45 protein-coding genes and 1 tRNA gene (1 of these 46 running past the window's edge) are annotated in these 57,671 nt (G+C 42.5%); 30 read left to right on the top strand and 16 right to left on the bottom strand.

The window, feature by feature from the left end; all coding sequences use genetic code 11:
- The 3 genes in view from FXV77_RS04350 to FXV77_RS04340 are tightly spaced (at most 27 nt apart) and all read left to right on the top strand, a layout consistent with a single transcriptional unit that may run on beyond the window.
- On the top strand, positions 1-693 hold the 3' portion of the coding sequence (locus FXV77_RS04350; RefSeq protein WP_148917992.1) for a glycoside hydrolase family 88/105 protein. 468 nt of this gene lie to the left of the window's left edge; the window shows 693 of its 1,161 coding nt (coding positions 469-1,161); its start codon lies beyond the left edge, outside the window; the stop codon is at positions 691-693.
- A 5-nt stretch (positions 694-698) separates the two neighbouring features.
- The gene (locus tag FXV77_RS04345) at positions 699-2,873 is read left to right on the top strand and encodes a nucleoside hydrolase-like domain-containing protein (protein WP_187444004.1); all 2,175 of its coding nucleotides are present in this window, start codon (positions 699-701) and stop codon (positions 2,871-2,873) included.
- 27 nt (positions 2,874-2,900) lie between these two features.
- Positions 2,901-4,418: a pectate lyase family protein gene (locus FXV77_RS04340; RefSeq protein ID WP_148917991.1), complete on the top strand. Its 1,518-nt coding sequence runs from the start codon at positions 2,901-2,903 to the stop codon at positions 4,416-4,418.
- 470 nt (positions 4,419-4,888) lie between these two features.
- On the opposite strand, the gene FXV77_RS04335 is transcribed toward FXV77_RS04340, so the two are convergent.
- The 9 genes from FXV77_RS04335 to FXV77_RS04300 form a co-directional block, all read right to left on the bottom strand.
- Positions 4,889-7,357, bottom strand: a complete 2,469-nt coding sequence (locus FXV77_RS04335) for a glycoside hydrolase family 95 protein (RefSeq protein ID WP_246162258.1) — start codon at positions 7,355-7,357, stop codon at positions 4,889-4,891.
- 25 nt (positions 7,358-7,382) lie between these two features.
- Positions 7,383-7,598 carry a hypothetical protein gene (locus FXV77_RS22310; RefSeq protein WP_222867708.1) on the bottom strand — a complete coding sequence of 72 codons (216 nt, stop codon included), beginning with the start codon at positions 7,596-7,598 and terminating at the stop codon, positions 7,383-7,385.
- Positions 7,599-7,632: 34 nt separating this feature from the next.
- Positions 7,633-8,775, bottom strand: a complete 1,143-nt coding sequence (locus FXV77_RS04330) for a glycoside hydrolase family 28 protein (RefSeq protein ID WP_222867707.1) — start codon at positions 8,773-8,775, stop codon at positions 7,633-7,635.
- Between the two features lie 336 nt (positions 8,776-9,111).
- Positions 9,112-11,766: a xylan 1,4-beta-xylosidase gene (xyl3A, locus tag FXV77_RS04325; protein ID WP_222867706.1), complete on the bottom strand. Its 2,655-nt coding sequence runs from the start codon at positions 11,764-11,766 to the stop codon at positions 9,112-9,114.
- A 37-nt stretch (positions 11,767-11,803) separates the two neighbouring features.
- Entirely contained in the window at positions 11,804-13,849 is a 2,046-nt protein-coding gene (locus FXV77_RS04320; RefSeq protein WP_148917989.1) for a RagB/SusD family nutrient uptake outer membrane protein, read from the bottom strand.
- A gap of 36 nt (positions 13,850-13,885) precedes the next feature.
- Positions 13,886-17,242, bottom strand: coding sequence for a SusC/RagA family TonB-linked outer membrane protein (locus FXV77_RS04315; RefSeq protein WP_222867705.1), 3,357 nt, complete (start codon positions 17,240-17,242; stop codon positions 13,886-13,888).
- 361 nt (positions 17,243-17,603) lie between these two features.
- Positions 17,604-18,383, bottom strand: coding sequence for a rhamnogalacturonan acetylesterase (locus FXV77_RS04310; RefSeq protein WP_148917988.1), 780 nt, complete (start codon positions 18,381-18,383; stop codon positions 17,604-17,606).
- A 4-nt stretch (positions 18,384-18,387) separates the two neighbouring features.
- A complete protein-coding gene (locus tag FXV77_RS04305; RefSeq protein ID WP_148917987.1) occupies positions 18,388-19,392 on the bottom strand; it encodes a pectinesterase family protein in 1,005 nt (334 codons plus the stop codon).
- A 9-nt stretch (positions 19,393-19,401) separates the two neighbouring features.
- Entirely contained in the window at positions 19,402-21,036 is a 1,635-nt protein-coding gene (locus tag FXV77_RS04300; RefSeq protein WP_148917986.1) for a glycoside hydrolase family 43 protein, read from the bottom strand.
- Positions 21,037-21,281: 245 nt separating this feature from the next.
- Here FXV77_RS04300 and FXV77_RS04295 point away from each other — a divergent pair, with 245 nt between their 5' ends.
- The 12 genes from FXV77_RS04295 to FXV77_RS04240 all read left to right on the top strand — a co-directional run bounded on the left by FXV77_RS04295 (position 21,282) and on the right by FXV77_RS04240 (position 36,948).
- Complete coding sequence (locus FXV77_RS04295; protein ID WP_246162256.1) at positions 21,282-21,962, top strand: rhamnogalacturonan acetylesterase; 681 nt, start codon at positions 21,282-21,284, stop codon at positions 21,960-21,962.
- 17 nt (positions 21,963-21,979) lie between these two features.
- Complete coding sequence (locus FXV77_RS04290; RefSeq protein WP_148917985.1) at positions 21,980-22,990, top strand: zinc-binding alcohol dehydrogenase family protein; 1,011 nt, start codon at positions 21,980-21,982, stop codon at positions 22,988-22,990.
- Positions 22,991-23,145: 155 nt separating this feature from the next.
- Positions 23,146-24,123 (top strand): pectinesterase family protein, encoded by a 978-nt coding sequence (locus tag FXV77_RS04285; RefSeq protein ID WP_148917984.1) that lies wholly within the window; start codon positions 23,146-23,148, stop codon positions 24,121-24,123.
- A gap of 90 nt (positions 24,124-24,213) precedes the next feature.
- A complete protein-coding gene (locus FXV77_RS04280; RefSeq protein WP_148917983.1) occupies positions 24,214-25,881 on the top strand; it encodes a glycoside hydrolase family 28 protein in 1,668 nt (555 codons plus the stop codon).
- A gap of 55 nt (positions 25,882-25,936) precedes the next feature.
- Entirely contained in the window at positions 25,937-27,847 is a 1,911-nt protein-coding gene (locus FXV77_RS04275) for a glycoside hydrolase family 88 protein (protein ID WP_148917982.1), read from the top strand.
- Between the two features lie 11 nt (positions 27,848-27,858).
- Positions 27,859-28,893 (top strand): pectate lyase, encoded by a 1,035-nt coding sequence (gene pelA / locus FXV77_RS04270; RefSeq protein ID WP_148917981.1) that lies wholly within the window; start codon positions 27,859-27,861, stop codon positions 28,891-28,893.
- Between the two features lie 4 nt (positions 28,894-28,897).
- The gene (locus FXV77_RS04265) at positions 28,898-30,415 is read left to right on the top strand and encodes a tagaturonate reductase (RefSeq protein WP_148917980.1); all 1,518 of its coding nucleotides are present in this window, start codon (positions 28,898-28,900) and stop codon (positions 30,413-30,415) included.
- Complete coding sequence (locus FXV77_RS04260) at positions 30,397-32,043, top strand: UxaA family hydrolase (protein WP_148917979.1); 1,647 nt, start codon at positions 30,397-30,399, stop codon at positions 32,041-32,043. The genes FXV77_RS04265 and FXV77_RS04260 overlap by 19 nt, the downstream gene beginning before the upstream one ends.
- Positions 32,044-32,056: 13 nt before the next feature.
- Positions 32,057-33,457 (top strand): glucuronate isomerase, encoded by a 1,401-nt coding sequence (gene uxaC, locus FXV77_RS04255; protein ID WP_148917978.1) that lies wholly within the window; start codon positions 32,057-32,059, stop codon positions 33,455-33,457.
- A gap of 196 nt (positions 33,458-33,653) precedes the next feature.
- Positions 33,654-34,313, top strand: coding sequence for a beta/alpha barrel domain-containing protein (locus tag FXV77_RS04250; RefSeq protein ID WP_187444003.1), 660 nt, complete (start codon positions 33,654-33,656; stop codon positions 34,311-34,313).
- 77 nt (positions 34,314-34,390) lie between these two features.
- Entirely contained in the window at positions 34,391-35,839 is a 1,449-nt protein-coding gene (locus FXV77_RS04245; RefSeq protein ID WP_148917977.1) for an MFS transporter, read from the top strand.
- Between the two features lie 95 nt (positions 35,840-35,934).
- Positions 35,935-36,948, top strand: coding sequence for a LacI family DNA-binding transcriptional regulator (locus tag FXV77_RS04240; protein ID WP_148917976.1), 1,014 nt, complete (start codon positions 35,935-35,937; stop codon positions 36,946-36,948).
- A 2-nt stretch (positions 36,949-36,950) separates the two neighbouring features.
- Here the strand turns inward: FXV77_RS04240 and FXV77_RS04235 are convergent, their stop codons facing one another.
- Entirely contained in the window at positions 36,951-38,129 is a 1,179-nt protein-coding gene (locus FXV77_RS04235; RefSeq protein ID WP_148917975.1) for an MFS transporter, read from the bottom strand.
- 155 nt (positions 38,130-38,284) lie between these two features.
- Here FXV77_RS04235 and FXV77_RS04230 point away from each other — a divergent pair.
- The 14 genes from FXV77_RS04230 to FXV77_RS04165 all read left to right on the top strand — a co-directional run bounded on the left by FXV77_RS04230 (position 38,285) and on the right by FXV77_RS04165 (position 50,763).
- A tRNA-Lys gene (locus FXV77_RS04230) sits at positions 38,285-38,357 on the top strand.
- Between the two features lie 160 nt (positions 38,358-38,517).
- Entirely contained in the window at positions 38,518-39,120 is a 603-nt protein-coding gene (locus FXV77_RS04225; protein ID WP_148917974.1) for a TetR/AcrR family transcriptional regulator, read from the top strand.
- 54 nt (positions 39,121-39,174) lie between these two features.
- Positions 39,175-40,455: a TolC family protein gene (locus tag FXV77_RS04220; protein WP_148917973.1), complete on the top strand. Its 1,281-nt coding sequence runs from the start codon at positions 39,175-39,177 to the stop codon at positions 40,453-40,455.
- Positions 40,456-40,467: 12 nt separating this feature from the next.
- Positions 40,468-41,391, top strand: coding sequence for an HlyD family secretion protein (locus tag FXV77_RS04215; protein ID WP_187444002.1), 924 nt, complete (start codon positions 40,468-40,470; stop codon positions 41,389-41,391).
- Positions 41,388-42,320, top strand: coding sequence for an ABC transporter ATP-binding protein (locus FXV77_RS04210; RefSeq protein ID WP_148917972.1), 933 nt, complete (start codon positions 41,388-41,390; stop codon positions 42,318-42,320). Before FXV77_RS04215 ends, FXV77_RS04210 begins: the two co-directional genes overlap by 4 nt.
- Positions 42,308-43,045 (top strand): ABC transporter ATP-binding protein, encoded by a 738-nt coding sequence (locus FXV77_RS04205; RefSeq protein ID WP_148917971.1) that lies wholly within the window; start codon positions 42,308-42,310, stop codon positions 43,043-43,045. The genes FXV77_RS04210 and FXV77_RS04205 overlap by 13 nt, the downstream gene beginning before the upstream one ends.
- Entirely contained in the window at positions 43,045-44,151 is a 1,107-nt protein-coding gene (locus FXV77_RS04200; protein WP_148917970.1) for an ABC transporter permease, read from the top strand. Before FXV77_RS04205 ends, FXV77_RS04200 begins: the two co-directional genes overlap by 1 nt.
- A complete protein-coding gene (locus FXV77_RS04195; RefSeq protein WP_148917969.1) occupies positions 44,148-45,290 on the top strand; it encodes an ABC transporter permease in 1,143 nt (380 codons plus the stop codon). The genes FXV77_RS04200 and FXV77_RS04195 overlap by 4 nt, the downstream gene beginning before the upstream one ends.
- 120 nt (positions 45,291-45,410) lie before the next feature.
- Positions 45,411-46,253, top strand: a complete 843-nt coding sequence (locus tag FXV77_RS04190; protein ID WP_148917968.1) for a methylated-DNA--[protein]-cysteine S-methyltransferase — start codon at positions 45,411-45,413, stop codon at positions 46,251-46,253.
- Positions 46,254-46,263: 10 nt separating this feature from the next.
- Entirely contained in the window at positions 46,264-46,884 is a 621-nt protein-coding gene (locus FXV77_RS04185; RefSeq protein ID WP_148917967.1) for an alpha-ketoglutarate-dependent dioxygenase AlkB family protein, read from the top strand.
- 92 nt (positions 46,885-46,976) lie between these two features.
- On the top strand, positions 46,977-47,432 hold the full coding sequence (locus FXV77_RS04180; RefSeq protein WP_148917966.1) for a hypothetical protein: 456 nt from the start codon (positions 46,977-46,979) through the stop codon (positions 47,430-47,432).
- Between the two features lie 363 nt (positions 47,433-47,795).
- Positions 47,796-48,080, top strand: coding sequence for an HU family DNA-binding protein (locus tag FXV77_RS04175; protein WP_093364748.1), 285 nt, complete (start codon positions 47,796-47,798; stop codon positions 48,078-48,080).
- Positions 48,081-48,092: 12 nt separating this feature from the next.
- Positions 48,093-48,926, top strand: coding sequence for a tetratricopeptide repeat protein (locus FXV77_RS04170; RefSeq protein ID WP_148917965.1), 834 nt, complete (start codon positions 48,093-48,095; stop codon positions 48,924-48,926).
- A gap of 283 nt (positions 48,927-49,209) precedes the next feature.
- Positions 49,210-50,763 carry an Rne/Rng family ribonuclease gene (locus tag FXV77_RS04165; RefSeq protein ID WP_148917964.1) on the top strand — a complete coding sequence of 518 codons (1,554 nt, stop codon included), beginning with the start codon at positions 49,210-49,212 and terminating at the stop codon, positions 50,761-50,763.
- Positions 50,764-50,827: 64 nt separating this feature from the next.
- Here FXV77_RS04165 and miaA read toward each other — a convergent pair whose 3' ends face one another.
- The 3 genes from miaA to FXV77_RS04150 all read right to left on the bottom strand — a co-directional run bounded on the left by miaA (position 50,828) and on the right by FXV77_RS04150 (position 53,801).
- On the bottom strand, positions 50,828-51,733 hold the full coding sequence (gene miaA, locus FXV77_RS04160; RefSeq protein WP_246162254.1) for a tRNA (adenosine(37)-N6)-dimethylallyltransferase MiaA: 906 nt from the start codon (positions 51,731-51,733) through the stop codon (positions 50,828-50,830).
- Positions 51,730-52,902 carry a Gfo/Idh/MocA family protein gene (locus FXV77_RS04155; protein WP_148917963.1) on the bottom strand — a complete coding sequence of 391 codons (1,173 nt, stop codon included), beginning with the start codon at positions 52,900-52,902 and terminating at the stop codon, positions 51,730-51,732. Before FXV77_RS04155 ends, miaA begins: the two co-directional genes overlap by 4 nt.
- A gap of 125 nt (positions 52,903-53,027) precedes the next feature.
- Positions 53,028-53,801 (bottom strand): hypothetical protein, encoded by a 774-nt coding sequence (locus FXV77_RS04150; RefSeq protein WP_148917962.1) that lies wholly within the window; start codon positions 53,799-53,801, stop codon positions 53,028-53,030.
- 88 nt (positions 53,802-53,889) lie between these two features.
- Here FXV77_RS04150 and def point away from each other — a divergent pair, with 88 nt between their 5' ends.
- Complete coding sequence (def, locus tag FXV77_RS04145) at positions 53,890-54,477, top strand: peptide deformylase (RefSeq protein ID WP_148917961.1); 588 nt, start codon at positions 53,890-53,892, stop codon at positions 54,475-54,477.
- Positions 54,478-54,499: 22 nt separating this feature from the next.
- On the opposite strand, the gene FXV77_RS04140 is transcribed toward def, so the two are convergent.
- From FXV77_RS04140 to FXV77_RS04130, 3 genes are read right to left on the bottom strand one after another with little or no spacing between them, the layout of a single operon-like run.
- The gene (locus FXV77_RS04140) at positions 54,500-55,102 is read right to left on the bottom strand and encodes a trimeric intracellular cation channel family protein (RefSeq protein WP_148917960.1); all 603 of its coding nucleotides are present in this window, start codon (positions 55,100-55,102) and stop codon (positions 54,500-54,502) included.
- A gap of 57 nt (positions 55,103-55,159) precedes the next feature.
- Positions 55,160-56,728 (bottom strand): M56 family metallopeptidase, encoded by a 1,569-nt coding sequence (locus FXV77_RS04135; RefSeq protein WP_148917959.1) that lies wholly within the window; start codon positions 56,726-56,728, stop codon positions 55,160-55,162.
- Between the two features lie 12 nt (positions 56,729-56,740).
- Positions 56,741-57,094, bottom strand: a complete 354-nt coding sequence (locus tag FXV77_RS04130; RefSeq protein ID WP_148917958.1) for a BlaI/MecI/CopY family transcriptional regulator — start codon at positions 57,092-57,094, stop codon at positions 56,741-56,743.
- Positions 57,095-57,671: the final 577 nt, after the last annotated feature.

Genomic DNA, 57,671 nt, shown 5'->3' with positions numbered 1-57,671 from the left:
CTATATATGGCCGGCCCGTTTCTCGCACAGTATGCGCAAGAAAATAACGAAGCAGCGCTATTTGATGATGTCGCCTTGCAGATTGTGGATGTTCGGAAATATTTGTATGATGCAAAAACTGGGCTGTATTTCCATGGTTGGGACGAAAGTAAACAGCAACGTTGGGCGGATCCGAAAACTGGTCTTTCTCCTCACTTTTGGTCGCGTAGTATAGGTTGGTATATGATGGCGATTGTTGACGTTCTGGATTTTTTACCGGAAAACCACAAAGATCGACCGGCAATCATAGATATCCTACAAGAACTGTCAGCTTCGGTTGAAAAGTTTAGAGACCCCGAAACAGGTATGTGGTACCAAGTTACCAACTTAGGAGATAGGGAAGGGAATTATCTGGAATCGACGGGATCGATTATGTTTATTTACACGTGGATCAAAGGCGCCCAAAAAGGCTATTTGGACAAACATTATCTAATGAAAGGGGCGCAGGCCTATGACCAGTTTTTAAAGCGGTTTGTTAAGACAGAGGCGGATGGCTCTTTATCCATCACTGATTGTTGTTCCGTAGCGGGGTTGGGGGGCGAAAAGAATTATAGAGACGGAAGTTTTGCTTATTATATTTCCGAACCGATCCGGGATAATGATCCCAAGGCTATAGGACCTTTCATCATGACAAGTGTTTTATTGGACAGGTAAAAATAATGATGTTCAGAATATACCTTTCGTTTTTTTTTATAGGACTGCTGGCGACCACATCTGTATGGGCACAGAACGATGGGAAGCCTCGAATAATCGTTAGTACAGATATCGGAGGAACAGATCCAGACGATAACCAATCCATGATTCATCTATTGATGTATTCCGATTGCTTCGAAATAGAAGGATTAATTTCCTCCCCCTTCGGTAAAGGCAGAAAAAAGGACATTCTCGAAATGATAGATCTATACGAAAAGGACTATCCGGTATTAAGCAAAAAGAACCCTGCGCTTCGATCTCCTGAAGAATTACGGAGCATATCCAAGCAAGGGGTAATCGCCGAAGCACCTTACCGCGGATATTCGGAGTCAACAGAAGGATCCGACTGGATTGTTTCGTGTGCCCAAAAAAAGAGTGAACAACCGCTTTGGATATTGGTGTGGGGCGGATTGGAAGATCTGGCTCAAGCGCTTCATGATGCGCCTGAAATTAAATCCAACATACGTGTATTCTGGATCGGGGGGGCCAATAAAAAATGGAGTATCAACGCCTATCATTATATTGCGCAGAATCATGCTGATCTTTGGTTTATCGAATCCAACGCGACGTATAGAGGTTGGTTTATGGAAGACGAGGATGCACCAAAAGACATGCATAGAATTGCTTACTACGACAATTATATTAGAGGGAGAGGAGCCATGGGTGCTGATTTTATCCATTATTACGCAGGTCACATTAAAATGGGGGATACGCCGTCGTTAGGTTATCTCCTACACGGAAACCCAGACGATCCCGGAAGCGAAAGCTGGGGAGGGGTATATACCCGGATTGCGCACAGCTCGAAGACGGTTTTCCAGGGGAATAGCAGTTTTCGTGATAGCGTTCCGGCCTACGGCGTGGTGGAGTGGCAATTTTCAGGTCCAGAGGAGCCTATCGCACCGGATTCTGCATGCTTTACCATGGAGGCTCTAGGGCAAGTATGGCCAGGATATTACATTGGAAATGGAACCTATGCAATCCGCTATTCTTCCAAAAAGTCGGAAGAAGTAACCTATAAAACAAGCAGTACAATTAAAGAGTTAGATGGATTAACAGGTGGCTTTATCAGTACCGCCCCTTGGCCGGGGGACGAACAGCCGGGGGATTATAAGCTGGGTGAGAATTGGTTTGGTGATTTGCCGGATGAAAAGTTTTTTTTGGATGGTCAACAAGGCGCACGTACCCTCTCCATTCATCGGGCAGATTATCTGAACGATTGGGCGAAGCGATGGGCATGGTTAGAACCAACTGTATCTATTCCCCGAGACACCTCTTTCACTTTGCATGGCACTTACTTGAAGGAGCGGAAATACCGACCGTATATCCGTATTGCGGAATCAAAAACGCCGGTGGTATCGTCTCTAGATCAAGAATATGATAGAGTCGGGGATAGACCTTTGTTTTTAGATGTATTTCGTCCTGAAGGGAATACGTCGAAGCGCTATCCGGGTGTGCTGTTGATTCATGGAGGAGGGTGGCAATCGGGCGATAAATCTCAAATGCACACTATCGGCAAAGCTTTGGCGGCTAAGGGTTACGTAGCCGTTGCGGTAGAATATCGTTTGTCTTTAGAAGCAAAATATCCGGAGGCGGTATACGATCTCAAATCGGCTGTCCGATGGATGCGCGCCAATGCAGATAAAATCCAGTTGGATACGAAGCACATAGCCAGTTTGGGAACCTCTGCAGGAGGACAATTGGCTAGTCTATTGGGGGTCACGAATGGAAATCCTGATTTTGAGGGACCGGGTCGAGGAAATGCCGAGCAGCTATCCGATGTCCAAGCTGTTGTGAATATTGACGGAACGCTTGCGTTCCGTCACCCAGAGTCTTCCGAGGGTACGGCCGCATCCAATTGGTTGGATGGCACCTATGAACAGAATCCAACAAATTGGGAATCGGCGGCTCCGCTAAATCATACTTCTCAAAATTCGGCTCCGATTATATTTTTGAATAGCTCCATTCCAAGATTTCATGCGGGACGAGACGATATGATCAAAAAGCTTGATCGGTATGGTATTTATTGGGAAATCCGAGAATTTCCCGATACACCTCATCCTTACTGGTTTTTCGACCCTTGGTTTCAGCCGATGATGGATTATACTGTCACTTTTTTGGACGGGATTTTCGAAGTAGAATGATGTGGAGAAACAATAAAAAATCTATCTATGATAAAAGTGTTTTTTATTTTCTTACTGTCTGTCTTTTCTGCGCTATCCGGATCTGCACAGCATGACATTGCAGCTTTCCCGGGAGCCGAGGGTTTTGGACGCAATGCTACCGGTGGACGCGGGGGAAAAGTATATCGTGTAACCACGCTGGAAGATGGCGACGAACCTGGTACATTCCGTCATGCAGTCTCTCAGAGGGGCACACGCACGGTGGTATTTGATGTGGCCGGAACTATTTTTCTGAACAGCCGGCTGAATATCGTTGACGGCAACTTGACCATTGCCGGACAAACAGCACCCGGAAAGGGGATCTGTATTGCACGTTATCCTGTATCCGTTAACGCAGATAACGTAGTTATTCGTTACATGCGTTTTCGTGTGGGTAATGAGGGGGATGGAGAGCCGGACGGATTAGGAGGGTCAAAAAACCGGAATATCATCATCGACCATTGTTCCATCAGCTGGTCGGTTGATGAAACCTGTACTTTCTATGGCGGCGAAAACGTAACGGTACAATGGTGTCTGATTTCGGAAAGCCTTCGTACAGCCGGACATGCTAAGGGAAAACATGGTTATGGAGCCATTGTCGGCGGACACCGGTCTTCCTTTCATCATAATCTGATGGCGCATCACGAAAGCCGCATGCCGCGTTTGGGTCCTCATGTTTCGACGCAGGAACGCGAATATGTAGATATGCGTAACAATGTGTTTTATAACTGGGCGGGAGCCGGATGTTACGGAGGGGAAGGAATGCACGTGAACATTGTAAACAATTATTACAAGTCCGGTCCTGCAACGCCGAAGAACAGTCGTGTCCGCTACCGTATTGCTGCTATCGGTGTCCGTACTTCTGAATATGTGACCGGAAAAAACGGTCAACCCAACGGGTGGAAACCCATGGAACATATTTGGGGGCGTTTTTATGTAGACGGAAATGTGGTAGAAGGAGATCCGGAAACAACAAGAAATAACTGGTCAAAAGGAATCTACGAACAAATTGACAATAAAAATGATAACACGTTTACGAAACAGGTGAAAAAAGAGATGCGCCTTTCCAAACCGTTGGAAACGGAGGTTGTTACCACCCATACCGCTCAGGAAGCGTATCATTTGGTTTTGCAACATGCAGGATGTTCAAAACAGCGCGACATCATTGATGTACGAATCGTTGAAGAAACGAAAAACGGAACAGCGACCTACTTCGGTAGCATTTCTTCAGACGCTAAAAATTATCCCGGACTCATAGACGTTCCGCATGATGTAAAGTCTTCGAACGCAGAAAGTGCGTGGCCCGATTTGAGCGACAGTGCTGTTAACCCCGAATTTCTGAAAGATTCCGACGGCGACGGTATGCCCGATTGGTGGGAAAATTCAAACAAATTGAATCCGAATGATGCCTCCGACGGCAATACCGTAACATGGAGCAAAACTGGATATACAAACCTGGAAGTGTATCTGAACAGTTTAGTAGAAGAGATTACAGAGAAGCAAAACAGTGAAAGTCCCCAAAAATAAGCCACGATAAAAATTAACTACGAAAAATGGCAAAGTTCCCATTTTGCACATGTACATCGTCCCGTTGCACATGTACATTGTCCCGTTGCGCATGTACTTAACGGCTATGTACAGTGACTTAATCATTAAGTCACTGTAGTTGTTGGCTTTGTACAGTGTCAAAACGCACTTGTTGCCTGACATAACGACGATGTCCCTTTGATGGTCGATGACCGCACGGTACTTGCATGAGAAGTCATGTGCGTGTACGACGTTGTCCTTGTAGTTGACGGCAAAGTCACGGAACATAATCTATAATTCACTTAACATGCCAGCTTTGTTCTCCTACAAAACAGAAATGTGCTGTGCAGGCATTGACATGTACATGTACAAAGACATGATGAAATATCTCTTTGCTATTTTCCTGTACGCCGACGTTACATTTCCGTTAGGGTCAGCGATGGGTATCGCTGACGCTACACCTTTCCGTTCTACTGCTGATTAACAAAAGTATACACCTCACCGGCCTTCGTATCAAACTCCACTAGTTTTGTCTCTGGAAGTTTAAAACCTTTCAAATTTGCTTTAGCGGATATCAGCGGATCTTTGATCGGATGCACCCGATAGAATGGATTCTGGTTTTCTCCTTCTGCGATGTTCATCATGCGATCACCTTTCAAATTTATTTCCTGCGCTAGGCGAAGGCGACAGTTTCCGCCTAATGTTGATTTAATGGTCAATGTCTTTAGTTTGCTATCTGCCCAAGTCATGTCAATTTCAAATCCGCCACGGACTTTCAAACCACTGACGCTGCCATGAGGTAAGGCGTCGGGTAAGGCCGGTAGAATGAAAATATTCCCGTCATAAGACTGCAGTAGCATTTCCGCGATACCAGACGTACAGCCGAAATTCCCATCAATTTGGAAAGGGGGATGTGCATCCAATAAATTTGGATAAGTACCTCCGCTCTGCCCTTTATCCCCTACCGGCGGGCTCAGCTGTTCCTGAATGAGTTTATACGTCTGGTTACCATCCAATAGACGAGCCCACCAGTTTACTTTCCAGCCCATAGACCATCCGGTCGACTTATCGCCGCGGTAGATCAACGAATTGACGGCTGCTTCTGTCAAATCTGGGTTGCGGAAAGGCGATATCTGCCCGGCCGGATATAACCCATACAAATGAGAGATGTGCCGGTGCTGGTCAGTCGTTTTATCCAAATCCTCCAACCATTCTTGTAGCTGCGTATGCTGTCCAATCTGCATAGGGGGCAAACGATCCAATGCAGCTTTAACGGAGTCCGCCAGCGATGCATCTACATCTAATATTTTTGCGGCATCGATAAAGTTATGGAACACATCAAAGATCAATTGATTATCCATCGTGGTACCGGCTGACACGCCGACGCTACCTGGCAGGTACGAGTTTTCCGGCGACATCGAGGGGCTGACGACCAGCCATTTTCCTGAACGGTCGTCGTGCAGAATATCGAAGTAGAACAGTGCTTTCCCTTTCAGTATATCATAATATTTCTGCAAAAAGGATGTTTGTCCGTTGTAGAGGTAATGTTGCCATAGATGTTGGCTTAACCAAGCCCCTCCCATTGGCCACATGCCGTAATAACCACCATCTACAACACCTGTAATACGCCATAGGTCGGTATTATGGTGCATATTCCATCCACGGGCGTGATACATTTCCCGCGCGCTTTCCTGCCCGGTGAGCGAAAGATCTTCCAGCATTGAAAATAATGGCTCGTGCATTTCCGACAGATTAGTCACCTCGGCGGGCCAGTAATTCATCTCGGTGTTAATGTTGACCGTATACTTACTGTCCCATGGCGGAGATAGCTTTTCATTCCATATACCCTGTAGGTTTGCTGGCTGACCACCAGGCTGCGAGGAACTGATCAGCAGGTATCGGCCGAATTGAAAATACAAAGAAACCAAAGCAGGGTCGTGTGCAGTTGCAAACTCTTGTACCCGTACATCGGTTGTCTTATTAGCCTGTGCCGAGATGCCGAGATCCAGCTGAACTCGGTTAAAAAAATGATGGTATTTTTGGCTATGGTTAGCCAGTGCCTTATCATATTTTACACGTAATGCCTTGTCCAATATCATTTGTGCCCGTTTGGACGGGTTTCCACTTAAATCGTTATACCGATTGAAATTGGTGCCAATAGAAATATACAAGATCACCTCGTCCGCATCTTTGATGTCAAAGCTATTCCCGTTTACGGTCAGCTGTCCTCCCTTTAGGACCGGCTGCACGGTACCTTCAAAATTTACTTTCCCCGTTTTGCGATCCACTGATCCGCTGGTACCCGACAGGCTCAACTGTTTTTCTGTTGCGGTTAGCGCGTGTATCTTATGGGGAGTGCTGAGCCCCATGGAAAACGAAAGGGCATTTTTCTTGGAGGAAGTTAAACGAACGATGACAACATCGTCCGTAAAAGAAGCAAACATTTCTCGATTATATTGGACGCCGTCCACCTTATACGATGTGCGTGCTACCGCATCTTGGATGTCGAGCTCGCGATAAAAATCGCTGAATGTCTCGTGCCCTGGGAAATTTAACCAAAGACTTCCAAAGGTTTGATAAGGCATCCCATAATCTAAACCATCGGGTGCTTGTCGCGGGAAGGTCGCATTCGATAGGTCCTGAGCCTCCTTGGCCTTGCCTTCTGCCAATAGTTTTCGGATCGCGACAATCTTGTCGTATGTGTTTTTGGGGACGTTATTGCCCGGTTCGCCCGCCCATATCGTTTCTTCGTTCAACTGTATTTGTTCTTTCGCTGGGTTTCCAAAAACCATGGCACCTAGCCGGCTGTTGCCAAGCGGCAGCGCTTCGTTCCAATCGGTGGCAGGTTTATCATATATCAGTTTTAGCTCTTGTTGTGCGTGTAACAGCACCCACGGAGCGAGTAGTGCCGTGGCCACCAATAAAATCTTCTTTATCATATTTTTATTCCTCATTGTTTCTGTTTTAGTTCAGTTTTACCGCTTCTTTGTTTGCTCCATGATGGAAGCTCATATTACCCTTATCAATCGGGGTGTTTTTAATCATAATATTCGACGAATTAGAGCCATGTACTTCCACAACCTGTGGTTGCTTCTTATCGAATTGCAACCCTTTAAATGCAAGGTCTTTTGCACTTTCGATATACAATAAAGGTGTTTCCGTTTGCGTATTTAGCATCACATTTTCTATCGTAATATGCTGTGCATCTTTTATTTCAATTCCCTTTATTCACGGTCAGGTTTAAATTCTTCATATGGATATGTTGTACTGGCATTTCCGGCAACCCACGCACGAAGACACCTACCTTAGCGTCGTTGCAATGGATGTTTTCGATAAATACGTTTCTAATTCGTGGCGTCTCTACCGTTAACATCTCACTACCTTCGACAAATCCACCACGGCCTAGATATACTTTATTACGGCGGATGATTACTTTTTCCGTGGCTATACCTCTTTTGCGTCCTTCCTCGTCTTTGCCCGACTTGATACAAATAGCATCATCACCCACATCTAAAATACAATCTTCAACGAGCACATAAGAGCAGGATTCGATATCGATGCCATCTCCGTTTTGCGCATAGTCGGGATTTTTGATTTTGACATCCCTAATCGTAATATGCTGGCTCATGAGCGGATGTAGGTTCCACGCAGGGGAGTTTTGGAAAGTAACACCTTCCAATAAGACCTTTTCACAATTCGTTAAAACGAGTAAGTTGGGGCGTAAATAATCTTTGATATCTTCAAAATCGGCTAACGTTTTACCTTCCGTCAACAAGACTGATCGTTTTTCTTCATGTGCCAACTTCGTTTTTTCTGACGGAAACCAAGTTTTACCATCGTCACTGATTAGTCCACCAGAGACAACCTTATCGCGCCACTCTCTTTCCGTTAGTGCTCCTTTTCCAGCCATACGCCAGGCATCGCCATTGCCGTCTATAGTACCTCTTCCGGTAATGGCAATATTTTCCAAATTCCTGCCGCTAATGGGAGACTGGTTTCGGGCAGATGGCTTGCCTTCATAGTTTCCCTCTACGATCTTGTATTGATCAAAGTCTGCTGTGAACTGTAAGAAGGCATTGTCGTCTAAATGCAGGTTCACATTACTTTTTAATTCAATAGGGCCTGATAACCAGTAGCCCGCAGGGATGAATACGACCCCTCCACCATTTCCGTTGCTAGCAGCTATTGCATCGTTGATGTTTGTGGTGTTGAGCGTAATTCCATCCCCCTTAGCCCCGAAATCTCGAATATCGAGGGTGTCCCTCGGGAAGATTGGTTGTTGGACTTCCGGCAAATTATTCCAATGATAGGGGCTTGTGGAGGACTGTGCCTGCACGTGATGGATATTATTTAACATACATAAAACGGAGGCGCTGAGCAAAATCTTCTTTATGGGGTTAAAAATCATATTTTTTCTTTAAAAATTACAGTTCCTATACGGATTGATGACTGTTTTATCGATAGGTGTCGTTTATCTATCAATTATCAGCTATGACAAAGTTTACATCATCAGCGATGAAGTCGGGTTGTTTTATCCTCTTCTCCGTTTTCGTTTGTAGGAACACTCTGAGAAGTGTTTTCTGAGATGTTGGAGCAAGATGTCGAAGTTGGACTAACAGCCAATACGAGGACCATACAAAACATGGCGACACGTTGTGTTATAAAACTATTATATCGCGTTCTTTTTAGCATATCAATCTATTATTTTTAATTTTATTATCTGCAGATCTTGATCCCGCGAACTGCTTCCCACCATCAACTCATATTCGCCTGCCACTGCGCCTACAGACAAGCTCTCTTCGTCCCACCAGTCGAGTTGCCTGCCAGACAACGTAAAAGTAGCTTCTACTGTGTCTCCGGCAGAAACCGGAATACGCTGTACGGCACGGAGTGTCTTTAAGGGACCTTCCACGTCGCCCTTTTTCCGCAGATACACCTGTACAATTTCATCGCCATCATACCGTCCGCTATTTGTTAATGGTATACGCAGCTGAACATCGTCTCCCACAGCAAAAGTATCACGCTCTAATTGCGGTTTTCCATATTGGAAAGAACTGTAACTAAGGCCATATCCAAACGGAAATAAGGGGCTTTCCGCCATGTAACGGTAGGTACGTCCCGTCATGTCGTAATTTTCGAAATCAGGGAGCTGTGCGGTATTTTTATAAAACGTTACCGGAAGACGCCCGGAAGGATTATACGTCCCGAAGAGTACGTCAGCGACGGCTCTTCCGCCTGATTGGCCGGGATACCAAGCCTGTAGAATAGCTTCACAATGTTGTACTTCCGGCTCTAAACCAATTGGAGAGCCTGAACAGTTGACCAGTACAACATCTTTTCCTGCATCTTTTAATGCCTTAATAAAGGCACGTTGTACGCTGGGCAATTCGATATCCGTACGGTCTCCATTCCTGAACCCTGGTAAATCTACTCCCATTTCTTCCCCTTCTAATGAAGGCGATACCCCGCCAACAAAAATAACCATGTCGGCTTCTTTTACCTTTGCCACAGATTGGGCGATATCTATTTCTTTCTTATACCCAAAATCAAACACCAATTGTGCATCACCCCGGTTATAATCAAAATCAATCTGTATCGCATAAGGTTTACCAGCCTCTACTTTCATGCTGTGCGACATTTTCCGGCTTCCGTGGTTTGCTCTCGTGCCTTTTACCTGTTCGCCGTCCACCGAGAGATTTATCGTTCCGTTCACATAGAAATCAAAGAACACTTCTCCTGAACGTTCTGGTGTAAAAATCGTATGATAGGTTGCGGTGAAGTCCGTAAGCCCTATACCCGGAGCAAAAACGGTGGCACCGGTTGTCGAGAAATTAAAGGGAGTTGTGTATTGTGCACTCACATCGGGGCTGCCTTTTCTGTCCATGTTATTCCAATAGTTAGCACGAAATCCCCGGCCCTGATCTGTACGGCAGAGATGGAAAGCACTCTCCATAAGCGTATTTTCAACCAAGCCCGTTCCCGGTTCATAGATTAACCGGTCATTATCTCCCAAAGCAGCGCGTATACCCTCCAAGATCGTAATCGTTCTTGCGGGTGTGCCGTTGTAGTTTCCCCACTGCATGATCGAATCGTTGGCATTCGGACCAACTACGGCAACGGTGAGATTACCAGATTTCAGCGGTAGTATATTGTTCTTGTTAAGCAAGAGCGTCATCGATTTTCGGGCCATATCCAACGCAAGGCTGTCGTGGGAGGCCGAAGCAACGACTTCATAAGGGATTTTCGACCAAGAAACATGTTCATTGCTATCCATTTCTCCTAGCTGGAAACGGGCGAGTAACAACCTCTTTACCGAGACATCTATTGCTTCTTCTATTATCTGTCCGGTTTTTACCGCTTCTACCAAGGCCTTATAACTAGAGCCACAATCCAAATCGGTTCCACTTAAAACACCATCCGTAGATGCAGCAGCAGCATCGGGATGAGTTGCATGAGCATTTTTATCATAAAAATCACGGATGGCTCCACAATCTGCTACCACAATACCGTTGAAGCCCCATTTTTCCCTTAAAATTTGTAGTAATAGCTGGTCGCTTCCGCAACAGGGCTCCCCTTCAAACCGGTTATAGGCACACATGATCTCTTTTACATTCCCTTCTGTAACCAATGCTTCAAAAGCCGGCAGGTAGGTCTCCCATAGATCTCGACGTTTAATATTTTTAGCGTCAAAAGAGTGACGGTTCCATTCCGGTCCAGAATGTACAGCAAAATGCTTAGCACAGGCATGCAGTTTATCATATTTTTCACCATCTGGCCCTTGCAGACCTTGCACGGCGGCGACCCCCATGATGCTTGTTAGATAAGGATCCTCTCCATAGGTTTCTATTCCCCTTCCCCACCTTGGATCACGATATATGTTAATGGTTGGTGTCCACATCGTAAGCCCTTGATACCGGCCGTACTCGCCTCTCGACGAATAGTAATTGTGCTTCGCTCTTGCCTCATCTGATACCGCATTAAAGACCTGCCATACCCCATCCGCATCAAATGATGCGGCCATACCGATGGGTTGTGGAAAAACAGTAGCTATACCTGAACGCGCTACACCGTGCAGCGCTTCGTTCCACCAGTTATATGTTTTTATACCCAATCTTTCAACCGGCTGAGATACATCTTGCATTAAGGAGACTTTCTCTTCCAGTGTTAGCCGTTTCAGCAAATCATCAGCCCGTTGTTCAAACGATAGTTTTGTGTCCTGATACGCGGGATAGAGCAGTTTCTTTGTCTGTCCAAATATAGGCATACCGAGGTGTAGCAAAAAGGCCCCGCAGACAAAAGCCTTAACTAATCTGTGAGGTCGCAAAAATGAGATTTTCAGTCGATTCATAGTTTGTTATTTTATCGTTCTGGTCCTTTTATGGCGTTTATTGTTGTGGCAATCCGTAACCATTGGACACCTTGCCCTTCGATTGATCGATGACCGTCAACGGCATCGGATGGAAATAGCGAGGGGCTAAGTTTTCTCTGCCCACTACACCATCTAGAACAGCCGCTCGGTACATTGCTGGATTGGTTCCTTGCAGCATTTTGATTGCCCAATCAGTTTTTACATAACCATCGGCCTCTAAGGCAGCTGCCTCGGCTCCATCCGGATCAATGTAATTATATAGCCCTTTTATTGCCAGATTTTTAGCCTGAACACTGGCGTGGGCTGCTGCGTTCCAATTAAAGATACCTCGCCAGCCAGGGTAGAGTGCCGGATTGTTTTCATCGGTACTCTCCTGTGTGACAACAGCAGCCGAATTACCAGGGGTTATTTGAACATATTTCGTCCAGATATAATTGGAAATCGTTCGGCCGCTTGCAAAGGTATAATAGCCGTTGCTGGCCAATCCAGCCATCATATTTTCCATTTCCTGACGAACCTTAACAGCTCGCTCGTTGAACTTTCCGGAGCGTATCATATCCCAACGGACATCGCCTTCGCCTAATAGTTCCAATCGCCGTTCTTCATAAATAGCGTCCAAAAGTGCTTCGCCCGATAGGGACGCAATATGGTGGTTTGAATTACCGAAAGCCCTACTGCGAATCTGATTCACTAGATTCACCGCACCGGCTTCGTCCGTTCCGAGGATGGCTTTCGCTTCTGCCAACATCAGCATCGCATCCGCCATACGCATAACGGTGTAATTCATTCCTGAGCTGCGGAAGGCATTGTTTGGAATCAATGGGTTGTCTCCCCGGTTTTGATCCCATTTATTGATAGCAGGACCGCCGCCACCAATACGTGTACCTGCTCCGAGCGGCATTAATGCTTCCCGGCCAGTCGCAGCATCACTACCGGTTACGACCATACTGACATCGCGACGCTTGTCACCATCTTCGTAACCGCCGTAAAAGAAAGAAGGTACGATACGGATAGCGGCAAATGTATTTAACACCGAAACAGCTCCATTATTAGATCCCGGACGCCCTTGCGAGTAGGGATGCTCTCCACCAAAGCCCGGAGAACAAGCAACTTCATATAGCGATTCAGGGCTGGATCGTCTGGAGTTAATATGCTGCCAATGCATCTGAAAGGGATTGTTGACCGATCTATCGTCGGAAGTGATCAATCGTGCAGTTCCATTATGTGTATTGACGGCGAGGTTAAGATATTGTTCTGCCATCCGGATGTAATCCATATAATCTTTTCGTCGAGCGTAGACACAAGTACCGTCGTCGGTACCCTTATAGTCAAATTGTATGTCACCATACAATCCCGGCACATCTGTACGGATGGTCTGCCAGCCGCCGGCATGCAGGGCGATTTCTCCAATAAGGGCATTGACATAGGACCGGTTAAGGCGTTCTGCCGTAACACCACCTTCACCTACCTTATACATGGAACCTTCTACCAACTTCAGTTCGGCGATAAGGGTATCCATGATGGCAAAGCGAGATTTCAGTTCGTAGTCTTGTACATATTGGTTTTCGTAGCCGAAAGGTACGTCTCCAAAATGACGGACCAATTCCCAACCACAGAGCGCCCACATGGTTTTCGCCTCACCGTAGAGTTGCGTCCATTCATTGGTCTCTGTCGTTTCCACGACGCCTTTGTCCTGAATGACCTGTGCGATCCGTGAGGCGCGCGCCAATATAATATTTAAACTGTTGTATTGGGTGGCAGCATTGTTCACGGCCGAGGCTTCGGGCTGTAGTCGTGCAATCACATTATTTCCGGTGGGATATTCACTCATGTATTCGGCATCGGAGCCCAACGGATCCTGCCAATTGTAATTCCCTCCTGCGGCCACATTAGTACGGTATTCACCGTAAGCCCAGGATAAGGTTTTTGCTGCTTCCTCTGGGCTCGACATGACAAACTCGTTATCGCTCTGCCCGGCATTAGTGACATCTAGATAATCTTTACATTGGAGGAACATCGTGGATGTTACCGCCAAACATATATATAAAGCTGTTCTTTTCATGGTTCTTTTGTTTAATTTTCTAATCAATCATCTTGCTTAAAATGTAGCGCTTAATCCGATCACGAACTGACGCGGACGTGGATAAGTTCCCCAATCAAAACCCGGTGTTGGATAGCGGGAATTATTGATATTTGGGTTAGCATTCACTTCCGGATCGATTCCTGTATATCCGGTCAATGTGGCGACATTATAGATAGTACCATAAATACGTAAATTGCTTAACCCGATCTTGCTCATTAAAGATTTTTCCATGCTGTACCCAAGTGTCAAGGTGTTCAAACGGAGGTAAGAGCCATCCTCTATACCAATATCACTCACGTAACCTTGATGTAGATACGTAAGCGGCAGTGTAGCATTTTGGTTTAGTGCATCCAATTCCGTAGGATCCGTTATCCGTTGGAGGTTTCCACTAGCGTCGATGTCGTAGATTTTATAACCATCATTGACAATGTCCAGTTTGTTGCCGTATAACCCGCCTCCCTTATTACCGTTGTAAAGGGTCGCCAGTTTATTCGCATTGTAAATCTGGTTCCCGTAGCTCCAGTTGAAATAGGCTCCTAGGTCAACGTTTTTATAATTAGCCGTGAGGCTGATCCCTCCCGTATGTTTAGGTGTCATATTTCCAATTTCAACGTAATCTTTCGTGTCGATAACACCATCACCATCGGTATCTACAAATTTAGGCATACCGGGATAAGCTTGCTGACCAGATGGCACAACTCCTTTGTGGTGCGCAACGAAGACTGCGGCAAGGTCTGCAATACCGTCTTTAAGCGTATACATTTGCGTAGCCGCATCGTAGTGGAAATCGCGGGTTTCGTAGTATCCTCTACCAGCCGTTTGATACCCCATAACGATACCCACGGGTTTACCTTCTTGCAAGATATAATCGTTGCCGGGGATGCCCGATTGTAGGAAAGTAGTTCCATAAGCACTTTGTACACCCTCTGCGAGCTCTTCGATTCTGTTTTTGTTGAAATTGATGTTTCCGCCTGCGGTGATGTTCCAGTCGTCATTCTTAAATAAGGTTCCCGATAGGGAGAATTCAACCCCTTTATTACTGGTTCGTCCTACGTTCGCATAGCTGGTATTGAAACCGGTGATGGAAGGGATATCGGTAAGCATCAGCAGGTCTTTGGTGCTGTTTTTGTAAACTTCCAATGTACCCCAGATTTTGTTGTTCCATAACGTGAAATCAAGACCGAGGTTGCGGGTAACCGTGGTTTCCCATTTTAAATTGCGGTTGGCTAACTGTGCCGATGCGAGATCGTAAGCCGGTCGGATAACGTTGCCTAAGGCCTGTTGGTAACGCGCATCACTCTCGGCTTCCCAAAGCTGTGACCATTGGTTCGGATCCACTGCATCGTTACCTACTTCCCCGTAGGAAGCGCGTAACTTCAGATCGTCGATCCAGGTTTGATTTTCTAGAAATGACTCGTTCGAAAGGCGCCAAGCTGCAGCCACGGCAGGGAAGTAACCCCAACGATGCTCCGGCGAGAAGTTTGATGAACCATCCGCACGCATCGTTAAGGTGAACATATACCGATCTAACAAAGCGTAGTTACTCCGGGCAAAATAAGAAAGTATTCGAGATGGTGTAGTAACACCGCTTGAAACGATGAGGTTCGTAGAAACGCTGGTATCATATTGGTTGATCATAGCAAAGGCATTGTCTTTCGTAAAGTTTGCCGGAAACCGCATAGCGTCGATACGCATATTATTTCCACCTGAGTTGGAAACTTCTTGTCCGGCCAGAATGTTCAGTCGATGCGTCTCATTCTGCAGGATGTCATAGTTCAAGGTATTCGTCCAGCGTAACCCCCATGAGTCACTTTTTCTTAAATCTGCATTACCCGCATATATAAGCTGATCGATGGTTTCCATCGTGCCCGTTGCTACGTAGTAATTCGGATCGATCGTAGGACCCTCCCAGTTTTTATTGGTTCTGTACGAACGGGATAGGGTCAGTTCTGTACGGAAGGTTAAGTTCTTCAGAATGTTCCAGTTAAGGTTTGTGGTACCGAGTAACGATTGGTCGGCTGTAAAGTTATCGTTATCCAAGGTCCGGTTTACCCCATTCGTTACATCATACATCACGGTATTTTCTTCACCCAAGCTAGAATGGGTGAGGTAGGACAGATCTCCTTTAATATCCGCAATGGCGATAGGACGGAAGCGGTAGGCCGACGATAGGATGGAACCCGCACCACTGGTGGTGCCTTCGCTTCCTAGAGACTTTCTATCGGTGTAGCGTAAGTCGAGATTGAATTTTAAGTTATTGCTTAGTTTCTGTTCAATCTTAAAGAAGGCGGAGGCACGTTTGGCATAGGACATCAATTTCATCCCCTGGTCGTCCATGTAGTTTGCAGCAAATAATATTTTTGTTTTGTCATTTCCGCCGGCAATAGACAAGTCATGGTTATGCGAAAAAGAACTATTATAGAGTTCTTTTTGTAGGTTATAGGTCGGTACATCTTTATACGCGTCTATCCCGGTGCTGTTGCTCCCTCTGTTTTCACCAAGGGCAAATAATTGGGTGAAAGGCGTCACATAATCAATGTCTTCGTAGGCATCTAACATGGCCCATTTAAACGCGAGGTAGTCGTAGGGATTTAGTGCTTCCATATAGCCCATAGGTCTATTGAATTTACTATATCCGGTGTAGGTTACCGAACTTCTGCCTTCTTTTGCCCTTTTTGTCGTGACTAGCACAACCCCATTGGCGCCGCGTGCACCATAAATAGCCGTGGCCGAAGCATCTTTTAACACATCGACACTCTCTACCATATCGCTGGGAATGTCCGAAATATTACCGGGTATTCCATCGATGAGAATTAGCGGCTCGTTGCTTTGCGATATGGAACCTCCTCCACGTATACGGATGGAAACTTCACCGTTAGGACGACCATCTTGCGACATGACGTTAACGCCGGGCATTTTCCCCTGTAATGCTTGCGCGACATTAATCACCGGGGCGGTTGCGAGGTCTTTTCCGCCGACAGAGGCTACCGATCCGGTCAGATCACGACGCCGGACCGTTTGATAACCGATCACGACCACTTCATCTAGCGCTACGTCATCTTCTGTCAGGGTGATGGATAGCGTTGTGTTTTGATCTGCCGGAATTTCTTGCGTACTATACCCCGTATAACTCACGACAATGACATTTCCCGTTGATACACCTGATAACGAGAAATCACCGTTGCTATCCGTAGCGGTTTCTGTGGTTGTTCCTTTTACTTTTACACTGGCACCACGGATCGGTGTACCCGATCGATCTATCACGTTTCCTCTCTGGGTTGCTGTTTGCGCCACACTCCTTCCGCACAACAATAGGAGCGGAATTACAATAAGAAGGAAGCCCTTTCTTCGCATTAAATTTATTTTTTCCATAACAGTAAAGGATTTTATTTGAGTTTGTAAATTTATCGTCGTCTTTGCAACCGGTTGTTTTTTTCTTCCAAAAGAACAAAATCAACTTATTTTGGAGCCATATTGGATGTCGGATAAGTTTGATAAATCGGTAATGATCTGTCTTTTAAAGAGTGTTTGTTTAAAATTGTTTATTAATTGGACCATTACTCAACAGAACATTACTTTGTCGGAAAAGTGTATGTGGTTGATTAATGATGTCAATACAATGATAGTATATTCGATAAATTAATGTTTATAAATGTCTTGAAAAAGTTACGCAAACGTTGCCGGCAACGTTTGCTATTGAAATAGTTGTAACAATTTATCGTTAGCCAAGTTCTTACAATTTTTTCATCGCGTTGAAAACCAATTGTGCTATCAATTTACCTCCCGCAACCTGAAAGTGTGTATTATCCTTTTGTCCATCAGGATAAGCCTGAAACTGTCCTGCTGGAAAATTCATAAAGTAATTTTCCGTGACATAATCTTGCCCTTTTTCAGAGAAATGTACCATAGAAAGTTCGTTGAGATCGATCAATTTGACATCCATTTCCCTAGCCACTTCTTTTACAGCCTGAGGATATTCACCATGTACATTGTGAAGTTTACCCTCCCTCCAGGGGTAATTTCGTGCTACGGGCGTTAGCAAAATCGGAAGTGCTCCTCGTAGGCGCGTCTGATCAATGAATAGACGAAGGAATTCTTTATAACCGTCGATGTTCACATACCGCTCAGGATAGTTTTCAGCACCATCGTTATGTCCAAACTGCATCATCACAACATCTCCTTTTTGGAGTGTTTTGTATATGGCAGACCATCGTCCCTCCTGAAAAAAGGTTCGGGTACTCCGACCTCCTTTGGCACGGTCGTCCACCCTCACCTCCCGCACATCCTCAAGGAGATGTTCTACGTATTTTAGGCTGTCTTTGACGAAGAACGCTTGGAACATTTGCCCCCAACCGACTAATGGATAGCGCTTGCTATCGTAATCGTCTTCCAGCGAATAATCCGCGACAGTGGAGTCGCCTATGAGGTAAATGGTTGTTACCTTTTGATAGGTGAACGAAGTAAGTATCGTACACAAGACTAAGGTAATTACCGTTAGGCTATATTTCTTCATAAGCTTATCTTAATAAGGGGTTCCATCCATTTAGGACCTTTTCTGGGCTATATTTTTTTAGCGCTGATTTCTTCAATTGATGTGACCAAATTACTCGTTTGGACAAATCCTTTGCACCAGGTCCATGACTGCCGTATTCAGCATAAAAAGCAGTTTTCTCTTTATTGGGAAAATTCTTATCGCCCGGCCAGGGATGCCATCCTTCTGATGTAATATGAGCACCCATTTCGGTGTCGATGAAAACCGTTTTGGCATACGGACGCCACGGTCTGCCGAGGTAAACGTTATTTACCTGCTCATCTTTAGCTGTTAAGATGCAGGAGTCAAACACAAAACCATATTGATCGTGTTCGATGGTAGACGCAGCGGTAATATAAGAGTTAGATAGACTCTCGATGCGGCAACGAAAGAAATATGCCGTTGCTGCACCAAAGATAAAATCGGTTGTGCCGTTGATAATACAGTTTTCGAGATAGGTACGTGTACCTGCCCTTGCAAGATAAAGTGTATCTTGATTTCCGAAAATATGGCAATTACGAATGACGATGCGATCTCCTTCCGTGTGCAATGCGACCGCTTGCCCTACTCTTCCTGCAGTGTTTTCAATAGTGAGGTCTTCCAACGTACAATCGTTGGCAGCGATCAATACGGTATACGAGGTATAGGTGCTGAATTTGGGGTTTCCTGTCACATCTACTCCGCGAAAAGGCTTCCCCGAATAGTCATCAAACGCGATGATGGTCTGTACTGCTCCTTCCCCTTTTAAGGTGATGTTTCGTTTAAACGATGGAATAACCACTTTCTCATTATAGGTTCCCGCCTTGATACGAATAATCACGCGCTTTTCCGCATGGTCCCTTACCTGGTTAATAGCTTCCTGTATAGTCGTACAATCACCCGAACCATCTTTGGAGACGACCAGCTCAAACCTATTGTCGATCGTTTGCGCTATACTCCCTCCAGCGATGAAGGAGATAAGCAAAACCAATAATATTTCGCGTAAATACATACTCTTATTCTATTTTATGGGTCCTACTCTAAACCAATCAAACTCCGCGTAACCACTATCGTTGATCTGTGTGTCCCGTATAGCATATAACCCCAATGTAGCGCCAATCCATTTGCCCGGTTGTGCGGTAAATGCTTCACCTACTGGTGTATACTTTTTGTCATCAAGACTATAATACCATTGGCAGATTGCTCCCTTACTTACTTTCACACGAAGATAAATATATTCCTGATTAGGTAGCGAGGCGATCTCCTGTACAGATTCTTCACCGCCTGTTAATCCTCTTTTACAGGAGCCATAATGTAATGTTTGCTTGCCTTTGTTGTGCTCCACGAAGAGCTGGCTGTAGTCTTCTCCTACGACGGCAAAACCCGCACGTTCGTTCTCGATTTTTTCGTGACCGATAAGCCGCATTTTGGTCGTCGCCATAAATTCCTCTGCCGGAAACTTCTGCGTCAATACATTGGGGATATCTAATAAATTTTTGTAGGTTTCTGGAACCGACTGTGTATATAAGGTCAAGTGTCCGTGCTTGCTCGGCATGAGCCAAGTCCCGTCGGGATTGGCTTGCCATTGCCATTGCTTGCCAAGTAAAGGCGTATCGAACTCATCCGATTCCGTGGGTGTTTCTACTGGATAGGTTTTTCCGACATTCGGTTTTTTATGTGTCAGTACGGGCTCTCCAGTACCTTTGATGTCGGTCTCTATACCGATAACTGGCCAATCGCCTACCCATTTCATAGGTTGCAGGTGGACAACACGTCCATAAGCATCTTTATCTTGAAAATGGATAAACCAGTCTTCCCCCGTCTGCGTGTCTATCCAAGCACCTTGGTGTGGCCCATTGGTGGCGGCACTTCCTTGATGCATGGCGACGTGCCGTTCGTAAGGACCATATATATCTTTCGAACGTAATACCAGTTGCCATCCGGTAGATACGCCCCCTGCGGGAGCAAACAAATAGTAGTAACCATTGCGTTTATGCATCTTGGTACCCTCAATAGTTGGATCGTCTTCATGTCCGTCATATACAATGACACCGCGATCCAAGGCCTTGCTACCGGTTGCATTAAGTTTCGCAATAGCAACAACACTTTTCAGTCCAGCACGACTCCCCGCATAGGCGAAAGACAGATAATTGTTGCCGTCCTCGTCCCAAAACGGACAAGGGTCGATCAATCCTTTGCCTTCAAATACCAACACGGGTACCGACCAATCACCGGCAGGATTTTTGGTCTTGGTCATGTAAATACCAAAATCGGGGTCGCCCCAATAAATATAGAAGGTACCTTCATGATGACGGATAGAAGGTGCCCAAACACCATTCCCATGTTGAACGGCATTAAAAACGTCTTCCGGAATCTGTCTAGGTAAGGCGTGCGATACAATTTTCCAGTTGACGAGGTCTTTCGAATGCAATATGGGAAGACCTGGCGCGTGATTGAAGCTCGATGCCGTCATGTAATAGTCTTCACCGACACGTATCGCATCGGGATCGGAGTAATCGGCATGTAAAATGGGGTTTTGATATTGGCCATTGCCTAAATCAGCCACCCATACCGAAGATACGTAAGGCGTTTGTGCGTAAGCAATAGAACCTGATGATAAAATTAAAGCAAATGAAAATAACAAAAACTTGTTCATAGTTGTGTATTTGATTTATGTATTGGTAACCACAAGGATACATATTTTTAAGGAGCGCTACAAAAAGAAATGTGCAATCGTTGCCGGTAACGATTGCGTTTAATTTTGTGGATTATTCTCAAAAAAATGTGGAAATTGACATGCAAAAGGAGTAGCAGTAAAGCAATAAACCGACAAAGATGTTTAAAAAACGTATTCTATTTTCGTTGGGTAGCGTCCTCTCGATGTGCCTAATATGCAGTTTTATGCTACAGTCTAGGAAGCAGACGATTTGGATGATAGGCGATTCGACGATGTCTGTAAAGGCACCCGACAAATTTCCCGAAACAGGTTGGGGGGTGGCTTTTGCGACAAAATTTAAGACACATACTGAGGTTCAGAATAGAGCGAAAAATGGCAGAAGTACAAAGTCCTGTATAAATGAAGGTATTTGGAAAGAAATATACGAAGGTATTCAGCCGGGTGACTATGTTTTTATTCAATTTGGTCACAATGATCAGAAAATCCATAAACCGAATACAGGAACGACGATAGATGAATACAAAGCAAATCTTTCTTTTTTTGTGGAAAAAGCACGCTCAAAAAAAGCAAAACCTGTTTTATTGACGCCTATTGCCCGCCGTGCATTCGAAGATGGGAAGCTCATCGATACGCATGGCGCGTACCCCAATGCAGTGAGAGACGTAGCAGATAGTTTAAATGTACCACTTATCGACCTTACCAGAAAAACGTCAAACTTATTAACCGAAATGGGCGAAGAGGAATCCATGAGCTTATTTTTACATCTCCCGGATGGACATACGAACTATCCGAAAGGAGTCATCGACAATACGCATCTTAATGAACGGGGCGCGGAGGTTATTGCTCATCTTGTCGTACAGGACATTAGACGTCAAGGTATGTCCTTAGTGAAATATTTAAAATAAATAGAAAAGAAAATATAATGAAAAAATTAATTTGTGCCGAGCCAGGACGATTTGTATACGAAGAGGCAGATATCCCAAAGCCAGAAAAAGGAGAATCCCTGTTGCGTATCCGAAAAATCGGAATTTGCGGAACGGATATCCATGCGTTTGCGGGTCGGCAACCTTTTTTTACTTACCCACGCACGCTGGGGCATGAAGTTGCTGCCGATTACGTAGCAGGAGATGCAGAAGGGTTTACAGCAGGCGACAAGGTAACGGTAATCCCGTATTTCACCGAGGGAAAAGACATCGCTTCGCGGATGGGGAAACCCAATTGTACAAACGATATGCGCGTATTAGGTGTCCATATTGATGGTGCTATGGCGGAGTATGTAGTCGTTCCGTCGCATGCCTTACGTAAAGCAGCAGGCTTAGAATATGACGATCTCGTACTTGTAGAGCCATTGTCCATTGGCGCACATGGTATACAGCGGGGAAGTATTATTCCCGGAGAGTTTGTCCTCGTTATGGGAGCAGGACCAATAGGTCTCGGAATTATTGCTTTGGCAAACATTGCTGGTGGAAAGGTCATTGCGTTGGATGTCGACGATAGCCGCTTAACTTATGCGAAAGAGTTGGGAGCGTCGTACACCGTTTCGGTACGGGATGGGGATGTAGAGGAGCAATTGGTTACGATTACAAATGGCGATATGCCTACGCTCCTGTTTGATGCAACGGGAAATACAGCGGCGATCAACAACGCTTTTCAGTATATGGCACACGGTGCACGCTATGTGCTGGTAGGTTTACAAAAAGAAGAAATACACTTTAGCCACCCGGAGTTTCATAAACGGGAGGGCACATTGATGAGTAGCCGGAATGCTTTGGCAAGTGACTTTGAAAATGTCATGCAGCGCTTGCAAGATAAATCATTGGATGCTCAACAGTTTATCACCCGACGTGTCAAATTCGAGAAAGCAGCGGATCTGTTCACCGACAGTAACAAACCGCTCCTTTCGGGAATCAAGACAGTTATCGAGTTCGATTGATTACCCTCTCCCCGGGGAGACTTTTCTTTTTATGGTTTCATGGAACGCAAACGTTACCGATAACGTTTGCGTTTTTAATTTCGGGCTAACCCACTGTTAAACTGATTATTAATCCCTAGATTTAACTCAACCAATGGATAGAGGGGTAATTTCATATGAAGGTAAACCTGTTAATTGTTTTGTTATTTGTATGCACTCAAAGTTTATGTGCGACGTCCTATGATTTTGTCGTAGCAAAAGATGGGAGTGGTGATTTCGGGACCGTGCAAGAAGCAATTAATGCGGTACCTTCCTTTCGTAAAAATGTGACTACAATTTTTGTGAAAAACGGGATATATAAAGAAAAAATTGTATTGGCGGCCCCAAAGCAGCATATAAAACTGGTTGGCGAGGACAAATTTAATACGATTTTGACGTACGACGATTTTGCCCAGAAGAAAAGTACATTTGGTGAGGAAATCGGAACATCAGGCTCATCCAGTTTTTACTGTATCGGCGACGGATTTACCGCGGAGAATATAACATTCGAAAATAGCGCTGGCCCCGTAGGACAGGCTGTTGCGATATGGGTAGGTGCGGATAAGGCAACGTTCATCAATTGCCGCTTTTTGGGTTTTCAAGATACGTTATATACGTATGGTAAGGGAGCGCGGCAACTCTATGTCAATTGTTATATCGAAGGAACAGTCGATTATATTTTTGGGTCATCTACGGCTTGGTTTGAGGGGTGTGAGTTACATTGTAAAAACGCGGGCTATATTACCGCCGCTTCAACCTCCGAATCCTCCGAATACGGTTATATATTCAATAATTGTATTATTACGGGAGCAGAGGATGTACAACGTTTCTATTTAGGTCGTCCTTGGAGACCGTACGCTAAAGTCGTGTTTATGCATTGCTCCTTACCGGCTTTTATCGTTCCGGAGGGATGGCACAATTGGGGAAAGGAAAGCAACGAACAGACCGCTTTTTATGCGGAATATAAAAATAAAGGAGAGGGATCTTTGTCACAAAGTCGTGTCAAATGGTCGCGGCAGCTAACGGACGAAGAGGCGGATAAACTGTCCATATCGGCTGTTTTCGGCGATTGGGATGCCAAATCAGTAACAAAGAAACATACGGTTCTCCGATAACGATTGCATAGTTTTTTCTTTCTTTTTCTGTACAAACGATGTAGACTTGTCTAAGAGAAGCAACCGAGATTTAAACGAATAAGAAATAAGATGATACGAAAGAAACAACATATCAAAACAATATATATCATCATGCTGCTGATATGGGGAAGTATGGGGGCGTGTGCGTTAAAAGCACAGGAACCTGCACGACCGGTCGTGCAGCAGGTGAGTTTTCCGAAAGACACGTTGCATATCACCGAATTTGGGGCAAAAGGGGATGGACAATATGTAAATACCAATGCTATCAATAAAGCGATTACAACAGTTAGTGAAAAAGGCGGTGGAGTGGTATTGGTACCGGGCGGCCTGTGGTTGACAGGACCTATCGAAATGAAGAACAATGTGAATCTGCACGTTCAACGGGATGCGGTAGTCTTGTTTACAGACGATTTTGATGCGTATGAATTGGTAGAATCAAACTGGGAGGGAGAACCTGCTTGGCGAAACCAAAATCCTATTTCGGGCAAAAACTTGGAAAATATAGCGATTACTGGAGCTGGTGTTATTGATGGAAATGGAGGTGCTTGGCGTATGGTGAAACGAGATAAGATGACAGATTCGCAATGGAAAAAACTCGTTGCATCTGGTGGTGTTGTGGACGAAGCAGGCAAGATTTGGTATCCCTCCGAAAGTTCGCTACGTGGTGCAATAACCCAAAATGCAGGTAAAGGCCATGCAGGACAAACCGCAGCAGATTTTATGGATGTGAAAGATTTCTTACGCCCCAATTTATTGGTATTTACCTCTTGTAAACGCATTCTATTGGAAGGTGTAACCATTCAAAATTCGCCAGCCTGGAATATTCATCCTTTGATCTGCGAAGATTTGACGGTACGCAATCTAACGGTGCGAAATCCTTGGTATGGTCAAAACGGTGATGGTCTGGATATCGAATCCTGTAAAAATGTGCTAGTCGAAAATAGCACATTTGATGTGGGTGACGATGCCATATGTATCAAATCAGGGCGTGATAAGGCTGGTCGTGATAGAGCAATGCCGACAGAGAATGTCCTTATTCGAAACAACATTGTATATCACGGACACGGAGGATTCGTAATCGGAAGCGAGATGAGCGGTGGCGCTAGAAATATTTGGGTTGAAGATTGTTCTTTCGTGGGTACCGATATTGGCTTACGCTTCAAGACCACACGAGGTCGAGGAGGCGTGGTAGAAAATATATTCATTAGTAATATTAACATGACTAGTATTCCCGGAGAGGCGATATTATTCGACATGTATTATGGCTTGAAAGGTTCGCTTCCGAAAGCAGGAGAGCAGGGGGATGCCGTCGCGGAGATCCCGGCAGTGAGCGAGGAAACTCCTCGATTCCAAAATTTTGTTATTCGTAATATCAATGTAAACGGTGCGGAAAAGGGAATCTTCTTCCGTGGCCTACCAGAGATGTCTATTAAAAATATTGTGATTGAACACGCGAATATTGTGGCGAAAAAAGGAATAGAGATTCTGGAGGCATCAGATATTGTCGTGAAAGATTTGATGCTCAAAACAGCCGAGACAAATCCGCTCATTCACGTGGATAACAGTGAAAATATGGTGTTTACAGATTTAAAGCCGGTGGGCGATATAGACCTGCTAATCCATGTATCCGGCAAGTCGACTAAAAATGTGACATTCACAGGAGTGAAGACAGAAAAAGTCAAAAAAATAAGTGCTTTCACCAGCGGTGCATCAGAAGAAGCGTTGGTGATAAACTAATTCCGTGAGAAGTACCTCATAAACGAAGGTAGAAAGAAGGTTAATGATAGAGAGAATGAAGAAGAGTATAAGTTTCATAATTTGTTTGCTGTTGTTTACACAGCTTGGCTTTGGACAACAGGCTTTATCCGAGAAGATGGCCATCACCGCGATGGATTCACTCTACAAAGATGCACGCTTTACGAACAAAGAGAAAGGGCCTCAGTGGACCTATGATATGGGCGTGGTATTAGAAGGGATGGTGGAAGTATGGCGAAATACTGGTGATAAAACTTATTTCGAATACGTGCAGCGCTGGATGGATCAGTTTGTAAGCGAAGATGGTGATATTCGCAATTATAGGCCAACCGAATATAATATTGACCACATTAAAAATGGTCGCTCGTTATTATTCTTGTACAAAGTTACAGGGAAACAGAAATACCTAAAGGCAAGTGAAAAGGTTTATAACCAAATTTTGACACACCCGCGGACTAATGAGGGAGGATTTTGGCATAAGAAAATCTATCCTTATCAAATGTGGCTGGATGGGCTCTATATGGCACAACCATTTTATGCCGAATACGCTGCTTTGATGGGCATTGATAGTGCGTTTGATGATATAGTGAACCAGTTTACCTATATGGAAAATCATGCGCGTGACGAAAAAACAGGATTACTTTATCATGGTTGGGATGAATCCAGAAAAGAAAAATGGGCAGATCCTGAAACGGGCCTCTCAAAGCATTTTTGGGCACGTGGTATAGGATGGTATGCGATGGCTTTAGTGGATGTGCTTGATTATTTCCCACAGGAACACGCTGGCAGGGAACAGCTTGTACAAATCCTAAACCGAACGTTGACTGCTGTTGCTAAATATCAAGATTCTAAAACAGGTGTATGGTATGATATTGTTGACTTGGGAACACGGGAAGGAAATTATGTAGAGGCGTCAGCATCGAGCATGTTTGTATATGCAATGACGAAAGCGGTACGAAAAGGATATGTATCCAAAAAGGATTTTCAAAAACCTATCGACAGGGGATATGCTGGCTTGGTGAAGCAATTTATCACACCTGGCGGTCCCGACCGTGTGAATATAAATCATGTCGTTACCGTTTCCGGATTGGGAGGTGTTAAGAATTACCGTGACGGTAGCTTTGAATATTATATGAGTGAACAGGTGAAACCCAATGATCCCAAAGGGGTTGGGCCATTTATTTTGGCCGCATCAGAAATAGAATTTGCAAAGACAGCAAAAGGAAGAAAAGCCAATGTCACGTTGGACAATTATTATAATAACGAATACAAGAAAGCACCGGACGGTCAATTGAAGGCTTATCACTATCTTTGGGACGGTCAAGATAACAATGGTTTCTTTTTGCTGGGACGGATCTTCGAACAATATGGAGGAACATTGAACACCTTGCGGGAAGCACCAACCCAAGAGAAGCTGGCAGACAGTGATATCTATGTTATTGTTGACCCCGATACGGAGAAAGAGACAGCAAATCCGAACTATATGAACGAGGCGGATGCGAATGAGATTGCAGGTTGGGTTCGAGCAGGAGGTGTTTTGGTGTTATTACTCAATGACGCGGGCAATTGTGAGATCGCTCAATTCAATACGCTTCCACAAAAATTTGGCATGACGTTCAACGAGGATAACCGGAATATGGTGAAAGGAAATAATTATGCCGACGGCGCCATTGGCATTCCGTCGAAAACAGGGATTTTCAAAAGGACGAAGAAGATTTATATAAAAGAAATCTCTACGATCAATGTCACAAAGCCGGCGAAAACATTAGTGCAAGATAAAGGAGACGTTATCATCGCAACAGCAAAATTTGGCAAAGGAGCTGTTTTTGCCATTGGTGATCCCTGGCTATACAACGAATACGTAGATGGACGGAAGCTCCCTACGGAATACCAGAACTTTGATGCGGCGCATGAACTGGTGCAGTGGTTAGTGAAAAAAGCAAAATAAAAAAAGAAACTATGGGCATTAGATTTTCCATACTATACTGTTATTTGCTTGTACTATCTTTCTCGGCTTTCGCGCAAGAGAAAGATAGCTTAGCGGAAAAGATACTGATATATCAACTTCCGAACGGGGCCTGGGGCAAACAACTGGTTGATAGGAAAGTGGTTAATTATGTCCTGCCCTTAACGAAAGAGTTGCTTCAGAAAATCGAGGCCACCGATGAAAAGCACGCCACGATCGACAATGGAGCTACTACACGGGAAATTAACATATTAATAGAGGCATATGCTAAAACGCAGAACACGGATTATTTAAATGCCGCCCGTAGAGGAGTGGAATATCTGTTGGAAGCCCAATACCAAAACGGTGGTTTTCCGCAATATTACCCGAACAAATCCTTGTATCGCGGACAAATCACCTACAACGATAATGCGATGATCAATGCACTGACGGTATTGGATAATCTCGTGAAAAAAACAGCTGGTTTTGAAGCATTGACGGACGATCAGTTGAAAAAACGTGCGACGGATGCGGTGGCAAGAGGCGTAGATTGCATTTTGAAAACCCAAATTGTACAAGACGATTCCTTGACTATCTGGGCGGCGCAATACGATGAAAAAACACTTCAACCGGAACAGGCAAGAGCGTTTGAACCTGTTTCTTTAAGCACATCTGAATCGGTCAACATTGTGCGGTTTTTGATGAGACAACCTGTTACTCCGTTGATAGAAAAAGCAATTGAATCTGCTATTCGTTGGTTTGAGGTGCACGATCTGGAGGGCTATCGTTTTGATAAAACAACAAATCCAAAAACAGGGAAAACAGTACGGGATTTAGTGCCTGATAATACATCGGTGGTGTGGTCTAGATTCTACGATATAGAAAACAATAAACCGTTGTTTGGCGACCGAGATAAGAGCGTTACGTACGATTTTTCGGAAATATCAGATGAACGGAAGAATGGGTACGCATGGTTTGGCAATTGGCCAATCAAATTGTTGGAAAAAGACTATCCCAAGTGGAAGAAAAATAAGGAGATAAAAAAGTAAAAACATGTTACTTTCAAGAGAGAATATAGAAAAAATAGATGCAAGCAAGGTTGAGTTGCCTAAAGGCAATTCCTTTGAATTTCCAGAGCGCGTATTGCAATTTGGAACTGGGGTGCTGTTGAGGGGTTTACCCGATTACTTTGTTGACCACGCAAATAAGGCAGGCGTGTTTAATGGCCGGATTTTAGTGGTTAAATCGACAGCATCGTCGGGTACGGATGAATTTGCGGAGCAAGAAGGGGTATACACCTTATGTATCAAAGGAATAGAGGATGGACAGGAAGTCGTTCGGTACAGTGTTAATAATGCCATTTCACGCGTATTGTCGGCCTCGAAAGATTGGCAGGCTATTCTTGAGGCGGCACGGAATCCCGATATGCAAGTCGTATTTTCCAATACGACCGAAGTGGGAATCGTGTTGAGTAATGATAAAGTAACAGACAATCCACCCACATCGTTTCCTGGAAAATTGTTATCGTTCTTGTACGAGCGCTATCGACACTTTGATCGTGATACAACAAAAGGATTAGTGGTGCTGCCGACGGAATTGATCTCCGACAACGCAACAAAACTGAAGAAAATCTTGCATAGCCTTGCGGTTCAAAATAACTTGGGGAAAGACTTTTTGACATGGCTAGACGAAGCGAACGACTTCTGCAATACCTTGGTAGATCGTATTGTGCCGGGTCGTTTGCCAAAAGAAGAGCAGCAACAGGCGGAACAGGATTTAGGGTACCAAGATAAACTCATGATCATGGCGGAGCCATTCCGTTTATGGGCTATTGAAACCGATTCCCCTCGCGTAAAGAAAACCCTCTCTTTTGCCGAAGTGGATAAAGGCATCGTGCTTGTACCGTCTATTGAGAAATTTAAGGAGATTAAACTACGTCTGTTGAACGGAACGCATACGCTAAGTTGTGCGGCAGCGTTATGGAGTGGCTTTATAACAGTCAAAGAAGCCATGCAAAATGACTCGTTTAATACATTCGTGCGAAACTTAATGAAAAACGAAATCGGTAAATCTATCGTAGACCAAAATATCGAAACACAGGATGTGGAAGACTTTTCCAATCGTGTAATTGATCGGTTCAGCAATCCGTTTTTGGAACACCGTTGGGAAAACATTGCGTTAAACTATACGTCTAAAATGAATATGCGCAATGTGGCGTTATTAGAAAAATGGTATAAGAAGAATCTCGTTCCGCCGCAGCATATTGCGTTAGGTTTTGCCGCCTATATTAAGTTTATGGATACGAAACAGCAAGACGGCCAATATGTTCAGGAGATTAACGGGCAGAAAATTGTACTGCAAGACGAATTTGCACCGGCGCTATTTGATTATTGGAAAAATGAACAGACGGCAGTACACAATGTGTTGCATGATGATAGCCTATGGGGAAAAGATTTGACAACGTATCCCGAGTTTGAGTCGACTGTAAGGTACTATCTGGATGAGATAAACGCCAATGGCGTATTAGAGACAATTGAAAAGTTAAATGCAGCATGGCAAATAGAATATTAAGAATCCATCCGAAGGACAACGTATTGGTGGCGTTGCAGGATTTGGCAAAAGGTGAGCAAATCGAATTTGATGGGGTTGTTTATACCCTGCAGGATGATATACCAGCAAAGCATAAGTTTTTTATGCAAGAAATGCACCAAGGAAATGAAATATATATGTACGGGGTGTTGGTGGGAAAGACGCAGTATTCCGTGCCGCAAGGGGGGATTATGAATACGGATAACACAAAACACGCGGCAGATCCCTACGCGTTTCGTCCTTATGAATACACATGGGAGGCACCCGATGTTTCCCGGTTTGCAGATCGAACCTTTAACGGGTATCTGCGTCCAGATGGCAAAGTGGGTACCGCCAATTATTGGCTTTTTATTCCTACGGTATTTTGTGAAAATAGAAACCTGGATGTTATCAAGGAAGCACTTCACAATGAGCTGGGTTATTCGGTTACGGGAAAATATCGGGCTTTCACCCGCGAATTATTGACAGCATATGAAGCCGGCCAGGATATCAGTACACTGTCACCCGAGCAGTTGAGCGTAACCTCCCATCAACAAAATCGTGTGTTTAAGAATGTAGATGGCATCAAATTTTTAAATCATCAAGGTGGATGTGGGGGCATCCGGCAAGATGCTGCAGTTTTAGGAAAGCTATTAGCAGCTTACGCCGATCATCCTAATGTGGCGGGCGTCACTGTCTTAAGTCTCGGTTGCCAAAATCTGCAGTTAAGTGATTTAATGACAGACATCAAAGAAAGAAACCCGAACTTTAGCAAGCCGATTTATGTCTTTGAGCAGCAACAATCGAAAAGTGAAGAACAACTCATTCAAGAAGCGATACAAAAGACTTTTATCGGGCTTATCGAGATTAATAAACTGAAAAGGCAGCCTGCACCATTGAGCAAATTGACCTTGGGAGTGAAATGTGGTGGTAGCGACGGTTTTAGTGGAATATCGGCAAATCCAGCTGTTGGATATACGTCTGACTTACTGGTTGCTTTGGGAGGTAAAGTATTGTTGGCGGAGTTTCCGGAATTGTGTGGAGCTGAACAAAACTTAATTGATCGGACAATAGAGCCCGATGCGGCCCATAAATTCATTAAGTTGATGACGGCTTATAGTCAGGCAGCGGAAAATGTAGGTTCTGGGTTTCATATGAACCCCTCTCCTGGCAATATTAGGGACGGTCTGATTACAGACGCCATAAAAAGTACAGGAGCGGCAAAAAAAGGCGGAACATCACCTGTAGTGGATGTGCTAGACTATACGGAAGAGGCTACAAAGCCTGGATTAAATCTGGTGTGTACCCCCGGCAACGACGTAGAAGCAACAACAGGAAAAACAGCATCGGGCGCGACACTAATTTTGTTTACAACCGGACTTGGTACACCTACGGGTAATCCCGTATGCCCTGTCATTAAAGTCGCCACGAATAACGCATTGACACAACGTATGGGCGATATCATCGATATCAATACCGGGCCAATTATTGACGGTGATAAAACCATTGAGCAAATGGGAGAAGATATTCTCGAATATTGTATTAAAGCCGCTAGTGGCGAAATCATACCAAAAGCAGTTCAATTAAATCAAGACGACTTTATTCCTTGGAAAAGAGGAGTTAGTTTATAAAACAATCAAGATCATGAAAGCATTTTTAGACGACAACTTTTTGTTAAATAGCAAGACAGCAGAAACCTTATATCACCAGTTTTCGAAGAGTTTACCGATTATTGATTATCATAATCATTTAATACCTGAGCAAATTGTAAACGACACGCAGTTTGAAAACATCAGCCAAGTATGGCTGAACGGTGACCATTATAAATGGCGCGCCATGCGTGCCAACGGGGTGAACGAGAAATATATTACGGGCGATGCATCTGATAAAGATAAATTTTTGAAATGGGCCGAAACCGTTCCATATACACTTCGTAATCCGTTGTATCATTGGACGCACTTGGAGCTTCAGCGCTATTTTGGTATCAAGGATTTGCTATCTCCTAAAACCGCCGAAAAGATTTATGAGGAGACGGCGGCTAAATTGGCAGAACCAGGGTATTCTGTTCGGGGCTTGTTGAAAAAGATGAACGTAGAGGTTGTGTGTACCACGGATGATCCTATAGATTCTTTGAATTTCCACCAACAGTTTGCGCAAGAGACAGAAAGCTTTAAAATGCTTCCAGCTTTCCGTCCGGACAAGGCCATGAACGCCGACGATATCGAAGCGCTGAATGTCTATATCGATCAAGTGGAAGCAGTGACAAACACATCTATTGGAAATTACTCGGCTTACTTAGACGCATTGAAGGCGAGGCATGATTTCTTTGCTAAAAACGGTTGCGCTGTCTCTGATCACGGATTGGAACAGATTTACGCCGAGGATTACACTGATCAAGAAATTGCGAATATTTTCGAAAAAATAAGAGCAAAGCAAACACTGACACCGAGCGAAAATCTCAAATTCAAATCGGCCATGTTGGTGCAGTTTGCAGAATGGGATCACGAAAAAGGCTGGGTTCAGCAGTATCATTTAGGCGCTTTGCGCAATAACAACGCACGCATGTTGCGTTTAAATGGGCCGGATACCGGTTGGGATTCTATCGGTGATTTTAGCCAGGCAAGAGCACTTTCCAAATTCCTTAACAGATTGGATAATCAGGATAAATTGACCAAAACAATTTTATACAACCTTAATCCGGCTGATAATGAATTGATAGCGACGATGATCGGGAATTTTAACGATGGTTCAATCAAAGGGAAAATTCAGTTTGGATCGGCATGGTGGTTCCTGGATCAAAAAGATGGCATGACGAAACAGATAAATGCCTTATCAAATATGGGGCTATTAAGCCGTTTAGTCGGAATGTTGACTGATTCTCGAAGTTTCCTGTCGTTTCCAAGACACGAATATTTTAGACGATTAGTATGTGATATTTTTGGAGAAGATGTAGAAAAAGGAGAGTTGCCGAATGATATCGAATGGATTGGAAAAATTGTAGGTGACATTAGCTATCATAACGCAAAAGAATACTTTAATTTCTAGGCAGAAGCCGAGAATTTCGTTGACTATCAATTATTCATGCTCCTGGAACGTGATGTAGTCAACGAAATCCTTGTAGTAATCATTTTATGGTTTTCTGCATTCAAATAGCTATCTTTCCGAAATATTCTAATGACACCTAAACCGGTCAACGAAAAGATTGAAGGGAAGATCTTTAAAACAGAACAAAATTATCATAATGAGTAAAAGAAAAGAAGTTTTAGACGCGATTTTGAAACAAGGAATGCTGCCTTTGTTTTTCCACACGGACGTGCAAGAAAGTATCGATATTGTAAAGACATTATATGCCTCCGGTATTCGTGTTTTTGAGTTTACAAATCGTGGAGAAGAAGCAAAAAAGGTTTTCAAAGCACTAATAAATGCACGAAACGAGGAGATGCCCGAACTTCAGCTAGGTATTGGTACGATTAAGACAAATTCCGAAGCGGAAAAATTTATCAGCTTAGGGGCGGACTTTATCGTTGCACCTATAATCACGCCTAGCGTAGGGGATTTAGCACATAGTCATGATATATTATGGATTCCGGGCTGTATGACACCTACAGAGATAGCTCTAGCACAACAAAATAATGCTGCTTTGATTAAACTTTTTCCGGCAAATGTGCTGGGGCCTGGATTCGTATCTGCGGTTAAGGAATTATTTAAAGGGCAGTTGTTTATACCTACCGGTGGTGTAGATCTAGAAATAGAAAACTTAAAGTCATGGTTTAAGGCTGGTGTTTGTGCTGTGGGAATGGGCAGTAAATTGATTAATCCTAAAAATGTAGACGGACTGGCAGAAAGAACGCAGCAAGCGTTGCAACTTGTCGCACAGGCCAGAGCGGAAAGTGAAGGATAAGTTATAAGGAATCACTGATTACGAATACGAAAAGCAAATTACGAGAAACGAAAAATAAAAAACAAAAAGCTATACCAATGAACATGGAAAAGAAAAGCAATTATAGATGGACGATATGTGGCCTGCTATTTTTTGCAACGACGATTAACTATTTGGACAGACAGGTACTGTCGCTCACATGGAAAGATTTTATTGCGCCAGAGTTTCATTGGACAAATAGTGATTATGGATTGATTACCGCATTATTCTCTATATTTTATGCTGTAAGTATGTTATTTGCCGGGCGGTTTGTAGACTGGTTGGATACCAAAAAGGGGTTTTTATGGGCCATCGGTATCTGGTCGGTAGGAGCTGTTTTACATGCTTTTTGTGGAATTGCCACCTCGGGTATTGTCGCAGGAGAATGGTTTGTAGGATTTGAGGGTGCAAAGGAAGCGATAGCAACGGTAAATGATGTTGGCTTGGTCGTCAGTGTCAGTGTTACGCTGTTTATTTTTGCACGTTTTGTGCTCGCCGTGGGGGAAGCGGGTAACTTCCCGGCAGCGATTAAAGCGACCGCAGAATTTTTTCCTAAAAAAGATAGAGCGCTTTCAACCAGTATTTTTAATGCAGGGGCTACCATTGGTGCGTTGGCCGCACCACTTACTATACCGGTGATTGCCGCTCATTGGGGCTGGGAGATGTCTTTTATTGTTATCGGTGCGCTGGGTTTTGTGTGGATGGGCTTTTGGACTTTTATGTATAAAAAGCCGCATGAGCACCCTAAAATTAACAAGGCCGAGTTGGATTATATCATGCAAGACGGTGATCAGATAGTACCGGAGGATGTTGTGGGTGTAGCACCAGCAGAGAAAAAGAAAATGTCGTTCGCAGATTGCTTTAAATATAAACAGACCTGGGCCTTTGCATTCGGTAAATTTATGACCGATGGGGTATGGTGGTTCTTCTTGTTCTGGATGCCTGCTTATCTTTCTTCCGTTTATGATATCAAATCATCAGATACCGAAGGGCAATTGGCATTATTTGTATTATATCTAATAACATTATTGTCGATTATCGGTGGCTGGTTACCCACCTACTTTGTGGATAAAAAAGGACTTAACCCTTATGATGGACGTATGAAAGCCATGTTGCTTTTTGCCTTTATCCCATTGATAGTGGTGTTAGCGCAACCGCTTGGTCATCTTTCCTATTGGGTACCGGTGATATTTATCGGATTTGCCGGTGCGGCACACCAAGCCTGGTCTGCGAATATCTTTTCCACTGTGGGCGATATGTTCCCCCGGAGTGCTATCGCAACGGTGACTGGTATCGGTGGCCTTGCAGGTGGAGTAGGCTCTACGTTTATCAACTACGGATCTGGAAAGCTTTTTGATCATGCTGCACAAACACAAATGACGTTTATGGGCTTTCAGGGAGAAGAGGCAGGGTATTTTATTGTTTTCTCGTTCTGTGCGGTGGCCTATCTTATTGCTTGGGCAGTGATGAAGACCTTAGTGCCTAAAATGGAGATAATTAGAGAATAAAGTAAGCATATTTTTGATATCTAATGGGCGGGTAAAATCCTGCCCATTTCAATATATCGGCTATTTTAGGTATTATTACACCATAATTACCTATTATGGCGTTTGAGAACTATACGATAAAAGATATTGCAAAGGCCTTAAACCTTTCCACTTCAACCGTTTCCCGAGCATTACGGGATAGCTATGAAATCAGTTCGGAAACAAAAAAACTGGTGTTGGAGTATGCGGAAAAAATAAATTACCGTGCAAATCCCATTGCACGGAGTTTAAAGGAGAAAAAAAGTTATAGTATCGGTGTGATCGTAACGGAGATTGCCAATAATTTTTTTTCACAGGTTATTGATGGAATAGAATCGGTGGCTTATAGCAAAAACTATCAAGTTGTAATTTCTCAAATGCGCGAATCTTCCATTCGTGAGCGATCGAACGTGGAGTATCTTTATTCTCGTTCAACGGATGGTCTGCTCATCGCGTTATCTGCTGAAACAACTGACTTATCCTATCTGGAACAACTGATCAGCAAAGGTTTTCCCATTGTTTTCTTTGATCGCGTACCGAACGATTTACAGTCCCATAAAGTGATTGCGGATAATCGTCAAGGAGGATTTGATGCTATTCAATATCTTGTCAGAAAAGGAAAACGAAAGATTGCACATCTTACAGGAACGAAAAAACTTTCCATTACGAGAGAACGGCTAGAAGGTTATAAGAAGGGGCTGGAAGCGAACGGACTTCCGTACCTTCCCGAACTTGTTAAACATTGTGAATATGGAGGACTTCACCAAGATGAAATAGAACAAGCTGTTACGGAGCTCTTACGAGAAGAGCATGATGCTATTTTTATTTCGGGAGATAAATTGAGTATGGGATATCTGCAGGCCATGAAAGCGCGGCCAGAGGCAGACTTGTCGAAAATTGAGGTGACAGGTTTTACGAATTCTAAAGTCGTAAACCTTTTTTCACCTCCTATTACTGCTGTACGACAACCCGCCTTCGAAATGGGCGAAAAAGCTGCAGAGCTATTGATTCAGCAAATCGAATCTAAACATCCGATAGCGGAATTTGAGACAATTGTGTTTCCGACTACCTTGATAGAACAAGACGTATAACGTTAACTTTTATTAAATACAGTAAGCCGACTGGTCAAGGCGAACATCAGTAAGCCAAAACAGGCGAATACGCCGAAAGAGTGCCGTAAACTAAATACCTCGGCTATATATCCAATAAGCGGAGGCCCCATTAAAAAGCCTAAATAGCTCACACTGGAAACCATTGCTAAAGCAGCTCCCGAAGAGATAGTTGTATGTGTTCCGGCGACCGAATATACCGACGGTATGTTACAGGCAACACCTAACCCGACGAGCATAAATGCAAGTGTACATAGAATAAGTTGTGGGAAAATAACCGCGCTCATCATGCCCGCAAACATGAGTATGCCGCTAATCTGTAATGTCCGTTTGCGACCGATTCGACTGATGACAGCATCACCGACAAACCGACCCAACGCCATCATAATCATAAACGAAGCGTATCCTAAGGTGATCCATTTTTCTGGTACTTTAACAATTTCATGAAAATATACCCCGCTCCAGTCAAACATAGCACCTTCGGTAGCCATGCTACAAAAACCGATGACACCCAAGGATATTAATAGGCGATCGGGTTTAAACGAGAACGATTTTTTCTCGGACAGACTAGAAACGTCCGTTACAAGATAAGCCTTATTAAGAAAGATATTGATGAGCATCAATCCCATAATAATATAGAAATGGGTTTGTGTGGATAAGCTAATGTTGAGGGAAACTAACCCAATTATTGCTCCAGTAAAACCAGCGATGCTCCATGAACCATGAAAGGACGACATGATTGATTTCTTATAGAGGCGCTCAGCTAATACCCCCTGTGTGTTGACGGAAATATTACAGACATTACCGATGATACCAAAAAGCAAAAGTGTACCACCCAGTTGCCAAGCGTTGGATGCGAAAGCGATACCACACAACACTATTAAATAGACTACTGCGGCTATCGGCATGATGCGGTGGCTTCCGTATTTACTAACAAGCTTACCCGAAATGGGCATAGTCAACAGTTGGCCAATCGGCAATGCCAATAAAACGGTGCCTAATTCTGCTTCCGTTAGTTGTAATTGTGATTTTATGACGGGAATACGGCTTGCCCAACTGGCGAAAGCCAATCCTTGTCCAAAATAGAATAACGAAACGGCTAAACGAATCCTTTGCTTATTTCCATACACTGCCGTGTTTTGTGTGTTTGTTGACGAGCCCATGGTTACATCCTGATGTTGAGGCAAAAGTACGCTAAATTTTATTCATTAGGTAACCCGAATCTGTGTTCGGTAGGAAGATGACAAATCGATAAATATTTCAAAAAGTTAAAAAATGGTTGGTAATTTATAGTATAGCACTTACATTTGTGTCAATAGACTCCGTAGCTCAGTTGGTAGAGCAACTGACTCTTAATCAGTGGGTCGAGAGTTCGAGCCTCTCCGGGGTCACATATGAAAAAGTCGTTTTCTATCCAGAAAGCGACTTTTTGTTTCTATGCAGGCTGAGAATAGTGTGCTCGTCAGTATATTTTTTAATCATTTGATTAAAATATTTGGTTAATCGAAAAAATAGTTTTTATATTTGTTGTTGTAAAGCACATTTGGCTACATGGCGAAAAATAACGGAGCAAAGAATTTAGATACATCTACGGAAGAGAAAATTATACAGGCGGCTAGCAAGGTATTTACGCAAAAAGGTTATGTAGCTACACGTACACGCGATATCGCAGAAGAAGCAGGTATCAATCTGGCGTTGCTTAATTACTATTTTCGTAGTAAAGAAAAGTTGTTCCAGTTGATTATGGTGGAAAAGCTACAGTTATTGTTTAGCGTGATATTGCCGATAGTCAACAATGATGATTTATCATTGGAAGAAAAGGTGGAAACTCTTGTGGAGAACTACATCAACTTGCTAATTGATAATCCCGATTTACCCCTATTTGTTTTAGGTGAGATCAAGGCAAATCCAGCAGGTTTTAAAGACAGATTACAGGTCAGAAAAGTATTACAAAATTCATCTTTTGTCCGCCAACTGCGGAATAGAAGACCAGATGTAGAACCTGTACATTTTATCGTATCGCTACTTGGAATGACGGTTTTCCCTTTTATAGCAAAACAAATTCTATTTGCAGATGATAACACGTTTAAAATGCAGATGGAAGAAAGAAAGGCATTAATTACTAAATGGGCAAGAACTATACTGGAAACATAAGCTATTTTTTTATGCCTTAATTAATCAAATGATTAAAACAAGACAATTAAAATTATGATTAGGACAATATTTAGACGGATGTTGGCGGTTATAAGCTGTTGGTTCATAACAATTAGCTATACCTGCGCCCAGCCTACTGTATCCTTAACTATAGATGCCTGCTATCAGCTTGCGGAACGGAATTATCCGCTGGTTAAGCAATATGCACTTCTAGACAAAACAAAGGAATATTCTTTAACCAATGCTTCAAAAGGCTATTTACCACAGATCAATGTGGGTGGACAAGCGAGCTATCAATCGGATGTGACACAAATTCCTATATCCCTCCCTAATATCGATATCCCTTTAATAAGCAAAGACCAATACAAATTATACGGAGAAGTATCGCAGCCCCTCACAGATTTATTTACGGTAAGACATCAAAAGGATCTTATTGAAGCGAATAACGCTGTGGAAGAACAAAAAATAGAAGTGGAATTGTACAAATTGAGAGAACGTATCAATCAATTCTATTTTGGCATTCTACTGATCGACGCACAGATAGCCCAAACGGAAATTTTAAAAAGAGATATCCGCTCCGGGATTGACAAAAACGACGTTGCTATTGCCAACGGGATTGCTTTAAAAACCAGCAGCAATGTCCTGCAAGCGGAGTTATTAAAGGCGAATCAACGTACCATTGAACTGAAAGCGACCCGAAAAGGCTATGCTGATATGCTTTCCCTATTTGTTAATCTTCCTGTTGATGAAAACACGATATTGGAAAAGCCATACACCGTTTCATTGGCAACAGAAATCAAGCGTCCGGAACTAAAATTGTTGGAAACGCAGAAGAAAACCTTTGATGTGCACCACAAACTTATAGATACGAAGATGCTTCCACGTTTTAATCTTTTCTTTCAGGGAGGATACGGCAGACCTGCGCTAAATATGTTAAACAATAATTTTGATTTGTATTATATTGGAGGCGTACGTCTCACATGGAACATCTCCAGCTTCTATACACAGAAACAAGAAAAGCAATTGCTTCATCTAAATCAGAACGCGTTGGAAGTGCAAAAAGAAACGTTCTTATTTAATACTAACCTCGCGCTAAAACAGCAGAATAGTGAAATATCAAAACTGGAGGAACTCATACAAACAGACCAAGAGATTGTTCGATTAAGGAAAAACGTAAAGCTATCTGCCCAAAACCAGTTGGCGTATGGCACGGCCACCACAAACGATTATTTGACGTATATCAATGCAGAAGACCAAGCGAAGCAAAATCTGATTGTCCACGAGATACAGCTTTTAATGGTGCAGTACAACTTTAAAACAACATCAGGGAATTAAAAATCAACAGCCATGAATACAACCCCAGAGAATCGCTATATTCTATTTAAAATAATGGTCGTAATTATTTTATCAGCCTGCAACACCAATCAGCATTCTTTTGATGCATCTGGTTCCTTTGAAGCCGAAGAAGCAATTATATCAGCCGAAACACAAGGAATGCTGAAGGTTTTTAATATTCAAGAAGGACAGATCTTACAAGCAGGTCAAAGCATTGGCTATATCGATAGCGTACAATTATACTTACAGAAAAAAAAATTGGAGGCACAGGTAATCGCATTAGCTGGAAAGAAGCCGAATATTCCGGTTCAGTTATCTGCCCTGCAGGAACAATTAAGGACTTCCGAAAAGGAGAAAGTCAGGATCGCCAATCTGGTAAAAGGCGATGCCGCTACGCCGAAGCAGTTAGATGATATTAATGCGCAAATTGAAGTGCTGAAAAAACAAATTGAAGCACAAAAATCATCGCTGAGCATTTCTAGCGAAGGCATTAACAAAGACGTTATTCCATTGCGGGTACAGATTGAACAATTAGAAGACCAATTGGGCAAATGTCATATTGTAAACCCTATAGCCGGAACAGTCTTAACCAAATACGCCGAAGCCAATGAGATGGCGACCATAGGAAAATCGTTATACAAAATCGCTGATCTATCCAATATCATTCTGCGCGCATATATTACCGGAAATCAATTGCCACAAATCAAACTCAACCAAAATGTAATTGTAAGCATTGATGACGGAAACAGAGGGTATAAGGAAACAGAGGGGATGATAACTTGGATAAGCGACAAAGCAGAGTTTACGCCAAAAACTATCCAGACGAAAGACGAGCGGGCAAATATGGTTTATGCGATAAAAGTGAAGGTTAAGAATGACGGTACCTATAAAATAGGTATGTATGGAGAGGTTTTGTTTAATAGAACATCACAATGAAGGACGTTGTTTTAAATAATATCGCAAAGATTTACAATAAAGGAACCGTGCAGGCGGTAAATGACGTTTCATTTCACGTAAACAAAGGTGAATTGTTTGGATTGATTGGACCCGATGGAGCAGGCAAAACAAGTATTTTTCGTATTCTCACGACCTTGCTTTTACCGGATGGAGGCACGGCTTCTGTAAATGGCTTTGATGTGGTAAAAGACTATAAGACCATTCGCAAAAATGTGGGTTATATGCCGGGTAGATTCTCTTTGTATCCGGATTTATCGGTACAGGAAAACCTAAACTTTTTTGCTTCGATATTTAATACCAGTGTAAGGGAAAACTACGATCTCATCAAAGATATATACATACAGTTAGAGTCTTTCAAGGACCGAAGGGCAGGAAAACTTTCGGGCGGTATGAAGCAGAAACTGGCTTTGTGCTGCGCACTAATACATCGCCCAACGGTACTCTTTTTGGATGAACCGACCACGGGTGTGGATGTGGTTTCCAGAAAAGAATTTTGGGAGATGCTGAAACGCCTGAAACAGCAAGGTATCACTATATTGGTTTCTACCCCCTATATGGATGAAGCGACACTTTGCGAGCGGATTGCCTTAATACAGAACGGTAGTATCATGTCCATCGATACACCCCAAAATATTATAGAACAATTCTCCGAAAACCTTTTTGCTGTGAAATCAGATAATATGGGCAGTTTGTTGCAGGATTTAAAAAATATCGAGATCGTAAAAAGCTGCAATGCGTTTGGTGCATATCATCACGTTACATTCAAAGATGATAATCAGGAGATGAAAGAGGCGCTTATTCGTGTTTTGGAAGAAAAACAACATACGAATATAGAGCTAAACCCAATTACGGCAACCATTGAAGATTGTTTTATCAAATTAATGGAGGATAAAGAATGGACACTGTAATACACACCACTAAACTTACAAAACGATTCGGCAGTTTTATCGCCGCTAATGAAATCACCTTTGACGTTTATCGAGGTGAAATATTCGGTTTCCTGGGGGCGAATGGTGCTGGTAAAACAACAGCTATGCGTATGTTGTGCGGCTTATCTAAACCCTCGTCGGGAACCGCGGCTATTGCCGGATTCGATATTTATAAGCAGACCGAAGAAATCAAAAAGAATATTGGCTATATGAGCCAGAAATTCTCGCTGTATGAAGATTTAACGGTATTGGAAAACATCCGTTTTTTCGGTGGTATATATGGTTTGTCGGATAAGCAGTTAAAAGAAAAGAGTGAGCAGCTTATAGCAACACTAGGTATGAAAAATGAAACCAAAAAGATGGTCGGTGCATTGCCATTGGGCTGGAAGCAAAAGCTATCCTTTTCGGTCGCCATTCTTCATGAACCGAAAATTGTTTTTCTCGATGAACCAACGGGTGGTGTTGATCCTGTAACCAGGCGTCAGTTTTGGGATTTAATATACGAAGCCGCCGACAATGGTATTACGGTATTTGTGACCACACATTATATGGATGAAGCGGAATATTGTAACCGTATTTCGATGATGGTAGACGGTGAAATAAAAGCATTGAACACGCCAGCAAAATTGAAACAACAATATTCGGCAACGTCCATGGATGAGGTTTTTTATGAATTGGCTAGGGGAGCTAAGAGAAGTGAATAATGGATAATATTTTAACTTTTATAAAGAAAGAATTTCTGCATGTTTTTCGCGACCGTAAAACACTATTGATGCTGTTTGGTTTGCCGATCGTGCAGATTATCCTTTTTGGTTTTGCGTTGACCAACGAAATCACAAATGCAAAAATCGCCGTCTGTGATTATGCGAAAGATGATGCTTCGCAACACATCATAGGAAAGCTGCAAGCAAGCCAACAATTTGAAATCCAAAGTGCGCTATTAAGCCATGAACAGATTGGAACAGCATTTAAAGGGGGGGAAATAAAAATGGCAATTGTTTTTCCGGCTAATTTCAATAATGATTTATTACATCAGCATAAGGCACAGGTGCAGTTGATTACCGATGCATCCGATCCCAATACAGCAACGGCGATCAGCGGGTATGCCAACCAAATCGTGATGGATTATCAGAACGATCTGATGCAATTACAACGCTTGCCCTATCAAATAAATACAGAAGTGAGAATGATTTATAATCCGGAGCTGAAAGCAGCCGTAAATTTCGTTCCCGGAGTGATGTCGTTGATTTTATTGCTCGTTTGCGTACTGATGACTTCCGTTGCCATCGTGAAAGAAAAAGAAACCGGAACAATGGAAATATTGTTGGTCTCACCGTTCAATCCCTTTTTGGTCATTGTATCGAAAGCAGTGCCCTATCTTGCCTTATCTCTGATTAATCTAACAATCATTTTGTTGTTGAGTGTTTTTGTGTTAGGTATGCCGATTAACGGGAGTATCTTGCTCTTGTATGCGGTAAGTACGCTATTTATTATTACCGCGCTCTCCCTTGGCTTATTAATTTCCAACAGTACCGCCTCCCAGCAGTCGGCCATGTTGATTTCGCTGATGGGCATGTTAGTGCCTTCCATTCTGTTTACTGGTTTTATGTTTCCACTGGAAAATATGCCATATCCCTTACAACTGGTGTCACATATCATTCCAGCCAAATGGTATTACATTATTGTAAAATCCGTTATGGTAAAAGGATTAGGTCTCTCGGCAATATGGAAAGAAACACTAATCTTATTGACAATGACGGTCCTGCTATTGGTCTTTAATATCAAAAAATTTAAAATCCGTTTGACATGAGAACGCTGAAATTTTTATTACAGAAAGAATTTAAGCAGATATTCCGTAATAAATCTTTATTACCCCTACTATTTGTCGTGCCTATTATGCAATTGCTTATCCTTCCTTTGGCTGCCGATTACGAAGTGAAGAATATTAACATTACTATTGTTGATCACGACCATTCCTCCTATTCGCATAAACTGATTTCAAAAATAACAGCCTCAGGATATTTCAAGCTGGAAAACTACGTAACAGCGTTTAATGAAGCATTTGATGATATCGAAAAAGACCGCTCCGACTTGATATTAGAAATACCGCAAGGTTTTGAACGCAATCTTATTCGTGAAGATGCGTCTGCCAGACAGACTGATGGGCAACAGCTATATATAGCGATCAATGCTATTAACGGCGTAAAAGCTAATCTAGGGGGTACATATCTAAACCGTATCCTTGCTGATTATAATGCAGACGTCCGCATGGAATGGATGCAGATGCCTAAATTTAACCGCTTTCCGACGATCGGAATAGCATCGTCCAGTTGGTTTAACCCGACGATGAATTATCGTTTTTATATGGTTCCTGGGATTTTGGCATTGTTGGTTACGATGATAGGGGCGTATATGTGTGCGCTCAATATTGTCAAAGAAAAAGAAGTGGGTACGATAGAGCAAATCAACGTTACTCCTATCAAAAAGTATCAATTTATATTGGGAAAACTCATACCTTTCTGGATTATTGGTATTGTTGTATTCAGTATGGGGTTATTCGGTATCGGTTGGCTTGTTTATGGCATTGTTCCTTTAGGGAATTTATTTTTGTTATATGCCTACTTAGCGGTGTATTTGATTGCTGTATTAGGTTTGGGACTGTTGATTTCTACTTATGCTGAAACACAGCAGCAGGCGATGTCGATAGCATTTTTCTTTATGATGGTTTTTATCTTGATGAGTGGGTTGTTTACCCCTATTGACAGTATGCCTAAATGGGCCTATGTAATGACGCAGTTTAGCCCCATAACCTATTTTATAGAAGTCATGCGGATGATTGTGTTGAAAGGAAGCGGATTTGCGGATATAAAAATCCATTTTCTGATCATGATAGGCTTTGCTGCAATCCTTAATGGATGGGCGATTTATAACTATAAAAAGACGAGCTAATTGTACCTTTTGTACCTTTGCTATAATAAGGATAAAAAAACACGCCATAAATAACGCATATTTCGGATTTTACAATTATAAAAAGTTGCGGAAATTTGTAGAGTAAGAAATAAGAAGAAGATGGAAACACAAGCAGCTATGAATTATAATCGTATCGCAAAAGCCATCGATTATATCAAAACACATTTTAAGGAACAGCCTAACTTAGACGATGTTGCGGAGAAGGTAAGTTTGAGTCCTGCACATTTTCAACGCATGTTTACGGAATGGGCCGGAACAAGCCCGAAAAGATTTTTGCAATACATTTCTATAGAACACGCCAAGATGCTGCTAAAGGAGGAGCAGGCAACATTGTTCGATACCACTTTTGAAACGGGACTTTCCAGTACGAGCCGTCTTCACGATTTATTCGTAAATATCGAGGGAATGACGCCTGCAGAATATAAAAACGGCGGTAAAAATCTACAGATCAATTACAGTTACGCCGAAAGCCCTTTTGGTGCATTGATTACGGCGTCTACCGCGAAAGGTGTTTGTTATATGGCATTTGAAGATGATGAAGGTAAGGCGTTGAGCAACCTAAAAGCAAAATTTCCGAATGCTACACTTCAAAGGAAGTTGGATTTATTGCAGCAAAATGCTTTATTCATCTTTCAAAATGATTGGAGCCAACTCCGCGAAATCAAACTACATTTAAAGGGAACGGACTTTCAACTGAAAGTATGGGAAAGCCTGTTAAAAATCCCTATGGGTAAATTGTCAACCTATAGTTATGTAGCAGGACAGATAGGAAATCCTAAAGCTTCTCGAGCTGTTGGAACTGCTATAGCGAGTAATCCGGTTGCTTTTTTAATTCCGTGCCATCGGGTTATACAATCTTCCGGATCTTTTGGAGGATATATGTGGGGATCAACGAGGAAAACAGCGATTATTGGTTGGGAAAGAGCGAAAACACGGGTTTAAAATATAGAACATGGACTTATTTAGTCAAACTCCGGATAAAAATAAAAATTGGCTTCCCTATGATGGAGCAGTCCATTATTACGGTAAACTGATGATAAAAAAACAAGCAGACTTTTACCTGAATAGGTTGTTAGAAACGATTGTATGGCAAAATGATGAAGCTATTCTTTTCGGGAAGAAAATCATCACCAAAAGAAAAGTAGCTTGGTATGGAGAAAAGCCATATGCGTATACCTATTCTAACACAACGAAATATGCACTGCCCTGGACGACGGAATTATTGGAATTAAAAAGATTAATAGAAGATGAAACAGGCGAAACATTTAACTCTTGTCTACTCAATCTGTATCATAACGGCGGTGAGGGGATGGCGTGGCATAGTGATGGGGAGCGCGATTTAAAGAAGAACGGAGCAATTGGTTCCATGAGCTTGGGTGCAGAAAGAAAATTTGTGTTCAAGCATAAGCAAACCCAAGAGAAGATAGAACTTGTTTTAGCACATGGAAGTCTTTTGGTTATGAAAGATACCACACAGACACACTGGCTGCACAGATTGCCCCCAACTAAAAAGATAACGACACCAAGAGTAAACCTGACGTTTAGAACGATAGAGAGCCAAGTGGGTGATTAAGGCAATGCGAAAATTGGGCAATAATACATGAAGATTACATTCCGATTCCTAATATATCGAAATTTACGTTAAATTTAAACAAAATATAGCTAATGAAAATAGGGATCTGGTTGATCATTTGTTGTTATTCGATAGGAAGCTTACAAGCGCAAAAGCCGCAGAAGTTGGGTTGGATATGGGGACCATCTTTAGGGTGGCAATATCAAAGTGGAAATTTTTTAAAAGCATCCGGATGGGGGCTATTTGCGCCTAATGACCATCAATATATGAAGATTAATGCCGGCGCAAACTTTACATGGATGCAAAGCAAGACCACTGTTATCCCCGAAATAGGCTTTACTTACTATCTAAGCAATAATTTGGTGTTTCCATTTGTTCAGGCAGAGGTGACACCTTATACGTTGACACCCAAAGTTGGAATAAGCATTCTTTCCATAGTCGATTTAGGGATAGGCTATGGATTTGATATGCAAACTAAACAAGATTTTAAACCGTTGAAAGGATTGACGGGCTCGGTGACGCTGAATATTCCGCTGAATTTTTATTAAATCGATAAAATTAGTGAATTGTTGCGTTGACACAAGTCCGTTAAACTCATGATGAAGATGTTGAAACCTTCATAATTTCCATAAACAAAAGAATATGAGTGGTTTATGTGAACTTTATTGCTATTAAAAAACAATTTATTCTGATGAAAATTAACGTTATATTTTGTTTTTAAGTGTAAGTTATGTTTGGTTTCCAATTTCTAAAATATATAAATAGTTGATACAGAAAAGTTTTTGAATCGACGAAGTTTGGTAAAAAAACAAAATAAATTTTTAAACATCATAAAAAAAAGATACTTTTGCATCCCCAAACTGCTGTTGCGTTAAGGGTTGAAAAATAAATAATTACAGTAAAAAACAGATATGACTAAAGCAGAAATTATTGCGGAGATCTCTAATAAGACAGGCTTAGAGAAAGTAGATGTTCAAGAAACAGTAGAAGCATTTTTTAAAGTAGTGAAAAATGCTATGATTAGCGGAGAGAATGTATACGTTAGAGGTTTCGGAAGTTTTGTTGTGAAGAAAAGAGCGGAGAAGACAGCTCGTAATATTTCAAAAAACACAGCGATTATTATCCCAGCACATTATGTGCCAAGTTTTAAACCGGCAAAAGTTTTTGTGGAAAAAGTTAAACAAGGAAACAAGTAGAACGCAACCGAGATGAATACCAAACAAATAATAGTAATTGTCATTGTAGTCGCCTTAATGGGCGGACTTCTTGCGCGACCTATTAAAGGTTTGGTAGACGAAAACAACGGAGCTAATAATTCGACTACCACAGCGTCTTCGTCAGCTTTCAACTTCCAAAGTGTATCTGATATAACCAAACAGACCATAAACGCCAGTATAGCACAGGAGATTACGGGTTTGGAAGAAAAAGTTGCACAGGCCGATGGAGATGCAAAGGTTGCTTTGTTGGAACAATTAGCACAAAAATGGGATGATGTGGCCAAGTTTGCCCCGCAAGGATTTATCTATGAAGAAATGGCTGAAACTTCACCTAAATTTGAGTACTGGTTGAAAGCGGGTGATGCCTATCGGACAGCATATACGAACTTGCAAGATACAGCGATGTCGGCGGAGTTGAATAGATTGGCAATTCGTTCGTATGAAAAAGCAACAGAACTGGACGAAAACAATTTGGACGCAAAAACAGGTTTGGGCGCAGCTATGGTTACCGGAAGTGGTAATCCAATGGCGGGGATTGCGCTGTTACAGGAGGTTGTTGCGAAAGATCCGAAAAACATTCATGCAAACAAAACATTGGGACTGTTCTCGTTGCAGTCCCGGCAATTCGACAAAGCTATTGAGCGATTTAAAACAGTTGTTGAATTGGGCCCCGATGCAGAATCGTACTTTTACCTAGCAACGGGCTACGAAAATATTGGATTGAAAAATGAAGCCATCGCCGCTTTTCAGAAAAGCAAAGAGCTGGCCTCAGATCCAACCCTATCTCAGTTCATCGACAGACGTGTGGAAGAACTCAGCAAGTAATTAACATATTTAATTTATAATCATTAAAAAACATTAAAGCTATGCCAAGCGGAAAAAAAAGAAAAAGACACAAAATGGCTACGCACAAGCGTAAAAAACGTTTAAGAAAAAATAGACACAAGAAAAAATAAGCTTGTTGGTCTTTTAGGCTGAAGCCTGCGAGACGTCATACAATCTATGGTTTTTCAAACGCAAAATCATAGATTGTATTTTTTTCATTAACGAGTTTTTTATGTTTCATCAGGCTAGATACAACGCGTATAGAGCCGTAAATGAGTAGCTGTTGGTAAAGGAATTAATTATCGATTCAACTCCCGACAAGGGGGTGACTATTGCTTTACTACAGGACAAACAGCTTGTTGAGCTGAACAAGGAACAGGCCGATAATAATTTCGCCGTAGGCGATATTTATCTAGGGCGAATCAAAAAGATTATGCCTGGTCTTAATGCCGCTTTCGTAGATGTAGGCTACGAGAAAGATGCGTTCTTACATTATTTGGATTTAGGACCTCAGGTTCAGTCTTTGCTCAAGCTAACAAGGATAGTAAAGAATGGCAGCTATCAAGAGAAGCTGCTCAATAGTTTGAAGCTCGAAAAGGATATTGATAAAGCAGGGAAAATTTCGGATATATTAAGCCGAAACTTGCTTTTGCCAGTACAGATTGCCAAAGAACCTATCTCGACGAAAGGTCCCCGATTAAGTTCGGACCTATCCATCGCAGGTAGATTCGTTGTATTGGTTCCGTTTTCGAGTACAGTTTCCATATCCAAGAGAATTAAAGGAAATGCTGAACGGAATAGGTTGAAGAAGATCGTGGAAAGTATTAAACCACCAAACTTCGGCGTTATTATACGGACAGTTTCTGAAGGAAAAGGCGTAGACGAATTAGAGAAAGACCTTTTAGATTTAATCTCGAAATGGGAACTTTTTACCAAACGCCTTAAAAGTGTTGAACCGGCCCAGAAAGTATTGGGAGAAATGGATAGAGCTTCTACCATTTTACGAGATATATTAACGGACGAATTCACACATGTCCATGTCAATGACTATGCATTATATGAAGAAGTAAAATCGTATGTGCAGGAAATTTCGCCCGACTTGGAAAAAATAGTGAAACTTTATAAACATAAAGAACCTATTTTTGACCATTTCGGTATCGAAAAACAGATTAAGGCGTCTTTCGGCAAAACGGTAAACCTGCAAGGTGGTGCTTATCTTGTAATTGAGCACACCGAAGCCCTTCACGTAGTGGATGTCAATAGCGGTAACCGAATTGCTAGTAAAGAAAATCAAGAAGAAAATGCGCTGCTGGTAAATAAAGAAGCAGCAAAAGAAATCGCAAGGCAATTGCGATTACGTGATATGGGTGGTATCGTAGTGATCGATTTTATCGATATGCACAAACCAGCCAATCGCAAAGAGTTGTATGGGTTTTTGAAGGAATGTATGGCAAACGATCGCGCTAAGCATACCATTCTTCCACCAAGTAAATTTGGATTGGTACAGATAACCCGACAACGCGTCAGACCCGAAATGAGTGTCGTGACAAATGAAAAATGTCCGGCGTGCGGAGGAACTGGCGAAATTCGTTCGAGCATAGTATTGCTAGACGATATTGAAAGCAATTTGAGTTATATCTTACAAGAGCAAAACGAAAAAGGAATTACATTATGTGTACACCCTTATATAGGCGCCTACATCAAGTCTGGTTTATTCTCTATAAGACTCAAGTGGTTTTTCAGATACGGTAAATGGATTAAAATAAGAACCGTGTCATCGTATTATTTGACGCAGTTTAGATTCTTCAATTCCAAAGACGAAGAGATTAAATTGTAAGTCTAGGAGAGATTATAAAAAAAGGAGATCAAATCGATCTCCTTTTTTTATAGAAGTATGTATACTATAGCCAATGTATTTTAATTCCATCCCTTTCCATTTTGCGGAAGTAAGTCATTTGCCGTTTGGCATATCGATGTATTTCTGTGCTTAACTTATTAACCAATTGATTATGAGTCAGCGAACCCTGGAGGTATAGCGCAACGTATTTATACTCTAAACCGTAATAAATTAAATTGTCGTAATTTAATCCCATGGTAATTAAATTCTCCACTTCTTCGATAAGTCCCTGTTGCAAACGCTCTTGAAGTCTGTGCGTGATGGAGTCACGTCTCTGCTCTAGAGGGGGGTGGAGTCCGAAAACAAGATAGTTAGAAATGACGCGTTGCGGTTGTAAGATTTCGGTGTGATCTTGTAGATATAGTAGAATTTCTAAACCACGCACTAATCGTTTATGACTGTCAAAATCTATTTTGAGGTTTTTTGGAATACCGATCTCTTGTATTTGTGCTAGCAGCTCGCCTTTGCTTAAATAGGATAGTTTTTGCTGTAAATCCTTATCTTTTGGAATTTGTGCGTAAGGTCTTTCCTGCAAAACGGCCTGTATATAAGAGCCCGATCCGCCACAAAGTATAGGGCGTTTTTGTAGGCTTATAATATAGTCATAAGCTTGGAAGAAATCTGTACGAAAGAGATCCACGTTATATTGATCTCCCGCGTTTTTGATATCGATAAGATGGTACGGTACATCCCGATAATCTTCCAAATCTTTTCCTGTGCCAATATCCATATTCCTGTAGACTTGACGAGAGTCTGCGGATATAATGCTACCGTTAATTTGGGTAGCTAATTCAACAGCTAGCTTCGTTTTGCCCGAAGCGGTAGGACCAAGTATAATGATTAATAAATCAGGCGAAAGGTTACCTTTCGCCTGATGAATGAGTTCGTGTATTCTTGTGATGTGGTTCACGCTTCAAATTTCGTCCATTTTTCATTGCTGGCATTGCTAGCCACAACATATTGAACAAACGCCATCCCACGTACGCCGTCGTCTACAGATGGGAAATCCAATTCCTCTGGAGAAGGGGTTCTGCCTTCCCGTTTAGCGCTTGCAGTAGCTGCGAAATTGCGATAGATGTTTGCAAATGCCTCTAGCAATCCTTCAGGGTGTCCTGCCGGTATACGCGTATTGTGCGTAGCAAATGAGCTTAATGTATAAGGTGCGGTATATGCGTTGCCGGTCCGGTAGAGTTGCCGAGGCTGATCCAACATTTTGATGATAAGGTTGTTAGGGTCTTCGTTTGCCCACTCTAGACCTCCTTTTTCACCATAGATACGGATTCTCACGGCATTTTCTTCTCCAGCCGAGATTTGTGAAGCCATTAGAACTCCCTTTGCCCCATTGTCAAAACGTAATAATACCGACCCGTCATCATCGAGTACGCGCCCCTCTACTAAAGTGCTCAAGTCAGCACACAACTCTATGATTTTTAACCCTGAAACGTATTCCGCTAAATGCGCGGCGTGTGTTCCAATATCACCCATAACAAGAGACAGACCTGATTTCTTTGGATCGGCACGCCAAGCGGCCCCGGCATTTCCCTCACGCTCTGATAAACGGCTTAACCAGCCTTGAGGATATTCCACCACAATTTTCCGAATTTTTCCGAAATGCCGCTCTTTTACCATTGCTTTAGCCTGCTTCACCATGGGGTAGCCAGAATAAGTATGCGTAAGACAAAGGGTTCTCCCTGTTTTTTCTACGACGGCTTTAAGCTCTTTTGCTTCATCTAATGTGACCGTCATTGGTTTTTCTACGACAACATCAAAACCATTTTCCAAGGCCATCTTTGCCGGAGCAAAATGTAGGAAATTAGGTGTAACAATGGTTAGGAAATCCATACGTTCACCTTCAGGCAATTGAGCTTCTTTCGTTATCATCTCTTCGTAATCCGCATATACACGGTCTGGTGCAACAAAAAGCTCTTCAGCAGATTGTTTGGAAATCTCGGGATTGATACTGAATGCACCACAAACTAACTCTATTTTTCCGTCCATAAAGGCGGCGATCCGGTGTACTGCTCCAATAAAAGCATCTTTGCCACCGCCAACCATGCCCATACGTAGTTTACGTTTCATGTATAAATAATTTGTTTTAGTGTAAAATTTTATCACGCTAAATATACGCAACCGAAACTAGTTTTCATCCAATTATTTTTCTTAAAATGGCCGAAGAGAGCGCTCCCAATAAATCGGGATCGGTTTCATAGCGTAAGCACTAATTTTGTACTCCCCTGGTTATGTGAAAGATACCCTGTCGGGTACGTTTGTTTAAGCTTGGAAAGATGCTCCGCATGCGCTATGTAATAACGGTCCTTATCGACAATCCAAAACGCCTGCGGTGAGGTATGTCCCTGTTCCCGAAAGCCCAATGTGTGGAGATTCGAAACCTGTGCCCAATCCCGGTCAACATACGTCATAATATCATTTGGATGAAAATCTTCTGTGAATGCCTTTAAGAGTTTTGATATTCCGCCGACCACACGGTATCCTGCTTTGTGGCAAAAACGTATGAGTTCGAAAGACCGATAGTTTGATGCTTGTTCCCGCATTCGTCTACCACCGCTGAAAATGGCAACTGAGAGAAGTTCTCCCTCATGGAATAAGCCATAACGATATTTGCCAGGAATGGCAACTTGAAGGTGGTTTTCTTCTAGAAAAGCTAAAGTTATGCGTTTGTCTATACGAGCAACGACTGTTTGACGGGCATAAATCACTTTTCCCTTCCCTAAAAGAGCGTGCAAGCGAGAGAGAATTTTGTATGGATCTTTTAAAATTTGATCTTGATCAATATGAAAAGTACGGATATTGCCTACATTTATGCGCCCTCCATTTTCTGCGAAATAGATAGCCAAAGCAAAATATGGTGTTTTGGAATGTAGAATGACCACTTCATTTAAGCATTGGCGAGAAAAGGAAATATCCAAACCCTTTTCTAGTTCGAAAATAAAATCTGCTATTGCTAAGGGTATACCCATATCATACAAAGTTAATACAATCTAAATGTGTATAAATTATTATTGATACCTTTGCATAGGAATTGATAAATTAGATGATTTTAAACTGATGAAATTACCTATTGTCGCCTACGGCGATCCTATATTGAGAAAAAAGGCAGAGGAGATTGATGAAGATTATCCTAACTTGAAAGAGTTGATTAGCGACATGTTTGAGACCATGTATGCAGCTCGTGGAGTGGGACTCGCTGCACCACAGGTCGGGTTACCTATTCGTTTATTTGTAATTGATGCTTCCCCCTTTGCGGAAGATGACGAAGATGATAAAGGAGATCCAGCATTGAAAGACTTTAAAAAAGTACTGGTTAACCCTATTATCATAGAGGAAAAAGGGGAGAAATGGGGCTTTAGCGAAGGTTGTTTAAGCATTCCGGATATTAACGAGGAGGTTATGCGCCCTTCTCATGTCGTAATTAATTATTTGGATGAAAATTTTGAGGAGCATGAAGTGGAACTTTCCGGACTCGCAGCCCGTGTCGTTCAGCACGAATATGATCATATCGAAGGCAAACTTTTCGTGGATAAATTGAGTCCATTAAAGAAAGCGATGCTGAAAGGAAAACTAGATACTATCTCCAAAGGTATGGTAGAAGTAGGATATAAAATGAAATTTCCCAACCTAAAAAAGAAAAGGTAGCACTGAAGTTGCCTTTTCTTTTTTAACCCCCTATTCCGGGTAACGATAATTTATACTTCACTGCTACAAGACGGATAACGGAAACAGTTAAGGTAGAGACAAAGGCATTGATTGCCGTATCAACACCCCAAGAGCCCAGAATCATATACATAATTGCACCGGAGAGACAGGCCGTGGCGTATATTTCTTTTCGAAAAATCAACGGTGTTTCATTCATCAAGGTATCGCGAATAACACCTCCCATGACAGCGGAAAACACACCTAGAATTACGGCCGCGGTTTGTGTGCTTTCGTAGGTAAGAGACTTCTGTACACCAACCACGCAGAAAAAACCTATGCCCAATGCATCAAAGAAAGTTAGCGTTCTTGCCAGCCTATATAACTGTCTGTTCGCAACGATAGAAATAATAACGCCTATTAAAATGGCAACAAGGTAATTACTGTCATCAACCCATATCGGCCGTAGATTTAAAAACACATCACGTAAAGAGCCTCCTCCAATTGCCGTCACGAATCCTGTAAATGTAGCGCCAAAAATGTCTATTCCCGAACGATTAGCAGCCATCGCGCCGGATATAGCGAATACCATAGTACCAAGAAGGTCGATGTAATAAAGTATGTTCATCCCTCAATAATAGTATAATAATGCGCAAAGATAGTGCATTATAGCGGGATGATCATATTATTCAGGAGAGTTAAAGTCTTCCACCATCTTTTTAGCTTTTGCTTCGATATCAGAAATCTTGCTTTTCCATTCCGGCGAGTTGAAATATTCTCCTGCTTTTTTAGCCTGTGCTTCGATTTCGGCAATCTTGCTATTCCATTCTGGCGAGTTGTAATACTCCTCAATCTTATGGGTGCTTGCCTCTATTTGTGCTATTTTCGCCGCCCATTCCGGCGAATTGAAATATTCCTCTGCTTTTTTAGCTTGGATTTCTATGTTCGCAATCTTGTTTTTCCATTCTGACGAATTATAGTATTCTTCGATTTTGCGTGCGTCCACTTCAATTTGTGCTATTTTTTCTTTCCATTCAGGAGCGTTATAATAAGCTTCTATCTTTTTAGCTTCTGCTTCTATATCCTTAAGCGGCTCTCTTTCTGTTGTAACATCTTTGGCCTTGGGTGCCAACGGAGGTTGTATGGTGTCAGGAGAAAGAGGAGGATAGTCTGTTGCAATCGGCGGTTCGGGTATTTGATAGGTTGTTGTGGAAGGGATTACAGTTATGATGTCTGTTTCTTCCATAGCAGCAATTGGCGTTTCTACGGGCGCGATCCAAGCGACGGTGATTAAGGCGAAGGAGCACAGAAGAACAGCTATAAGATGTTGTCGTGCATTGATATGATTCTTTTGCATATTCGTGATTCTTTGTATACGATGTAATAAATGATATTTTTTACCGACAGCTGCCATAGCGTGTACGGGAGTAGAGGTGTTCTTAAGAAACTCAACAGACATTAGTGCTTGAGCATAGGCAATGGATGAAGGCGTCCACTTCATTACGACGTCATCACAGGCATGTTCGCGTTCGGTTTCTATATGGCGTGAAAGAAGCCAAATAAAAGGGTTAAAAAATAATACTGTTTCCATGGCGACCTTAAATAGGTTGAATAGGTAATCCCACCGTTTAATATGTGCCAGTTCGTGTATTAATATAGATTCAACTTGCTCTAATTTGAGATTATTGACAAATGCAATAGGAAATAGAATGATAGGTTTTAAATGTCCTATTACTAGGGGTACGGATATTTTTTCAGATAAATGAAACTGTATACTTTGTTTGATTTGTAGCTTGGAGCAAATATCTTGGAAAGATTGGTTCCATGTAACTGGTATAATGGATAGCCCTCGTGTTTTGAGGTAATGGAGTTTGGATAAACTACTACTAAAAAGGATGAATTGGAAAAAAAGTCCTATTATATATAAAGAACTCAGCCACGGCAGCAAGGATTCCAGTGTGTTTAAGAGCGAAGAGGGAGTTTCTTGAGATAATGTTAATAGTGTGCCTCCGTCATGCAGAATTGCTTTTTCCGATGTAGATGAAACATCTATATAATAACCAAAAGTAATCATAAAGGAGATAGAGAGAATAAATTGTCCCAATAAAGCAAAAGCGTATTTATTTTTAGAAGCAAGTTTTGGCAACAAGAGGTAAATGAAGCGTAACGCTCCGTAAGTTAACACTCCCTGCCAAAGGGAATGTGCCATGCTCCATCCTAGTGCTTGCGTGATATTTTGAAGTAGGCTGTCCATAACGTGTAGATTTTAAAGGTTATTTAAATATTCTTTTATTAATTCGATTTCTGCCTTACTAGTACGTTTGTTGCCAAGTGCCTGCATAACTAAACGGGCAGTAGAGCCATTGTACACCGTATTGATCATCTTTTCTAAAAACGTATGCTGTGTTTGTTCTTTACTTAATGAGGCTTTGTAAAAATGAGTCTTTGCCGAAGTGTCGCGCGAAACTATTCCTTTATCTAGCATAATTTGCATAAGTTTTAACGTGGTGGTATATCCAACGTCTTTTCTGTTAAGTTCTTCATGTACACTTCGTACGCTGCTCTCCCCTTTTTCCCAGAGGATTTGCAATATTTCCATTTCACTATCTGTCGGTTTCATGTTTTATCTACGAATGATTTCGTAGGTAAATGTACGAAGTGTTTCGTATATTCCAAATAATAAATATTTTTTTAACATATTGCTTACACTTTTCGGTCTCGGGAGATGCCTTTAGGGCTCATAGCCATCGGCGGGCTTAAGCCGGAGTAAAAATATCTACCAGTTTTCCAGTGATTTGTATTTTTTGGGATGTTAAAAGGGAGGTATGTGTTGGATTATGTGTTTAATTTTTCTACCTTTGCCCCACTCCGCGAGGGAGGTGTTGTCGGTGAAAGGGGTATGATGAAGAGGGATAACCGGCAACCGGGGGACTGTTTTTTGGAAATTGAAAATAAATTTTGCGGATTTCAAAAAACCTCTTACCTTTGCCATCCCGAAAGGGTTAAAACAGAAGATCGACTGCCGCGTAGCGGTATAGATATATAGAGCCGAAGCGCGAAGCGGGGGCGAAAAAGTTCTTTAAGGATATATGATCATGTGGCGCAGCAGGACCCTTTTAAAGGGGGAGAGCTGTAGAAGATACAATTTTTTCGGTCCGGGCCGTACAGTACATATTACTGACGATCCGGTCAACAGA

The sequence above is a fragment of the Sphingobacterium phlebotomi genome, from assembly GCF_008180195.1.
Taxonomy (GTDB): Bacteria; Bacteroidota; Bacteroidia; order Sphingobacteriales; family Sphingobacteriaceae; genus Sphingobacterium; species Sphingobacterium phlebotomi.
Note: the sequence above shows the minus strand (reverse complement) of the source record. Positions and strands in the feature narration are given on the sequence as shown.

Bases quoted from the DNA above. Each gene is read 5' to 3' on its own strand.
- FXV77_RS04190 (WP_148917968.1), top strand. From the start codon at position 45,411: ATGGAAACACAAGCAGCTATGAATTATAATCGTATCGCAAAAGCCATC.
- FXV77_RS04200 (WP_148917970.1), top strand. From the start codon at position 43,045: ATGGATAATATTTTAACTTTTATAAAGAAAGAATTTCTGCATGTTTTT.
- FXV77_RS04280 (WP_148917983.1), top strand. From the start codon at position 24,214: ATGATACGAAAGAAACAACATATCAAAACAATATATATCATCATGCTG.
- FXV77_RS04150 (WP_148917962.1), bottom strand. From the start codon at position 53,801: ATGGGTATACCCTTAGCAATAGCAGATTTTATTTTCGAACTAGAAAAG.
- FXV77_RS04320 (WP_148917989.1), bottom strand. From the start codon at position 13,849: ATGAAAAGAACAGCTTTATATATATGTTTGGCGGTAACATCCACGATG.
- FXV77_RS04340 (WP_148917991.1), top strand. From the start codon at position 2,901: ATGATAAAAGTGTTTTTTATTTTCTTACTGTCTGTCTTTTCTGCGCTA.
- FXV77_RS04175 (WP_093364748.1), top strand. From the start codon at position 47,796: ATGACTAAAGCAGAAATTATTGCGGAGATCTCTAATAAGACAGGCTTA.
- FXV77_RS04185 (WP_148917967.1), top strand. From the start codon at position 46,264: ATGGACTTATTTAGTCAAACTCCGGATAAAAATAAAAATTGGCTTCCC.
- FXV77_RS04210 (WP_148917972.1), top strand. From the start codon at position 41,388: ATGAAGGACGTTGTTTTAAATAATATCGCAAAGATTTACAATAAAGGA.
- FXV77_RS04265 (WP_148917980.1), top strand. From the start codon at position 28,898: ATGTTACTTTCAAGAGAGAATATAGAAAAAATAGATGCAAGCAAGGTT.
- FXV77_RS04240 (WP_148917976.1), top strand. From the start codon at position 35,935: ATGGCGTTTGAGAACTATACGATAAAAGATATTGCAAAGGCCTTAAAC.
- FXV77_RS04345 (WP_187444004.1), top strand. From the start codon at position 699: ATGATGTTCAGAATATACCTTTCGTTTTTTTTTATAGGACTGCTGGCG.
- FXV77_RS04205 (WP_148917971.1), top strand. From the start codon at position 42,308: ATGGACACTGTAATACACACCACTAAACTTACAAAACGATTCGGCAGT.
- FXV77_RS04285 (WP_148917984.1), top strand. From the start codon at position 23,146: ATGAAGGTAAACCTGTTAATTGTTTTGTTATTTGTATGCACTCAAAGT.
- FXV77_RS04215 (WP_187444002.1), top strand. From the start codon at position 40,468: ATGAATACAACCCCAGAGAATCGCTATATTCTATTTAAAATAATGGTC.
- FXV77_RS04220 (WP_148917973.1), top strand. From the start codon at position 39,175: ATGATTAGGACAATATTTAGACGGATGTTGGCGGTTATAAGCTGTTGG.
- FXV77_RS04235 (WP_148917975.1), bottom strand. From the start codon at position 38,129: ATGGGCTCGTCAACAAACACACAAAACACGGCAGTGTATGGAAATAAG.
- FXV77_RS04140 (WP_148917960.1), bottom strand. From the start codon at position 55,102: ATGAACATACTTTATTACATCGACCTTCTTGGTACTATGGTATTCGCT.
- FXV77_RS04275 (WP_148917982.1), top strand. From the start codon at position 25,937: ATGAAGAAGAGTATAAGTTTCATAATTTGTTTGCTGTTGTTTACACAG.
- FXV77_RS04180 (WP_148917966.1), top strand. From the start codon at position 46,977: ATGAAAATAGGGATCTGGTTGATCATTTGTTGTTATTCGATAGGAAGC.
- FXV77_RS04170 (WP_148917965.1), top strand. From the start codon at position 48,093: ATGAATACCAAACAAATAATAGTAATTGTCATTGTAGTCGCCTTAATG.
- uxaC (WP_148917978.1), top strand. From the start codon at position 32,057: ATGAAAGCATTTTTAGACGACAACTTTTTGTTAAATAGCAAGACAGCA.
- FXV77_RS04155 (WP_148917963.1), bottom strand. From the start codon at position 52,902: ATGAAACGTAAACTACGTATGGGCATGGTTGGCGGTGGCAAAGATGCT.
- FXV77_RS04335 (WP_246162258.1), bottom strand. From the start codon at position 7,357: ATGATAAAGAAGATTTTATTGGTGGCCACGGCACTACTCGCTCCGTGG.
- FXV77_RS04305 (WP_148917987.1), bottom strand. From the start codon at position 19,392: ATGTATTTACGCGAAATATTATTGGTTTTGCTTATCTCCTTCATCGCT.
- FXV77_RS04260 (WP_148917979.1), top strand. From the start codon at position 30,397: ATGGCAAATAGAATATTAAGAATCCATCCGAAGGACAACGTATTGGTG.
- FXV77_RS04250 (WP_187444003.1), top strand. From the start codon at position 33,654: ATGAGTAAAAGAAAAGAAGTTTTAGACGCGATTTTGAAACAAGGAATG.
- FXV77_RS04300 (WP_148917986.1), bottom strand. From the start codon at position 21,036: ATGAACAAGTTTTTGTTATTTTCATTTGCTTTAATTTTATCATCAGGT.
- def (WP_148917961.1), top strand. From the start codon at position 53,890: ATGAAATTACCTATTGTCGCCTACGGCGATCCTATATTGAGAAAAAAG.
- pelA (WP_148917981.1), top strand. From the start codon at position 27,859: ATGGGCATTAGATTTTCCATACTATACTGTTATTTGCTTGTACTATCT.
- FXV77_RS04290 (WP_148917985.1), top strand. From the start codon at position 21,980: ATGAAAAAATTAATTTGTGCCGAGCCAGGACGATTTGTATACGAAGAG.
- FXV77_RS04195 (WP_148917969.1), top strand. From the start codon at position 44,148: ATGAGAACGCTGAAATTTTTATTACAGAAAGAATTTAAGCAGATATTC.
- FXV77_RS04310 (WP_148917988.1), bottom strand. From the start codon at position 18,383: ATGAAGAAATATAGCCTAACGGTAATTACCTTAGTCTTGTGTACGATA.
- FXV77_RS04225 (WP_148917974.1), top strand. From the start codon at position 38,518: ATGGCGAAAAATAACGGAGCAAAGAATTTAGATACATCTACGGAAGAG.
- FXV77_RS04295 (WP_246162256.1), top strand. From the start codon at position 21,282: ATGCTACAGTCTAGGAAGCAGACGATTTGGATGATAGGCGATTCGACG.
- FXV77_RS04135 (WP_148917959.1), bottom strand. From the start codon at position 56,728: ATGGACAGCCTACTTCAAAATATCACGCAAGCACTAGGATGGAGCATG.
- FXV77_RS04130 (WP_148917958.1), bottom strand. From the start codon at position 57,094: ATGAAACCGACAGATAGTGAAATGGAAATATTGCAAATCCTCTGGGAA.
- FXV77_RS04245 (WP_148917977.1), top strand. From the start codon at position 34,391: ATGAACATGGAAAAGAAAAGCAATTATAGATGGACGATATGTGGCCTG.
- xyl3A (WP_222867706.1), bottom strand. From the start codon at position 11,766: ATGAATCGACTGAAAATCTCATTTTTGCGACCTCACAGATTAGTTAAG.
- FXV77_RS04330 (WP_222867707.1), bottom strand. From the start codon at position 8,775: ATGTTAAATAATATCCATCACGTGCAGGCACAGTCCTCCACAAGCCCC.
- FXV77_RS04315 (WP_222867705.1), bottom strand. From the start codon at position 17,242: ATGGAAAAAATAAATTTAATGCGAAGAAAGGGCTTCCTTCTTATTGTA.